A 50,472-nucleotide genomic window follows, 5' to 3' on the forward strand; every position below is an offset into this window, starting at 1 on the left:
AAAGATGAAGCACAAACAAGAGCATCGAGCTTTGTAAAGGACATCATGGAGCAGGCCAAATTAACGGCCACCAAAGAAGCCAAGAAAATTGTTGTTGAAACTATCCAGCGAACAGCAACAGAACACGCCATAGAGAACTGCGTTTCTGTATTTAACATCGAAAGCGACGATATCAAAGGAAAGATCATCGGTAGAGAAGGAAGAAACATACGCGCTCTTGAAGCTGCAACAGGTGTTGAAATTATTGTTGATGACACCCCGGAAGCAATTATCATTTCAGGCTTCGATCCGGTAAGAAGAGAAATAGCAAGATTATCACTGCACCGCCTGGTGCAAGACGGTAGAATTCACCCCGCCCGCATCGAAGAGATTGTAGCGAAAACAACGAAAAATATTGAAGATGAGATCATCGAAATAGGCGAGCGTACTGTAATCGACCTTGGTATACATGGCCTGCATCCTGAACTTGTTAAAATGGTTGGCCGTATGCGTTTCCGTTCTTCGTATGGCCAAAACCTGTTGCAACACTCCCGTGAGGTTGCTAACCTTTGTGCGATTATGGCATCAGAACTTGGTCTTAATGCCAAGCAAGCTAAACGCGCAGGTCTTCTTCACGATATTGGGAAGGTATGGACCGAAGAGCTTGAAAAGCCCCACGCTATTGTGGGTATGGAGCTGGCTCAGAAATACAAGGAGCATCCAATTATCTGTAATGCCATTGGTGCTCACCACGACGAGATCGAAATGACGAATATCATCTCTCCTATTGTCCAGGCCTGTGATGCTATTAGCGGTGCACGTCCTGGTGCAAGACGCGAGGTGATGGAACAATACATCAAGCGTTTAAGAGAACTCGAAGATGTAGGATTAAGCTTTGAAGGTGTAGAGAAATGCTATGCTATACAGGCCGGCCGCGAGCTGCGTGTAATCGTAGATGCCGAAAAAGCAACTGACGACCGCGCTAACCAGCTAAGCTTTGATATATCGCAGAAAATAGAACGCGACATGCAGTATCCTGGCCAGATCAAGGTTACTGTAATCCGCGAGATGCGAAGTGTGGCTTACGCGAAGTAATCAATCAAAAACAGTATTTAAAAAAAGCCCCGCGAGGGGCTTTTTTATTGTCCTTATTTACAAGCGGTATCTTGATAGATATGTGTTTTAGTAATTTCGTTGTTTCGATAAGATTCAAGACAACATATCAAAGTGCTTAAACATAGAATAGCGGTAAAGGTTGCTTTTTTCCTTAATGGATTTATTTACGCTAACTGGGTCTCTCGCCTGCCACGCATACAAGAGCAGTTTAATGCAGACAATGGAACAATAGGCGTTGTATTGCTCTCCCTTTCATTAGGTGCCGTGTTTGCAATGCCTTTTACAGGATGGCTTATCGTAAAAAATGGAAGCAGAAGGCTTACACTATTCTCTGTTCTCGCGTATTGCCTCTTCGTACCGCTCATTCCATTTATGCCGAACCTCATAGCACTTATTGTTCTATATATTATTATGGGAATGATCACCGGTATGCTTGATGTAGCCATGAACGCACAGGCTGTAATGGTAGAGCAGCAATACAATAAGCCAATCATGACCTCCTTTCATGCATTCTTTAGTATAGGCATGGCGTTGGGCGCGTGGTGTGGCGCCTTGTTTTCAGATCTGCACTTTGGCCTTGTTAATCACTTTTTCATTATCGCTGGCATATCCATCCTATCTGCCCTCTGGGTAAGCTTTAACCTGATTGTAGACAAGCCCGAAAGAAGCAAAAACAAAGACGAAGGTCCGTTGCTACGTTTTCCAAATAAGGCCTTAATTGGCGTTGGTATCATTGCTTTCTGTTGCATGATGGGTGAAGGTGCCATGGCCGACTGGACTGTTAATTTTATGGAAAACATCGCCAGTGCTTCAACAGCAGTAGCGCCTATTGCGCTCTCCGGATTTGCTACTGCTATGACCCTCGGCCGTTTATTTGGTGATGCATTACGAGCTCGATATGGTGACAGCAGACTCATCGTGTTTGGCGGACTACTCTCTATTGCAGGATTACTCCTGGCCCTGGCTTTACCCCTTCCTTATGCAGCAATTGGAGGGTTCTTTCTTGTCGGGCTGGGTCTTTCAACTATTGTTCCTATAACCTATTCTATTGCCGGTAATGAAAAGGATTTACCAAAAGGCGTAGGTTTAGCAATGGTTACCACTGTCGGTTATTCCGGATTCTTGTTTGGGCCGCCTATAATTGGTTTTATTGCCGATAACTCCAATTTGAGGTTTGGACTAAGTTTGGTACTCCTTTTATTTGTTGTAATGACTGTACTCGGGATGCTGCAGAAGCCCAAAAGACCCGTAATTTGAACTTTTGTAACTTATAAATGATTGTTAGGTTTGTAGTTGATTTCGTATGGGAGCAGTTAAAATTCAGGATCTTAAGCAAATCGAAAAGGTTTCCAAGGCTTTAGGAGACAAACATCGATTGAACATCCTCTTACACCTCACAAAAAAGGGCGGTTGTGCCGCCTGTTCTGAGATAATTGATATTATTGACCTGGCACAGCCCTCTATATCTCACCACGTTAAAATTCTCACCGAAGCCGGTTTAATTGAAGCTGAAAAGGAAGGAAGAAATCTGAAGTACACTTTGAATAACAATATTCTGGATGATTATATAAACTTCCTTGAAAGATTAAAGAACGACTGAATGGCTTGCTCTTAGCTGCTGTTCTGCCATTAATTCCCTTGTTGGCATCAAAATAATTGGATCTTTTAAATGGAAATTAAACACAAGAATTTTTCATCTCAAGGTGTCTTTTATATTGAAACAGATGGCGAAGTACTGGGAGAAATGGTATATAAGAATGACGATAATAATAACATTGTTATCCAACATACAGAAGTTTCAGAAAAGCTTAGAGGCAAAGGCGCCGGGAAACAGCTGGTAAATGCCTCTGTTGAGTACGCCAGAAAAAACAATCTTAAAATAATTCCCAGGTGTAGCTTTGCAAGAGACGTTTTTGAGCGGGTAAAAGAATATCAGGATGTACTGGCGCCGCAGTAACTACCGATTTCTTTTCGCCAACTAATAATTGAAGGTTTAATCTTATTTGTAAAGGGTTAAAACTTTCTTCACCTACTTATCCTTTTGCCTTACGTTCAAAGAACGTCTGCCAGAAGTCACCGTCTTTTTTTCCTCCACCTTTGTTTTTATACTCAGTCTTTAACTTAGTCGACTTGTTCCAATAAGCCAAAAAGAAAGCATAAGCGCTGATACCTGAAAACATATAAATAAGGGAATTATCAAGCGAAGAGAAAAGTGCCAGCATAAGAAGAGAAACTATGCCAACCAAAACATAGAACGAGGGAGTTTGAAATCGCTTTGCTGACCTATCGCTTGCACGCATATTCAATAATAAGATAACTCTCTGTTAATTCATAAATGAAGTAATCTCAGCTTCATCGATTCTGATATCATCTTCACCAACTTCATCAAATGGATGTTCCAGATGATCTTGTATGTTATCAAGACTAACAAGTATAAAGCTATATAACACTGGCATTACATATTCGAGATGCGCGGAGAAATCATGAAACGTATTTGCAAAGTATGGTCCATAGATAATAGGAAAAATGTAGATAAACACTTTGCTATAAGCACGTAGAGTCACAGGCGTACGGTAGGTATGGATGATCTTCAAATTATCGAAAGCAATAATCATCTTACTAACATACTGGCTCAATCGCGATACTTCGCCACTTTGAACACCGTAGTTTCTCATTTGCATCGTAAGTGTTGATAACTGCGAGAAATATGAATAAATCTTCTTTTCATTCTCCTGCCACTCCGCGCGGTGGTTAGACTTGAACATTTCACGCATCAGTATGGTCATACCATTTACAAGAAACTTAACGCGTTCTTTAAGGTCATTCTCCTTAATAGTTGGCCAGTCACGACTGGCGTAATAAATAGCTATGGCATGTCCTTTAAAATCAGAGAACCGCTGCAGCGCAGACTCTCTCCTATTGTATGCCGAACCGATAGAAAATACCACGGGAAATACTATGGCTACACCTACCAGCATATCCGGAAAATCTGCCGTAAGGCCGAGATGAAAACAGATATAGGTAGAAATTACAGCAAGCGCTGTTATAATTAAAGTCTTGTAATTGATGATCAGGAAGAAGCTTTTAAGAATTCTTTTCATGGGATTTAAAGACATGCCAATTTCTGAAAAAGATTTATCTTGAACGGAAGTATAGCGAAGAATTGTAAGAGACAATTTATCAAAATACTAAATTTGATACTTTAAGATGAAGTTTTCGATAGTAGTACCGGTTTATAACAGACCTCAGGAAGTAGCTGAGTTACTTAAAAGCCTTGTCAATCAAACGTTTAAGGATTTTGAAGTTATTATTCTTGAAGACGGTAATGATACTTGTGAAGCAATTCTGAATCAGTACAAAACACTGCTTAATATCGAATACTACTATATAGCCAATTCTGGTCCTGGTTATAGGCGCAATTTTGGAATGGAAAAGGCAAAGGGGGAATACATAGTATTATTCGACTCTGATTGTTTAATCCCACCTGATTACTTTGACATTGCTAACAAGTTTCTTACAACGTGGCCTACCGATGCATTTGGCGGCCCCGATAACGCGCATCCTTCATTTACCATTATTCAAAAGGCTATCAATTACGCCATGACATCTTTTGTTACCACAGGTGGCATACGCGGAAAGAAAGTAAACCTTGATAACTACCAACCCAGAAGCTTTAACATGGGCCTTTCGAAGGAGGTATTTAAAACAGTTGGAGGTTTCAGTGACATTCACCCCGGAGAAGACCCAGACTTGAGCTATCGGATACTAAAGGCAGGCTTTAAAGTACGGTTAATTGAAGACGCTTTTGTCTATCACAAACGAAGAATTGACTTTAAGAAATTCTCTAAACAACTTTATAGTTTCGGTGTTGTGAGAACTATTTTAATGAAGTGGTACCCTGAAAAATTTAAGATAGTTTATCTCTTCCCTTCGCTATTTCTGATTGGGGCCGTGCTATGCATTCTAGGAGCAATTTTCATTAATCCACTTTGTGTTACACCAATATTATTACTTGCATTGATTGTCTTTCTTGAATCGCTTGTTAAATCGGGTAACGTACTGATTGCTTTCTGGTCCATTGCTGCATCCATCATCCAACTCACGACATATGGATTCGGATTTTTAAAGGGAGCATGGCACCTGTTTTTACTTCGAAAGAATGAACGAGAAACTTTCCCCCAATTCTTTCTGAAGTAAAGTATAAGATAAAAATGTGCTCCTTAAGAATTAGAAAGACCTGAAACCTGGGTAACTTCCTGAATATTTTCTCCGTATCCTACTTTATCAATAATCAGATAATCACGTTTGGAAAGAGATTGCATGGCAAACATCTCAGCCAGGAAACCCGTAAGAAAGAGTTGAAAACCAACAACTACGGCAACAAGTGCGAGGTAGAAAAGAGGCTGTTCTGTAATATCTCTTTTCATAGGAGTTCGGGAGATAAAGAGAGAATCTATTTTATCCCAGAATAATTTGAGCGTGAATAAAAAGCCGATGAGAAAAGAAAGCGTTCCGAAAGTCCCAAAAAAGTGCATTGGCTTTTGACGAAACTTGCTTACAAAGGTTATTGACATCAGGTCTAGAAACCCATTGATGAAGCGTTCAAGCCCAAACTTTGTGCGCCCGTACTTTCTCTCTCGGTGTACTACTACCTTTTCTGTTATTTTATTAAATCCTGCCCACTTTGCGATCAGTGGAATGTATCGGTGCATTTCACCATATACGGTTATATTTTTAACAACAATAGCATCGTAAGCTTTTAAACCACAATTGAAATCATGGAGCTCAATACCAGAAATCTTCCGGGTAATATAGTTAAAGAACTTAGAGGGAATTGTTTTAGAGATAGGATCGTACCTTTTCTTCTTCCAGCCCGAGACAAGATGATATTTCTGTTTCTTGATTAAATCATACAATTCAGGAATTTCATCAGGGCTATCCTGAAGGTCGGCATCCATTGTTACTACAACCTGGCCTTTCGAGGCCCTGAATCCAGTCTGCAAGGCAGCTGATTTACCAAAGTTTCTATTAAAGCGGATACCTTTAAAGCGGTTATCAGCGGCGCTTATCTCACAGATCTTCTCCCAGGTACTGTCGCTGCTGCCATCGTCTATCATAATTACTTCATAAGAAAAGCCGTGTGTTTGCATTACACGGCTTATCCATTGACATAATTCTGGCAGTGATTCTTCTTCGTCTTGCGCTGGAATTACTATTGATAAATCTAAAAATTCTTTAGTCATTAAAATGTTTCTGGAGCTTTCTTCTGCGTAAAGATAGTTACTATTAGCCCAATAATAATAGTACCTAAAATTCCAAAGAGCAACCCAAAGATAAACATTGCCTCTGGCGTAGTAAACATGGAAGCATATTGCATTGCTTGATCTATCTGTTCATCAGACATGCCTCTTTCCTGCATGCTTTCAATCTGCTTTTGCTTAATAGTCTCTGTGAAAGAGCTATCTATAAACTTCATGTAGATATATGAAAAAACACTTGAAATTGCAGCACTGATAATGCCAATCCAAAGTGAAATCCCTACGCCCTGGCCGTAGCTCATGAAGCCATCACCATTCTCCTTAAAGAATTTATGGGCCATGAAAATAATTACAGCTGTAATAAGGTAGCCAAGCCAGTTCCAGTAACCTGTACCAATTAAACCAGCAAGCGAAAGGAATAGAAAAAATACAATAGAAACTAAGCCTCCTATCACGCCGTATCTGGTACCAGCAGAGCGTGTAGTTATTGTAGGAGTAGGAGTTGTTGTTTGTGATTCCATTTATTTAAGGTTTAGGTTGACGCCGTAAAAGAACTGACATAATAATACTAATAAACAGTCCAATGATAAAGCTTTGCCAAAAATAGAGCGAAGCCAGATCTTTCCCATTTGTCGACGGAAGCGCTTCTAAATTACGCTCATACACCTCTTTTCCTATTCTTTCTATAATATCTGCAGGCAACCCTTTTAGTTGTTCCATTGATAGATTTATATAAGATTGAACAAAATCAGGAACTAGTTGCGAAAACAAAAAGACTGCTGTTGAAGAAATTATCGCAAACACAGCTATAAAAATAAAAGATGCGATCGCTCCCTGCCAGAAATAAAGGATACCCCTAAAATAGCTTTCCCTAAGCTCTTTAAGCGTGAAAAATATAAAGATGCCAAAGAGAAGAATTCGCTGGTCGAAATACACCGGAAAGAGAAATGGATGACGATTTAAGTAGTATAGACCAACAACCAGCAATGATCCCAAAGTCCCCGCAATTGCACCATTAATAAGGGGCACTCTTATAAGTGGTTTCATCTTAATTAATTATGATCTATCCAATGTCTATTATTATTGAATACTGCCACCGCCTTGCCTGTTACCTCTTTGCGATACCATGGTGAATTTTTAGAGCGCGAGCAGTTTGTTTTTTCCTCCAGGACCCATTTACGTTCAGGATCGAAAAGTGTCAGGCAAGCTCTTTCATCTTCCTGAATTTTAGGAACTTCTAATTGAAGAACTTTGCGCGGCCCTGCTGTAACCTTGTCGATAAGAATTTCCCAATCAACAAATTTAGAAAGTCCTGTAAGGTTGGCACCGAAGGTCTGCAGATTGATCATTCCAAAATCAGCCTGGTCGAATTCAACATTCTTGCTTTCATCGTCACCAGGTAGATGCCCGGAACAAATGACATCTATTGTTCCATCTTTTAATGCTCTTACCAAAGCTTCATTGTCTGCCTTCTCTCTTAGAGGCGGATTCACCTTAAGATTAGTATCAAAATCATTAAGCATCGAATCATCAAGTAAAGGCTGGTAGGAAGTTATATCACAAGTTACTTTCAGTTTTTTCTTAGCCGACTTAATAAGTTCAATGGTTTTTGCTGTTGAAATTCTGCTCAAATGAAGTCGGCCTCCTGCATATCCTAACAGCTCCAGGTGTTTAGTAACAGAAATCTCTTCTGCAATGCGAGGCATTCCTTTTAGCCCTAGTCTCGTGCTGTTAATCCCCTCATGCATCTGACCAAACATGTTCAACCAAACATCTTCCGGATGATCAATGAGTACTCCATCAAACTTCTGTAGGTATTGTAGCGATTTAAGAAGGATATCTGTATGCCATAGAGGCTTTAATCCATCTGTAAAACCAACAGCTCCTGCTTCGTGCAGATCAATCATTTCTGTCAGTTCTTCACCTTTGTTGTTCCTGGTCACAGAAGCAAGTGCATGGATTTGCAATAACCTGTTGTCATTATTTCTGGTTATATAGGTTACTTCATTTTTCGTTTGAACGGAAGGTACTGTATTTGGTAAAACTGCGATCTCGGTAAACCCACCTGCAAGAGCGGCCTTGGAAACCGAGTCGAGGTCTTCTTTATGTTCCAGCCCAGGGTCGCCGACATAGGTTCCCAGGTCGAACCAGCCTATCGACAGTTTCATGCCATCAGCTTTTATCACCCTGTCTGCAGCATAGTTCTTATCCCCTATTTCAGCAATGCGGCCATTATTAATTAATACGTTTTTATGTTTCCGGTGAAATGAAGAGTTAGGATCAATAATTTCGGGAGACTGAATTAATATCTTCATTTAAGATTTATTTTAAAAATCGAATCAGTAGAACCTCAGCGAGCAAAAAAACAAGTGATACAATTATTGCATACTTCCACAAAGCCTTGCCTAAATAGCGAGCTTTAATTTGTTCTGTAAACGCTTCAGTTGATTCGGCCTCGAAGATACTAATATTGCTGCCGTTTCCCATCTGATTCTTCATTTCATTTGCATTGTATTGATCTAGAAGTGATTCCGCTTTATCAAGATTAAAAGCGATGAGGTTTAATGTATCCTTAGAAGCCACAACATTATAGAACCCTTGATTAATGGAGAATTTAGGAATCTCAAGAATCACATCGTTATTAACTTTCCTTTGTGATGGTAGTACTTCGGCTTCTCCTACAAGTTTTATAGGTTCATCATTCAAAGCGCTATCAAAACGGATGCGAATCGAGTTTTCTGCAAGCGTTGAATAAAGCTTGGATTCGGTTTTCTTACCACTCGCCGCTATCCTATACATAACAGGAACAAATAGTGCATGGTTATAAAAATCGGTATACGCGTGTTCCAACGGGCTCGCCAACAGGTAAAGTTTACCGTTTCTATCGAGCCGTGTTAAGAAAGGACGATCATCTTTAAACCTTAGTATTGCAGATCTGTCGCCTCCCCATTCCATGAACTTTACAGCACGTGGCATTGCTAGAGATAATGTCCGTTCCTCAAACACATTTTCAAAGAAAGGATTTTCAAAATCGGGCCGATTTAACTCTGCTAATTCTTTATTTGCTGGACTAAAGGCAAGACTACCGATCCTCGTAAATTGCTGGTAAGAAGAAATTTCTGGTGCATCTCCTGGTATGAGCAAAATAGCACCGCCCTGGCTTAGATAGTTCTGCAAGGAAAGATTTAAAGATTGGTCAATTCTATTCAGTCCATTTACCACCACAAGCTCAGCCTGATTAAGCAAACTGTAGTTAAAATTACCAACTGAATAACTTTTAAAATTGAAGATCTGCGTGTTACCAAAAACCTTCTCGACAGGAGTAGAAGTTTTTACATCCTTTACTTCCAACACGTTTACCTTATCAACAAAATTCAGGGCAAGAAAAAACTCATTATCAAAGCTTACGGGAAAATCATTAAAAGAAACTACACCTTTATTTAGACCTCCAAGACCTGTGGTTAAATCAAAAGTTGTTTCAGCAGACCCTTTTGCAGGAATATCAACAAGCGCGGTACCTGCCTGAATGCCGTTAATGGAGAATTTCAGATTTAATTGTTCGGCCGGCGCTGAACCATCGTTACGCATTTTTACATTAAGTACGTTTTTCTCACCCCGGGCAGCAAAAGGATTTTGCAGGTAAGCAGTGTCAACAAATACATTTTCTGTTTTTTGATATAGGATTGGCACTAAATGCCAACGCATGGTTGAATCCCATGAAGATGGTATGGTACCAGCAGTTGATTTCTGAAGATCCGAGATCCAAAAAACATCAGTTGAGCTTCGGCTATCTTGCCTCAAGCGATCACGTATTTCCTGTACAGAACGACTTACCGGCGACAGGCGTATCTGGGCAAGAATGTCTAAAGCTTCTGGTTTGGCTTTGTAAGAGTTTGAAAAAGGAGCAAAATCATTTGTAACAATTTTATACCTGGTATCAGCAGGAAATAGTCCTACAATATTTTGAGCAAACCGAAGGGCTGCTTCAAGTCCTCTTGTTTTATCTGCGATTTGCGCAGACATACTTTGAGAGTTATCAATATAAAAAACAATGGATCGTTCAGCACCTAACTGCTCTTTTGCAGGAATAACAGGTTGAGCAAAGGCAAGCACGAGAAAGAGCAGGAACAGCAACCTCGAAAACAAGATCAGGTAGTGCTTTAATCTTCTTTTAGCAGAAGTAACTTCTTTTACCTGCTTCAAAAAACGGTTATTGGAAAAGTATACCCTGGTTGTTCTTCTAAAATTAAAAAGATGAATAATTACAGGTATTGAAAGCGCAGCAAGAGCCCAGAGAAAAGAAGGATATAAAAAAGTCATGTGTCCAAAGATAATCCTGTTTCCGGATTGTAAACAAAGCGATTTACATTAATTGTTGGCCTTTTACCTAGCCGGTCTTAGGTATTATTTCCTACAAGAAAAATACACTTAAAACTTATAACCAAAAATAAACATCTAAAAAGTAATTCCACAGGCAACATCAGCCTTACTAATGGCATTTTAGACCAAAAGCTTAACATTGAACGAACAGGAAATTATTGCGAGCTGTAAAAGGGCTGATCATAAAAGTCAGGAGATGCTCTACATGCGCTTTTCAGACGTAATGTTCAGAACTGCTTTGAGGTATGTAAGAAATAATGATGATGCCGAGGACATCATCATAATAGCATTTAGTAAAGTATTTAAGTCTATTAAAAGTTTTAATTATTCCGGAAAAGGATGCCTCGAGGCGTGGATCAGAAAAATTGTAGTCAATGAATCCTTAATGTTTCTGCGTAAGAGATACAATTTTAGTTTAACAGAAAGTCTTGACATTTCTATTCCAGAACCTGATCTAACAGAATTAGGCCGTCTTGAAGCAGAAGACATTCTTGAAATGATAAATCAATTGCCCACTGGCTACCGCACAGTTTTCAACCTGTATGTTATTGAAGGTTATGATCACCAGGAGATCAGCATGATGCTCAATATTTCAGAAGGCACTTCACGATCTCAATTATTTAAAGCTAAAGCCATTTTAAAAAAGGTATTGATAAAGGAGGGATACAATTATGGAACATAAAAGTACAGATGAGACAATAAGAAAAAAAATACAGTTACTCGAACGTCAGCCCGTTAAATGGAAAAAGGAAGAAGTATGGGAAAGGATTGAGCACAACCACAAACCACGCTCGGCGTGGTATTATCATGTAGCTGCATCACTAGCCTTACTCCTAAGCGCGCTTTTTACTTATAACAATTATAAGCATTACAGACACGGGATGCACTTAAAGATATCCTCTTTACAGCAAAGGCTCGGTGCATTTGACACTAACAAAAACCAAACAGGCATTAATCACATAGACTCTTCCTGCTACCTGAGTGATCAGGGAATAAGTTTAAATCATAACAAACAAAAATTAAAAAGGCAAAGCAAAAAAGCGTCTCATAAGATTATGTTTGATGCGCCTGGCGTAATTGCATCATCGGATGATGATACAGGTGCGCGTTCAGACACGCTAACTACTGTTCTTCAAGAAGTAGCCATTGTTCAGCCCCCTCGGCAAAGAGAAGTTAAAATGGTAATAGGCGTAATCCTGCCAGAGGATAGTGCGAATAGGAACGACACCAGGCGGGCAACCAAGACATCACCAAGGTTTAAACTTAAACTATTAAAAGAACATCACGAAGGGGTAACCCCTCTGCGGTTACAAGACTCAGAATTTATTATAGCAAGAATTAAATAACAAAAGACAACTTCATTATCATGAAATATTTTATTCTCACAACTACAATATTATTATCGTATTTTGGATCATCTGCACAAGTGTTACAGTACCATCCCCTCCATGAGCAACATGGTATTCAAGCCTTACATCAGCCACGCGTAGTTAATAACTTTCCTGATTCAGTAAGAATAGAGCTGTCAGACCTGGGCACACTCATTGTGTTGGAGTCAAAGCGATTTGATAATACATTAAGAGTAGTGGCCACCTTAAACAAAGTGTTAACCAACCTGCATGATAAAATCGCTGAGAGCGCCGATATAGCACAGGGTGTGCCGCTTAAAGTAACAGTTAGCAATGATTACAATTCATTTAAGAAAATCAACATCGAAAAGAACACTCATCCTACAACTCAACTTTTAACCAAAGAAGATCAAACCATTCAATTGCTTCCTCCTGGTGTTGAGATTTTCATTATTGATCCATTATATAAAATTTATGTCTATACTGAAACCTTACGCAATCTTCAGAAGATTCAAGATGATAATTTCTCGTCAATACATAAGCGCCTCACAGAAATACAATCAAGCATTACAGGTAGAAAATCAGTAAAGGCGAGGTTTGTTATAAAAGATAAAACCATCCAATTTGATGACATTAAATACTACCATCCTAATGATTTTGTTTTCCTTGCCGCCAGTGCGGGAGTAGGCGTACTAAGAAGCAAGATTTACCCTGAACTTATTGGCACGCTGGGCTTAGGCTTTTCTGATCGATTTAACAGGTCTAACCACCATATAGAGTTATCTTACAGCAGTCAGTATTGGGGTCAACGAAATGCAGAAGGAGAATATACTAATACGATAAGTTCATTTTTGTCGATAGCCTACAGCAAAAACTATAGCCGTGATAATACAACGCCCTCGTGGTTTGGTTTAGGTGCAGGGTTACTGGTAGATGAGTCGGGCGATTTTGATTTCTACAAAGGCAGGACGATGAAACTTTTTCTTATAACTGATCTTGGAAACAGTAAACTAAGTCTTGTTCCAGAATTCTACCTTACAGAGGACTTCAAGAAACTTCAGTTCGGGGTGAAACTCCATTACCGATTTTGAAATAGAAAGGGCTGACTCAAAGGTGTAACAAGTACCAAGCGAAGAGGAGGTGATCTCCTTAATGTTTTAGTACTAGCCAGCGATTGCGTTAGTATGTCCAAGGACAATAGACTTTTGAAACAGCCCTTCTATAAATACAACGATGTAATTTTACTTGCCTCCCAACATTACCAAATCGTTGACATTAATTTCAGTGATGTATTTTTTTTCTCCGTTACTTTCATAAACCCGATGCACCAGTTTACCTTCAATAGCAATCTCCTGCCCCCTTTTTAAGTACTTTTCCGCTACACCGGCGAGTTTTCCCCATATTACTATGTTGTGCCATTGAGTATCCTCTATCTTCTCTCCGTTTTGGTTTTTATAGGTATCTGTAGTTGCAATTGAGAATGAAGCTTTTTTCGAGTTATTAAAACTCCTTACTTCAGGATCTTTTCCCAATCTTCCAATAAGTTGTACGCTGTTTCTTAAGCTTTTCATAATTATAAAGTTTAATGTTAGTAATTGTTTTTCAGAGCATATCGTCTGATGATGCAAAAGTGCAGTAGTAAAAAAGGGGTAGTCGTATAAAAAACGGGTACTTTCGTTTATATTCGTGTATACCCGAGTATACACGGATAATAAAATGACCCTACAGGAAAGCCAAATTTGTATTGAATGTCAAACTGCATTCAAAGGAAGAGTCGACAGGAAATTCTGCTCTGATCAATGTCGCACAACGTACAATAACCGTCAGAAAAGTATCGAAAATGCGTACATCAGAGACGTTAACAGTATCTTAAAAAAGAACAGGAGAATATTGCTTGAATTAAATCCGGAGGGCAAGAGCCGGGTTTCAAAAGACAAGCTGGCCGGTAAGGGATTTGACTTTAATTACTTTACAAGTACATACAAAACGAAAGACGGCTCCCTATATTTCTACTGTTACGAACAAGGCTATCTGCCCATAGAGAAGGATTACTATCTTTTGGTTGTAAAAAAAGATTTTAACAATTAACGCTGTGACTACCATTAACCTCATATCCGGACCGAGGAACATATCCACCGCTTTAATGTATTCTTTTGCCCAACGGCCCGATACAAACGTTTTAGACGAGCCGTTTTATTCAGTTTATTTATTTAAAACCAACGTCAGCCACCCTGGAAAAGAAGATGTATTAAATAGCTTGCCGCAGACAGAAACAGAGGTAAGGTCACTCATCCATGCATCCAAAACAAAATCAGTTCTGTTTATTAAAAACATGGCTCATCATATAGAGGTCCTTGAGAATCCTTTCATTGAAGAGTGTATCAACGTTTTTCTTATACGCAACCCATATCAAATCATTGCCAGTTATGCAGAAGTAATTAATGCTCCTGTTATGAGAGATATTGGAATAGAGTACCAATACAACTTATATCAATTACTGAGAAGAAGTGGTAAAAAAACTGTTGTCCTTGACTCCGGAACGTTATTGAAGAACCCGCAAAAGGTTTTAGAAAAGCTGTGTTCATCCTGTGCCATTGACTTTGATCAACGTATGCTACACTGGCAACCGGGGCCTAAAAGTTATGATGGTGTATGGGCTACACATTGGTATTCTAATGTACACCAATCTAGTGGTTTTGAGAAACAAAAGACCAGTGAGAGAAAATTACCACCGCATTTAGAGCCTTTATATGAAAAATCAAAACGGTTTTACGAAAAACTGTTACCAATTTCGTTAAAAGCTTGACCAGTAAACAAAATAGTCTTTATTTTACCAAGCCCATTCACCCGCCCTAACGAAAAAGTAGTACGATTGTTAATATTTAGCTCATAAGAGCCTTAGAATATGTTGCAAAAATTTAATCCTAAGAATGCTTCTATTGTAGTGCATGTTGGAGGAAAATTATTGCCACGTGATGAAGCGAAAATCTCCGTTTTTGACAGTGCCGTGCAAGGCGGAGATGCAGTATGGGAAGGCCTTAGAGTATATAAAGAAGGTATATTTTGTCTTGATCGCCATTTAGAAAGATTAGAAGCATCGGCCCATGCGTTGGCGTTTGAAAATATTCCTGACAGGAATTCGATAAAGAGAGCGATTTTCGAAACGCTGGAAGCTAACGAAATGCGTGATGAAACACATATCAGACTGACACTTACCAGGGGAGAGAAGATTACCTCAGGAATGGATCCTCGTTTAAATACAAAGGGGTGTTGTCTGATAGTGCTTGCAGAATGGAAGCCTTTGGTCTATAATAATGAAGTTGGAATTCGCGTTATCACTTCATCGCAGCGAAGGAATGGACCGCAATTTCTCGATTCAAAGATTCACCATAACAACCTTTTAAATAACATCATCGCGAAGATACAAGCTAATATAGCAGGGGTTGACGCAGCCCTCATGCTTGATCACAACGGTTTTGTATCGGAGTTAAATGACACAAATATCTTTATGACCAGTAAAGGTAAAGTGTACACACCTCATGCTGATGCATGCTTACCCGGGATTACAAGAGAAATTGTTATTAAAATCTGTAATGATTTAAGCATTCCAGTTGAAGAAAAAAACCTCTCGCTTACGGAGTTTTACTGTGCAGATGAAGTCTTTGCTTGTGGTACAATGGGAGAGTTAACACCCGTGAGAGAAATTGATGGAAGAAAAGTTATCAATCAGTCTGCCCTTAATCTGTACGAAAAGATTATCAGGCATTTTCACAACTTCATTCCTCATTACGCTGAACAATTATCTTTTTAAATTATGGCAACAACAAAAACAAAAACCACAGTTAAAACGCTGGCAGGCGAGCGCTGGAAAGAGCTCGAACTGAAGAAGGGTGTAACAACAAAGCGTTACGCTATCTCTAACAAAGGGCGTATTGTAAGTTTCAAAACCAAGATTGAAGAGGGTTATCTTCTTCGCCCAAGACTAACACAAGGATACCCTAGTGTAACCATTGGTCGCGAATCTAACCGGCAGAACTACTACCTCCACCGATTAGTGGCAGAGTATTTCACTAAGAAACCGAGTCCGAAACACAAGTTCGTTATCCACCTCGACCACAAGAAGGAAAACAACAGTGCAGACAATCTTAAATGGGTAACACAGGAGGTACAAATTCAACACGCACTTAAAGATCCTAATGTGTTGAGCCGCCAGAATCCAAACGAAGGCCCTAAACTTAACATTGCTAAAGTAAAGCAGATTAAAAGAGCGCTTAAGGCTAAAAATCAGCCAACACTCAAGGCATTAGCAAAACAGTTTAAAGTTTCTGATATGCAGATTCATCGCATCAAGACCGGTGAAAATTGGTCTCATGTAACTGTATAATATTGATTAGCTTAAAATGAAATAGCTATGAGATATTGCTTATGCGTGATCCTGATTTGTCTAACAGTTGGTTTAATCTATAAAACTGTAAACTTTTCACCCACTGCAGAGCTTTAAATGCGGGCAAGTTATTGATAACAAGCCCGCATATATTATCTAAATTCCTCTAATTAATTCTGACGACTCTTACCTTTCATTTACCTTAATTTCTTTATGATAACCATTCGCTAAACGGTTAAAAGGTAAATTAACGATTAGCTCTTCATCTTCAATTTCCGCGTTGATTTTATTTATATCTATAAAATAAGGGACACTTCTGTTATAGATAAATCGAGGAAGCTGAACTAGTTTATTGTCTGATACAATGTTTATAAAATAGAAGATTGAAAGGTTGTTGTTGTGAACCTCTATATGGATATCTTCCAGCTTAATTCCTGGCACTTTAACACGGATTTCACGATAGCCCTCATAATGACTTAAATTCATTTGAGGTTCGCTTACACCGCCGTTAAGAGTATTTAATACATCTATAGAAGTTACTAGATCCAAATAATTATTATTCTTTTTCATGGCTACGTTCTCCTTCTGCACTTTTCACTCAAGACATGTACCATTAACTGCAAGAAGCCAAAAAGACATTAAATACAGCCATTTTGACTAATTTTCCCCATAGAATGCTGCCAGATTTTACTAACATCAATTACTTACAACATGGTAATGCCCTTCAACAGGCTGCATTTTACGTACTTAAACAGTCAAAAATCTTATACCATCTCGAACCTTTTAAGCCAGTTCTGTGCGGTACACTGCCCATCAATATTTTTATCGAGGGAAGTAGCGACCTCGATATCATCTGCGAGGTACAGGACTTCGACAATCTAAATGAGGTTTTAGAGGCCAATTTCAAGACTTTTCCAGGCTTTAGTATTACTATTAAGCCGGTCCATTCAACTCCTTCTTTAATTTGTGGGTTTCATGTAGACAATTTCCTCATAGAGGTTTTTGCTCAACCTATTCCCGTTAACCAACAAGCTGCGTACAAGCACATGCTTATTGAACATTATCTACTTAACACGCATGGTGAGCAGTTTAGAGAGAAAATAGTTGAACTTAAAAAACAAGGATATAAAACAGAACCGGCTTTTGCCAAGCTGCTAAATTTAAAAGGAGAACCTTACTCGGCTTTACTTGAGCTTGCTAATGAATACCTAAAACAGCAACTCGCAGGTTAGTAGCAGGAGCGTTAAGTGTAACACGTTGACTTCTAGGGGTTATCTAGTCTTTAAACCTTAGTTTAAAGAAGAGTAATGTAGAGGCTAACATAAGCGTCACTAGGTTAGCAGCAATAACAGGGATATCTTTAACTATTATTCCATAAATCAACCATAAAAATACGCCGAGGCAAAAAAGCGAAAACATTCCAAGAGAAAGATCTTTTGCAGACCTGCTCTTCCAAGTCTTTAACACCTGCGGTAAAAATGCAGCCGTTGTTAATGAACCTGCGGCTAAACCTAATATCTGTACGGTATTCATAATTACTTTTTAAGTAATAGATACGCAAATATAAAGGGGCCTGTTGTACGTCACATTCAAGATGTAATGACTTTGTTTGTTTTGTATTATATATCGTTTTCTGAAAAAACTTAAATACGTCGTGCTACCGTTCCTTGTCAATTAAGCGATATAACAAACTTCAGATATCAGCCCTTTTAAGTTTCGCATAGCTGAAGTAGTTAAAGAGGAAAGTCCATCCCAAAGCAATAGCAATTGACCCAAAGGTTAAATAATCACGAATCTCCTGAAAGGCATAGCGCTGGTAAGGCATTGGTACCAGATTCGAAATGCTCTCCATTGGAAAAAACGGTATTATCTGCGGTACGTAGTTATCGACGTTTTCTCTAACAATTGCCTCTAACATATGCGAAAGTAGAAGCAGGATAATCGTTAATCCTGATCGCTGAACGAAAACACCTAACATTAAGGCATAGGAAAGGAATGCAAAAATTTCCAGGAAGTAAGCGACAAGGAATTCCATATCCGAAAAGACGTATCGCCAGTTTAACTCGGGCGAATAAATTAAACCTGTAACAAACGCGATAACAGAAACCATCAGCACACTGAGAAGACTTAGCCCTACGTTGGTTAGGATCTTACTTAATAGAAACTCCCAACGACTTAAACCATCAATAACATTTTGACGAAGGGTTCTATACGTATATTCATTTGTGATAGAGATCACAGTCATAATGGCTAAAACTATTTTCAGTAGACCGCTGAAATAAATAAGGTTTAACCATACGTCTGGAAAATGATATAAGGGAATTCTGTTAATGTTGAGTTCCGATCCGAAGTTTTTAAAAGTTCTGGCGAGCCATTTAAGAAACTCCATCCCACTAGCTGTTGAAAATGCCAGGGTAATAAAATAAAGTCCGCATACGATCCAAAAGGTGCGGTAGCTTGTTAGTTTCTTAAGATCTATTTTAAGCAAATGTATTAACGATGTCATAAAAATAGCAGTAACTTATTCTTTAGGCTTCTGATAATATTTCCAAAAACTGCTTCTCAAGGCTTTTCTTCTTTGTTACTAGATGTGAGGCAATTATTCCTTTTTCAAATAAGTACTTATTTAAGTCTTTACTTTTAAAACCCTCCCGCATCGTTATTTGAAAACTTCCATTCTCACGATTAACGGATGTGGTACCCATAAATGCAAGTAAATACTCATTCAGGTTTTGAACATCTGCTATCACTTCTACAATTTCCTCCCCTTTTCCAACATCATCAACGGGTCCTGTATGAACAAGATTTCCTTTTTTTAGAACAGCAAAATGTGTACACACTTTTTGTACCTCATCTAAAAGATGACTCGCAAGAATTATGGTTTTTCCGTCATCTGCAATCCGTTTTATCAACTCCCTGATTTCAGCTATTCCCATTGGATCCAACCCATTGGTGGGTTCGTCCAGGATAAGTACGGTAGGATTATTAAGCAAAGCAGAGGCTATAGCCAAACGTTGCTTCATTCCAAGAGAATAAGTTTTATACTTATCGTCCTTCCGTTCACTAAGTTCAACTAATTCCAGTACCCGCGCGATATTTGAAGGATCACACTGTTTGACCATCGCATTTAACTCAAGATTTTTTAACCCCGAAAGGTATGGGTAAAATATAGGGTGTTCTAAAACTGCACCTATCTTCTTTCTGACATCATTGGTAGGCCGCTCATTAAACCAGGAAAAATCACCGGATGTTGGATTCACCACACCCATTAACATTCCTAATGTAGTAGTCTTACCGCTCCCATTAGGACCAAGCATCCCAAACACCTGTCCTCTTTTAATTTGGAGATTCAGGTTGTTTACCGCTTTCAAGCGTCCAAAATTCTTTGTAAGGTTTGTGATGGAGAGAACTGTTTCCACGATTTAATATTTTAAAGCACTCTACTTTTGTTAGTCGCCTGCTAAGAAGAACCATTACAGCTATCAAAGCTTTTATTTGTCCTTTCCTTTAGCTTCATTACCACTACCAGTAAAAGCTTTTATCTTTTTCCCTATGTCAGAACTATCATCAATGGTATTATACAGCTTTGTTATTTTGTCTAACGCAATTGTGCCTACAATGTCCAATACGTATAAAGAAGCCGAATCATTTACCAATACCAGCATTCCTTTATCTTTTCCTTCTTTAAAAAAAACGTCGAAGTTTTTGCCTTGATGTCTGCTCGTCATCACCTCTTCAAAGGCCTCCGCTTTGTAATCGGAAACCAGCTTTTTATAATTAAAGGAAGGAGCATTTTTATTAATAAGTAGTAATTTCATTTTCTCTATATCTTTAATCAATGCATCAAAATCAGGGTCATCATTTTGATTTAGCATTCTTAAGGTATTATGATACATATATAAAGACAATGCATCTTTATGGTTCTTATGCAATTTCTCTGTTGTAAGACTTTGAGCATAAGCGAAAGAAGAGTAACAAAAACAAATTGTGATTATAACTGATCGAAAAAGCATAATTAATGGTTAGAGCTTAGATATGAACTTTTTAACATTACGTTGGGATCTATGTACCCATGTAGTTCTATGGCAACTACCTCCGATTCTTCTTCTACCAAGAGAAAGTAACTGCTGTTCTTTCTGTTCGACTCACTCTTCATGTATAAGGTAACGTCATCACCATGATCCCGTACTGACAGCACTTCTTCGAACGAGTCCTTCTTCAATACTTTCTTAAAGCCATGAACCGTTACTTGCTCTGCTTCAAATGCTGATTTCGGAATATTTATAATTCTGATATGCTTCACTTGTTTAACAGCTTTTCTAAAGTCATGTTCGCCTGCACATCTTAAAACTATTCTACTTAGAAATCCAGACAATGACAATGCATGTACGTTCTCAGATCCTTTGAATTTATTTTCAAGAAGATGAAAGCTTTCGCTTTGAGCAAAAACACCTGACGTCACGAGAAATATAACGGTTAACGTTGTAAGGACTGATTTCATGTTCTTTCTTTAAGCTGCCTTTACCTTAGAAGAGAAGGAAGCGCTTTGTACGAGAGCAACGCTTCCTCTATTTTTAATTTTTCTTTTTCTGATCGCCAATGTTGTTAAGATTCTCAAGACCCTTAACGTCCATTTTTTTGCCTATACGTGAAACCTGTTTTAAATCAATTTCACCAAATAAACTCATAACCATGAAGTCATCCATGCCGCCCATCACCATCACCAGCTCAGAGATCTTACCGCTACTTTCCTTGATATAAAACTTCATGTCCTTATCCTTATCCCTAACTGACATCAACTCCTCAAATTCCTTTATTGGAATTAAGTTAAACGCCTCCTTATACAACGATTTTGCATCTGATGTATTCTCTTTCATCAGAATACGAAGACCTTTCAATTTGGAAATAGCTTGGAGCACTTCCTGATCCTCCTTCGATTCTGCTTCCATGTTTGTAAAGAGGTTGAACATCTTGCCCGAGATATTTACCTGTGTGAAAGACTCATCGTTTTGATACTTATTAAAAAATTTGGAGATCGCATCCTGAGCACTTGCACTACCAGCTGCTATCACAAATACAACTAACGCAATTATCTTTTTCATATCTGTTTGTTAGATTATTTCCTGACTATAAATTATTATTTTCCTTTTCGCCTTTCTGAATTTCTTCTTTGGCCTCGTTAAAAAGGTTTATTTTTCGCGCCTTTTCTTCAGCTGTACCAAAGCCTCGTGAGATCATTTTCAGTGCCTTTTTTGTTTCTTCAAAAGCAAGTTTAGGATCATCATAGGTGTCTACTATTTCCTGAGGGGTAGATTTACGTACTTCATTTCTTACAAAGTATGCTGCTACAACCAAAACCGCCAAGCCTGCTGCAATACGCATAGCATTATAGACTAACGTACTAATTCTACCTTTTGGAACATGCCTTACCTTTTCCAATACTTCGTCATCAAAAGACACATCATTTAGTGTCTTTTTTTTATGTGTGTTAAAGTATTGGAATAAGTTTGCTGCACCCTTAAATTCCTGTGGAATATCAGAACCTTTGAAGTACTCACGCAACTGTTGCTCTTCCTCAAGGGAAGTTTCGCAGTTCCAATACTTGTTTAATAGTTCTTCAATTTTTTTAGAGTCCATAAGCATTAATCTTCATCAATTTTTCGCGCACTGCATTTCTGGCCCTGAACAGGTTCACTTTTACCTGATTCATGTCTAATTCTAAAATCTCGCAGATTTCGTTATAGCTATAACCTTCTACGTCCCTAAGGTGAATTACCTGCTTTTGCTTTTCAGGGAGGGCGTTAATGAATTCTGTAATCCTGTTCATACTTTCATCCATTTCTGTTGACTCATGAGGCGTAAAGCTCTCCTGCCTGATATCAAAAGTTTCTTCAATGTTCTGTGTCGGTTTACGTGTTAGCGTACGGAGCCTGTCCAAAGAGAGATTTCTGGTTATGCGCATACACCAAGCTTCCCAATTCTGGATCTGGTCCATCTGCTCACGTCCTTTCCAGACACGTATGAAGACCTCCTGAACTACATCTTTTGCTTCTTCTTCATTACCCAAAAACTTCAGCGCAAAGCGAAAAAGCTTGTTTTTTACGGGTAAGACCTGACTTTCAAAAGCTTCGAGATTCATTCGTTTAAATTCATAATCAAGACGACCGGGAAATGGATATGTTACAACGACTTTAAAATTTTCCTTATTATTTATTTTACTATCTCATTATCAGCTTGTTTACTCAGAAATAGCCAGCAGTTAAACTTCCATAGCAAAGCGAACATCGTTGTTGGTAGTCTTATTTAAATTTAAAAGGTTGCAAAGTAATCTTTGTGCTGGTTGGAGCATCCTTTCCGCGTTAGAAGGATGACAATTAATGGTACGAGATTGAGAAACTATAAATGAGATTATTAGTTGATGAAATTGGTAAAGTTCATTTTAGAAGTTGCGCATAGATTAACGAAGTATTTGCTGTACCCTTCCGATTTGTCCATCCTCTAAGCGTACTTTTATACCGCGGTGATGCACAGGCGCACTGGTCAAGATATCTTTCACTACCCCCTCCGTTAGCTTTCCTGTCCTCTGGTCCTTTTTAAGTACAATCAAAACATTTGATCCTTTTTGAATGTTAGCGCGTGTTTTGCCATCCATATCGAAGTGTAAATATTGCGGGTAAAGTTAACAAAAAATGCAAGTCATAGACTTGCATTTAAGACATAGAATCTGTTTTGAAATAAGTTAATTAAGGCTGGCCACTTCCTCCTGCCGCGCCATATATTTGGCCGGTAGCGTAGCTGGCATCTGCAGCTGCAAGTTGCACATAAATGGAGGCTAACTCCACAGGTTGTCCAGGTCTGCTCATAGGAGTATCTGAACCAAATTGCATCAGTTTCTCTTGGGTAGAGCCACCGCTCACCTGCAATGGCGTCCAAATCGGACCAGGTGCTACTCCGTTAACTCGAATACCTTTTGGCCCTAGTTGTTTAGCCAGAGACTTTACGTAATTCATGGTTGCAGCCTTTGTTTGTGCATAATCATAAAGATCAGGTGAAGGGTCATAGGCTTGAACCGATGTTGTTCCTATAATTACAGAGCCGGGCTTGAGATGAGGTAAGGCAGCTTTTATAATCCAAAAAGGTGCGTAAATATTAGTCTTTATCGTTGCATCAAAGTCTTCAGTGGTAATGTCTAGTATAGACTGCTTTGCTTGTTGCCTTGCTGCGTTGCTCACTACTATATCAAGTCCTCCAAGTCCTCCAACTGCTTCATCAACCAATCTTTTACAAAATGCCTCATCGCGTAAGTCACCTGGAATTGCAATTGCCTTTCGACCTTCGCCTCTTATAAGGTCGACCACTTCTTTCGCATCTGGTTCTTCAGTAGGATAGTAATTAATAGCTACATCGGCACCTTCCCTGGCATACGCTATAGCTGCAGCCCTACCCATTCCTGAGTCTCCGCCTGTTATCAATGCTTTCCGGCCAGTTAAACGACCAGAACCCTTATAACTCTTTTCACCGTGGTCAGGACGTGGTTCCATCTTACTTGCTAATCCCGGCCAAGGTTGTGACTGACTTTTAAAAGGTGGTTTTGGATACTTGTTCAATGGGTCTTCAAGTGGCTGTGCGCTTGCTCCTTCAACATCTGACCGCGACGCTGCAAAAACACCTGGAACGGTTAGGGTAGCAAAGCCTGCTCCCAATCCTCCTATTACTTGCCTGCGCGCACTTCTGTACTTCTCGCTCATCTCCATAGTCCTAATTTTTCTTGTGCATCTAAATAACGTATCCTATACTATTCCTGCTTGGGAATGGCATATCAACTTTATTACACAGAAACAAATCATGCCTTGTTTAGCTTATGCCAATCCATTTATAAAAAGATTAAACAATATTGGCAGTAAAAGAATTAGAAGCTGCTTATTAATACGAGTTTGACTGGTTTATATGATATACATGGAGGCTGCAGGTGCTATACTTATTTCTCCTCCACCGTGACTAATTCTGCAGCATTAAAAATACCAACGGGAGAAATTACTTTTTCAGCTAAAGGAATATTATCTCCATAGCGCTCCTTTAGTTTTTTTCTAACAAGGTCGTGGGTAAGATCAAAAGATCTTAACTCTTGCAACTGACCTAGTTCTATGCGCAGGGCTTCCTTGTATATCTTCCAAACTAATTCAGAACAATAGATATTATTATCCGACCATTCAAAGTATACATCATAGTTTTTTCCTATGAACTTCTCACCAACGTCTTTCAGTCTTTTAAGACTTTCGGATGTAAGCAATTGCTCACGGTTCTTCAACCGCTTCACAACGTAATGGTTTCTCTCTCCTCTTTTAATCCATTCATCCAGCGCCGTTAACTTTACAGGTTGTACTGCTTCATAAACAAAGTAATCTTCTTCCTGCTTATAAATAATTCCCATGTGACTATACTTAGAATTAGTAGCAAGCTGAATTGCCTTGCTTTGGTCTGACTTTGAAGTCTGAAAAATTATATCACCGTTAAGGAGCCCGGTGGATTTCTCTTCTTTACTTCTCCTGATGTCGAGAACCAATATTCCTACACCGCCTATTATTCCAAATAGTATTGTAATGATTATCTTTTTCATTGAACCTATTGCTATAGACTAATATCTGTTGAGTCGTGCTTCTTCCAAATCGAGATTATTTTCCATGTTTCTTATAACAGCATCGTCAAATCTCTTTTCTAACCTTATCCTGTACAATTCCTGTCTGCGTACTGCTACCAGCTCAAGCATTATCTTCTTGTACAACCTTCGAACCGTATACAGCGCTTCTTTCTTGTCGCTTTCGTGTTGGGCACTTGCAGTAGCATTGAGGCTCATTTCGACCTGCTCTTTAATACGGCTGATTACATCATACTGATCCATCTCCAGCGAATAATTCGCGTCAAGATATTCAATTTGTCTTTTCCCGATCTCCATCCTGATCAATTCTACTTGATCTTCTTCAGGAATGTGTTCGTCAATTTCCTTTACCTTAAGCCCTTTAATAAACAAAGGAAGTGTTAGTCCTTGAAAAACCAACGTCACCAATATTACAACGAATGTAATGAAGAGTATTAGATTTCGTTGAGGAAACGCTGATCCATCATTTAAAGTAAGCGGTATAGCTAATGCAGACGCCAACGATACAACACCACGCATACCGGCCCATCCGATCACGAAAGGAAGTTTATAGCCGAACGACTTTTCCTTTTCTCGTATTCTTTTACTCACAAGCCCCGGTACAAGAATAGCAACATATACCAGCACAATTCGGATAATGATTACCATGATGCTGATGAGCAACGCATAGCGAATAGCATCATTAAAAGCATAGTCTCCAAGGCTTGCTATAATAGCAGGTAGCTCAAGCCCTATGAGTATAAATACAAAACCATTTAATAAAAAGCCCACGGTTGCCCATACTTCTTTTGTTTGAATGCGTGTGTTGTAATTTAAAAAATCACTTGCCCTGAAGGATAAAAATAGTCCTCCACTTACCACAGCCAATACACCTGACCAGTTCAATTCTTCTGCCCCAAGGTACATAAGGTAAGGAGCTATTAATGTAATAGGTGTCGTGATGCTCGAATCTTTAACCCAATACTTTAAAATAAAATACAATACATGCGCTATTGCAAGGCCCACTACTACACCCATTACTGCCAGCACAGAAAAATTCATAAATGCTTCCTTAAATACAAAGCTTCCGGTAAGTATCGCAGCCAGTGCAAACCGAAACACAGTTAGTGACGCTGCATCGTTTACAAGGCTTTCTCCTTCTAAAATAGTGATACCCCGCTTCGGAACATTCATTCCTTTTATCACCGATGTTGCCGCTATTGCATCTGGTGGTGATATTATTCCTCCCAACAGAAAACCTAACGCCAATGTAAATCCTGGAATAATAAGCATTGAGAAATATGCGACTGCGGCAGAGGTTGCTAATACAAGGCCAAAGCCCAGCACCAGAATTGGTCTCTTCCACTTCCAGAGATCCTGCCATGACGAGTACCACGCAGCTTCAAACAACAGGGGTGGCAGAAAAATAAGAAATACCATATCAGGATTTATGTTGATAGTGGGCATCCCCGGGATAAAACTTATTAACAACCCACCAATTACTAAAAAGATAGGATAAGACACTTTCAGACGCTGGCTGAGAAGATAAAGCAGCGCCATCGCGAAAAACAGGGTAAGAATTAAAAATAGCTGTTGATGTATCACGGCGTTTTATGATTTACAATAATGAGCAACGCGCAATATAAGCCTTTCTATGCTTTGATATCTACAAATTTTAAGGAGGTACCAAGACAAGCGGACAAAATAGAGAATAATTGTACGAGACGATTACAAGATCGAGGAGGAGGATTATACTAGGTAAAACTTCGAATAAGGATTGAACATGAAGAGCTCAACTGGCGTTATTTAATATATTTAGACTGTTTTGAGGTATTTATTACAACATCACAACTTCGAATTCCGCCCGTATTTTAATTCAAATCAGAGAACTGACCGAAATGCCAGAGAATACCCGAGGGGTCATGCAGGAAGCACTCTTTACCCCAATCATATTCACGTATCGGCGTAAGTCTTACTCCTTCAAATCTTTCAGGTAGATTCATTTCCAAAAGCTCATTCCAGTAACGGGTTACATCATCAACTTCCAGAAAGATCATTGTATTATCTACCCAATCTTTCACATAATAAGCTTGTAAATAAAATGCTAGTTTCCCAATTCTAAATGCCGACATGTTATTACTCAACACTGTCTCCTCAAATCCCAGGTAGCTATAAAAGCTTCTTGACACCTCAAAATCTTTTGCACCGATAAAAGGACGAATGGAAGTAGCTGTATGTTTCATAATTTTCGCTTTAATGGCGCGCTAAACTTAACACCAGAAAATGTGTTTATACCTTGACTTAAATCAAGAATATACACCTTTAGCAAAATTTTCCCTTACTCTGCTTAAAGTCTCCGGGGCCATTTTAAGATAGGATGCAATATATTTAAGCGGGAACTTCTGAATTAAATTATTCCGATTATCGAGAATGTACTGATACTTCTGTGCTGGCGTCATCCGATCATCAAAGAAACTAATTCTTGAACCTGCGGCTGTAAATATCTTCGCCAGCTGCAGAAAGGCTGGCGACTGCGCTATTAAACAATGTATTGACTCTATTGATAATTCTAATAACCTGCTATCTGTATAGGCTTTTATAAAAGTATCTGAAGGCTTTTGAAATGTAAAACTGATTTGGTTTAAAACCCATTCCTGATCAGCGTGAAGATCAATAACATTTTCTTTAATTTCATCCTTAGACTTATACTGATATAAAGAACCTGTTATGTTGAAGAAAATAGATCTACAAACTTCTCCTCGTTTAACAAGAAGTTCATCTTTTGAAATTGTTCTGTGCCTTACTTCCTTCTCGAAAAGCGTTTCGTCACTACTACTATAAATTCCGTTGTTTTTTAAAATAGCAGAAATCATAAAATGAAAATAACTGTATTTCACCTTCTTATCAAATATCCTTGGTGTAATAGTAAGTTACTTAACTTAGAAGTATTCGTTTACAACCCTGCTGACTCCTTCTGAACAACCCCCTTAATTTCTTTATCAGCGGCGATACATCAAAGAAATGTTTTTTTGCAGACGACATCTGCGGAGAGTAAAAATAATCTAACAATAGAATCGATAATCAAGATGAGCGATGGAAATTTATAAAGTTCTATCTTTACAAGCGTTTTATTTTAGCCAACCATGACAGTTTTAAATGGAGCGTGCCGGGAGACGTTGGCGATTACACTGAGACAAACAAAGCCTATGCAGCTATTCTTACGTGATCTTTTCGAGTACAACAACCACTCCAACAATACTATTATTAAAATTCTGACCGAGAATGAAACGATTGTTTCTGATCACTGTATTAAGCTAATAAGTCATATACTGAATGTACATGGTATATGGAATCATAAAATCGCACCAAGAGAATTACAGTATGAAAGGTGGGAAAAACATCATATCCATCAATTACATGAGATCAATAAAAAGAACTATGAAGACTCCGTTTCTATTCTTGATTCCTTCGACCCGGACAAAGTAATTGATTACAGACTCAGTACGGGACAACCTTTTAGAAACAGCATTCGGGATATTCTATTTCATGTAATCAACCACTCTACCTATCATCGTGCGCAAATTGCTACTGAATTCAGGCAAATGGGTCTTGAACCACTTTTAACTGATTACATAGCGTATAAAATGAAATAAGTAATTTAAAGGTTACTATCTCCTAGACTGGGACAAACTTATTTTGGATTACCTAACTAGCGCAAGTCTTAGGAAAGTCCGATGGTATGAGGGTGACTTGTACTAACTTACTTCAAATTATCGGGCTTCAATCATTGTAGGTCCAAGTCGCGCGCAATGCCTGGCGCATGCTTAAGACTTGAACCAGAAATGGGTCCTATTTCCCTCCCGCTCAGAGTCACTCTTCAGAGGACTCTGAGCTTTCTGAAACACTGCTCTTAATTTTACCTAAATCTTTGTAATGAACAACAAATTCATTCTTTTCATCCAACTCATAAAATGCTGCACTTGAATGTGAATATGAGGCAAAGTCTTCGACCAACGACCATTTTCCTTTTACAGGATTATGGTGAATATAATCCAACTTCTGCTCTACCATTTGTTCGTTATAACATAGCCGTGCATCAAATGACAACCTGAAAATCTGATGAAGTTTTCCTTTTACGATTTCCTTTTGTTCAACACCTTCTGACAGTTCTTTTAATATCTCATGCTTACCCTGCTTCTTTAAACCGTTCACAATAGCATAAGCGATGAACCGCTTGCCTTCACCCACAAGTTTGTTAAGGGAGGTTCCGTTATGTGATAGAAACAATAATGCATGAAGGTGATTGGGCATGATCACATAAGCTGCAACGTGACAACCATCCTTTTTAAGATGTTCAAACCACTTATAAACAGAATGATAACCATTACTTTCCTTAAACAGCGGCAACCATTTATAACAAGTGATTGTACAGAAGTAGACCTGATGAGCTTCGTTATGTTGCTGGTGTAGAGACAAGAGGGGTTTATTTATTAATCCAATGTACAAAAGTTAGCGTAGCAAATGAAATTGTGCTTCTAAAACCTCAGTGTCCTCTTCGAGTGACACTGAGGGGGATGTTAATGTTCACTTCTGAATACTTTTCATAATCTTTGTTGTCTTCGTTTATGTAGTCAACATGATCAATAAAGTTTGAAGCATAATGGTCTGTTGAAGCTATGAATAATGATGCTATGTCAAGAAAGTCCTCAACTTGGTCTGATTTGGGTTTTATATACTGATGCTCCATGAGATTCCTTGTCTTATTTATTTTATTTAAAACTCTTGGGGCAATAATTTCAAATTTTTGAATCAACTCAAGTTTTTTCGGGAAGCCCCAAAATTTGTCTTGAGATTCTTTATAGTAGCCAAATAACTTAAGTAACCTATCGGCTTGGCAGTCAAGAGCACGTTTTGCATTTGATAATGCATTGATATATTTATGGTCAAACGAACTTTGTAAGTCGGATTCTGCAAAACCAATAAATTCACTTGGCATAGTTTCAAAACTTGTGTCAATGACATCCATGCCCCAGCCACATCTTCTTGTGTCTTTATCTTCTAGATATTTTATTAGTTCTAATGTGTCCATGTCGTTGTATTACGCATAACGTTTTGATATAAGGCGTTTGCCTTTCCTTAATTTAAAAAATAAACAAACAAAGGCAAATGAATTATATCTTGTGTTGTATGCAGTGCCCGTTCACCAAACTACTTCGTCAGTGCGTTCCTTCTCTTTATAGTCCTCAAAGTCCTTAACTTTCTTAAACTGAAGTGTCGCAATGTCCAAAGTCCAAATGGCTGACTTGTCTGTCCATGGATCAATTAAAATCTCTACTGTCTTATTGTCCTTCGTCCTAAGTGCATAAATCCACCTTAGGTCCTCTTTCTCAATCTTCGTTGTTTTGCCTCTTGTCCAAACTGTCAAGTGTTCTCCTGCAATGATAGCCCAGTCATTGTTCTTGCTTATTAGTCCGCAAGATGGATCACCGTAGAAGTCATCATGAACGACCTCTTCGCCATTTCGTTTTTCAATTAAATAAGCGTCTTCAAAAATGTGCCCGATAAAGTACTTGTCGGTCTCATCGAGAATCCGCATGTCCGGATAATTCTTTTTCATTTTGTCCTAGGGCATTGCATACAACGTCTCGATATAAGCCATATGGCTTATATCTCCTTATTCCCTTCCAATTTAATACCTTCCATTTCCTTCTCAAAAAAACCACATTGAATGAATTGTTTCTGCATCTCTCCTGGTATTAGTATGGCTTACTTCTTACTATAATCAAAAACCGCTTAGTACTTGTCCAATCACTATCGCAAAGTTGTTGTATAACGCTAATCCTAAATTAATAAAAAATTGAAGCAGTTCATGTTTACAATGGGTAAACACTGATATACGCAAACAAGACATACCTCATCGCTACCAACTCCAGAAGTTTGCTTCCCCTTTACCTATAAAGCTTTCCAAAACCCGGGATTTACCCCATCCATCCCCTACCTCAAACCCTACTCATCCCCTTGTTTGTCCCCTGTTTTACCACAGGATAACCCGTAGATAACCCGTAGATAACCCGTACATAACCCGTAGATAACCCGTACCTTAAAGAGACGGGTTATCTACGGGTTACTTACCTGTAATCTTTGAATTATATACCTTTTTACCAACCCTTATACTAAGCTGAATCGCAGCTGAAACTCTACTGATCATGGCTATTCTATCCGCTGAAATTACCTTTACAGGTTCCTTCGGTCAGATTTTAGCATATAAAATGGGTGGCGGTGACAAGATTATCATCCGCAAAAAAGGTGGTGCCTCCAAAGAAAAAATCAAGCATGACGCTGCCTTTGCAAATACAAGGCGTGTAAATGCGGAGTTTGGTGGCCGTGCTATGGCCAGCAAATGGATTATGCAGATGTTATGGTGTATAAAGCCTCTGGCTGACTACAACATCGCTGGATTGTTTGCTCTTTTTTTGTTAGAGGTTCTGGGTTGTTTAAAGTTACAGGTTTAAGGTTCCAACAACCTGAAACTTTAAACATGCAACCTGTAACAATCAGGCATTAGGACTGGTGATTGTTAATTGAACATTGTCAACTGTCAATTACGCACTGCCTACTGCCAATTGCCTACTGCCTACTTATTCCCTACTTTCTTCTGAAAGTGATTCTGTAATTCATCGAGCGACTTGTGATATCCTGCTCTGTCTATAAACGCTGCGGGGTTGTATTTATCGCCAGGCTTGTGTTTCTTATGTAGTGCAAACTGACTGGCGTGTGAGGCAAGCCATAGATCGAATGAAAGACCTTTCATGGCCTGCAATGTATAGCGGTAGTCCTTTTCTATGTCCGGGTATGTTGCTATTGCCGAGAAGCTCTCGTCAGTAACAATGGTAGGCATGTTTGCGATCAGTACCCTATAGGTCTTCTTCTCGTCCTTTACCGTAAACAAAAAACTGCATGAGCCTTTAGTATGTCCGGGGTGGTGAAGCATAACCAGGTGCATATCGCCCAAGGTAATGGTATCACCATCATGTAATAATTGGTCGGGCTTCACCGGCTCAAACGTTTTGCCGTTGCCGCCCAGTGCATAGTCAGAACTTCCTCCATCTTCCAATACCCGCGCATCGGCTTCATCAACCAACATCTTTGCGCCTGTTGATCGTTTAATGGCTGCCATGGCAGCAACATGATCGTAATGGGCCTGTGTTGTCAATAGTATCTTTGTATCGCTCAGCTTAAAACCCAGCGTTTCTATGCTTGACGTAATCTGTTGCGCAGAAGAAGCTAGTCCGGTGTTGATAAGGATATTCCCTTGTGGGGTAACAATAAGGTAACAAGCGAGGTCGTACGTGCCTACATAGTAGAGGTTTCCTGCAATGCGAAAAGGCTTATAAGGCTTCGACCAATCAGCAGGAATATCTTTAGGTTCATTTACCTGTTGGGCAACAACAAGAAGGCTGACAAATAAAAGGCAAAATGTTATTACGATCTTCTGAGACATATAACTTTTTATGATTTGATAAACAATTACAAAAATATATGCATTATCTGATATTAGAAGGCGCTCCTGCGGTTTAATATTAGTTTGTTATCAACACGATCTTTGTATAATAAAATCTTCTGCATCGAAATCCATTCTATTGATTATTCCTTCATACGGCGTTTGCAGTTCTTAAACGTATCCAATATAGATTTTGCAACCAATTCAGGGTCCTGATGATGAATGCCATGGCTATAACCTGGCAAAAGAACAACCCGACTATATTGATTCATCTTGATCATATCAGAATAGTGCATTATTCTTAACCTGTCTAACTCTTTCCACCATGGCGATATGTTTATACCTAATTTTAGTTGTTCATTCATCTTCGCTTCGTAGGGTTCTATGGGTTTGTTGTAGGAGATTAACACCGTAATAGGAACATTCTTAAGCGGATGAAGGTGGGTGTATTCTTTAAAGAAAAGTGGTGTGCTTGCAGCAAGTTCTCTTTTTACTTCTCGCCGCAGGCCGAAGGGTAAGGTTGCGTCAATACCCATATGCTTCAAATTAATTCTCCATAGATCATGATAACCAGTAACACTAGAAGTACTTCTTTTAACATGCTCATCTTCTTCTGCTGTAAGCATAAAATCGGTAGGATCAATGAATACCAGTCCACAGGTATTCTCAGGATAAAACGAAGTAAACAACCGTATAAAAGGACCACCAATAGAATGCCCAACTAAAAGATAAGGTGGCTTTATGTTTAACGTTGCGAGCAAAGTATGCAGGCGTTTTACTACATCAGCATCGTTAACTATTGTAGTATCTGTTTCTGATTCGCCAAGTCCATTTCGGTCATATACTATTCCTGAAACTTCCTTTGAAAGATACGGAAACAATAATTCAAAGTTACCCCCTCCCATTCCCATACCACTTTCAAAAACAATTATTGGATCACCCTCTTTTCTACTCTCTAATCCAAAAGTCTTGTAGGCCATTTTAACGTGATTAATGTCTATAAACTTTCGTTCTGTATTTTGAGCGATAAGATTGTTCTTTACGCATACACCGATGATCAGAAAGAAAACTAAGAATACGCGGTTTAGCATAAGTATTAACTTTGTTTGTAATTAGAGCCTGGAATACAGTTAGACACTAAAAAGTATGAAATAGTTATACCTTTTTATCCATCTTTAAAGAATATGAGAATGATATTGGCGCGAGCAGGACGAAGCAACCTCCTTTACCGGAAGTGAGAGTTAGGATAACAGCACATTACTTCACGCCATCAAACATTTCTACTGCATTTCCGCCCCTGGTGCCTCACGCAAAGACGCCACTAAAAAGGATAGAAGCCAGAATCCAGTTAAACAGCTCAGCATCAAAGAAACTTCTCTCCTACTTCCTTCCAGTTGTTGAGGCGCTGAAATCTGTTGATGTGGCTGTTATGCGGTGCAGAGAAAAGAAACTTCTCTCCATTAAACTTTTCAAGATTACGGGGCAGATCGTCAATCATGTAATCGCCATGCACTACTGTTTTACTTCCGCAAAAGACAATCTGCCGCCAGTGCAGGAAAGGAAAGTGTTCATTGAGCCACTCCAGCTTCTCGGGTAGTGACTGCGGAAACTCCATGGCCGCGCTTACAATAAATACTTCGTACTTCTTATTCAGCGCTTCCAGCACTTCCTGGCTTCCTTCATTCACCTGCATGGTTCTGAAGAAATTATGCTGATAGGGAAACTGTTTTAATATATGATGATTTTCAGGGAACCCTTCTCCCTCTTCCTTGCCATCAAGTACGGCGCGATCGACACGTACACCAAACTCCCGTTCGTAATAATATATAAACTGACCTGTTGCATCGGCCATCACATCATCCATATCAACAATTAAACGCTTCATTCGACTTGAGTTTTTTTAGTATCTTTCCAGCATTGCAAATATGTTATAATTAATAAATCGCGCAAGCGTTAAGAACGGCGAGATGATTAAAATGAAAGAGCGCGACGACATTGTTGTTTATAAGGTTTATGACACCGCAATAGATGCGAACATCGCAAAAACCAAACTTGACGCTTACGGTATTCCTTGTTTTCTAACAGAAGAGAATCTGTCTAACCTTTACCCCGCACAGCCGTTTCTTGGTTTTAAGGTAAGGCTTCATTTGTTTTCAGGCGATAAAGAAAAGGCTAGAGAGATTTTGGATGAAGTAAGTCTTTCAGTTTCTTATCATAATTCACTACAATGCCCGAGTTGCGGTTCTACCCGGATAACTCGTACCTTCCCTAAAGGTGAGCGGGAGAGTTTTAAAGTTTTGTTCTTCGGCGTATTATTTCCGCATCGCAAAGTAAATCTTTGCAGGGAATGCGATAATGAATTCTAATTTATTTGTAATACATGCACCGCTAACTATCTTTGCTTATCCTGAAAAATTTATGGCAAAAACAATTATAGGCATCATGGGGCCAGGAGAAAGCGCAACTCCTGAGGACAATGAAATAGCATTTGACCTGGGGAAAGCCGTGGCCCAAGAAGGCTGGGTGGTACTTACCGGAGGCCGAAGCTTTGGTGTAATGGATGCTGCCATGAGAGGTGCACATGACGCCAAAGGACTTACGATAGGTGTGTTACCTAACGACAACAGCGTTAATTCGTCTGATCATGCTGACATTAAAATAATGACTGGCATGGGCAGCGCGAGGAATATCATTAATATACTTTCCTCTAACATTATTGTTGTTATTGGTATGGCTGCCGGTACTGCCTCTGAGGTGTCATTGGCCTTAAAGTCGAACAAAAAAGTTATCCTGCTCAACCAGGATGAAATAACCATCCGTTTCTTTAAAAACATCGGTACCTACAAAGTTCAGGTAGCAAGCTCCGTTGCAGAAACAATGGAAATGATAAAGTCTTACGTTAAAGTAAATAAGGTTCCTGTCAAGTAAACAGAGCCTGTAGTAAAGAAGTACCTACTACTTCTTTACTACAGTGAACTCAACGCGTCGGTTATTAGCACGTCCGGTTTCCCCATCATTAGAATCTATAGGCTTTGTCTCGCCATAACCATGTGCCGTAAGCCTGTAACTGTCAATTCCCTGACTGATGATATAATCTACCACCGATTGTGATCTTCCCTGAGATAGGTTAAGGTTATAATCATCTGAGCCCTTGTTATCAGTATGGCCTGCTATTTCAACTTCTACAGTTTTATTTTGCTTTAAAAAGTCAACAACCTTATTAAGTTCAACAAAAGACTCCTTCTTTAAGGTAGTCTTGTCGAAATCAAAATAAATATTCTTAAGACGCACAGTAACACCGATTTCAATTTCCTGAAGGTAAAGGTCTTTGGTTACCGGAGTTATTTCTTCATCTGCTAATTGTACGCTATCCGTTACGTTTAAATATCCTGCTGATGATGCCGTGATAATATACCATCCCAGTTTGGGTACAACCTGTTCATATTTACCGTCGTCTGTGTTTGTTTTCAGGCTTGTCTTCCTGTCAGCTCGGGCTACAATATCAAGTTTTGCAGGTATAAGCTTCTCTGTCTTTTCATCATACACATTACCTGCAATCATAAGTTTTTTAGCTACAGGAGTTAGTGGTACTTCTATACTTACGGTAGTATCATTATACAATGTGGGAATGGTGAATTTCATTTCCTTAGGAAGATATCCTTCGGCAGAAGCACTAACTGTATATTGTGTTACTTCAGGAAATCTGGTGCTAAATAAACCGTCTGTTCCCGTACGCACATTTACAGGTTGTTTATCTTTCATTTTAACCTCTACATTCGCAAGTACAGGGTCGTGGTTCTTCTGGTTATATACCAGGCCTTCAAGCTTAATATTGATCGTTTTAGGCACCAGCATGTACAGATCGAGCTGTGCTCCTTCAAGTGCTTTATTGGCGCGACTGGTTATTACGTTTCCTGCGTTGTCAACTGTAAAGTAGAAGTCTTCGCCACTGGTGTTAATGGGTTTGCCGATGTTAACCGGCGGCGACCAATTGTTCCAGGTATCGTCAAGTCTTGTTGTTTTATAAATGTCTGTTTGACCTTGTCTGCCGGCAGCTGGTCGTGCGCTGGCAAAGTATAATGTTTTTTGATCAGGTCCAATAAAAGGACCTACATCATCCTGTGGTGACGTGATCTTTAACAGTTGAGGGCGACTCCATGATCCGTCAGGCTGTGCATGACTCACATACAAATCGCTTGAGACGCTGCCTTCCTTTTCGCTGAAGTAAATAACCATGTGTTTCATGTCTTCTGACATAGTAGCGCCATAGAAACGACCTTTGTTCATAGACTTGAAATCTTTTACTTCCAACTCCTTTAATGATCCCCCGGTAACAACAGAAAAACCTTTCTCTCCTTTGCTGCGCCCTCCTTTAATGAAGAACATGCCATCAGGGAGTACTGTAAATAACTGATTGTAGGGGTGAATGTTAAAAGGGTTCCGGAGGTGTTCTGCCGGGCTCCATACACCGCTCTCATCTTTCTTAGACATCCAGATATCCTGGCTGTCTTCTTTGCCATATGTATTATCAGGATGATTGTGAACGAAGAAATACAACAAGTTACCATCCGGAGAGATTACAGGAGCTGCTTCATGACGGAACGTATTTACATTCTTATCCATCTTCACAAGCTCGTAGCGAGAAGAAACCTGTTGAGCAAAAAGTGAGAAGCTCAGAAATAAAAAGAGTAAAAGTACAGACAGTCTCATGCCTTGTGGGGTTTAGCAAAATGCAAATTTACAATATTCCCGCTAACCCTATAAACATAAAAACCGGCTGCAAGGCCGGTTTATCGATGTAATTACATTTCCTGCTCTAGTAAGTGTTATATCCACCACCTAATCCATATACAGTGCCTATGATGATGATTAGTGCTATCAGGTTGAAAATGAACAACCTTCTGTGTTTTGCCTGGTCAACAGCAAGCTTCTTTGCTCCTGTTCTTGCCAATGTAATAAAAACGACAGCTATTAACATCGTTAGACCATGTTCAACCGCAAAATAGCGCAATGCGGCGTTCTTCATAGTCTCTGAATTGAACTGAACCCTTCCTCCGCTTGTGTAACTTACAATGTAAAGTATAATACCCAGCAGAAGTTGAATGTGTGTACAGATAAAAAGAAACAGCCCTGTTTTATCATGTGTTTTTGTATATGGCTTTTTGTTAACCAAGCCGATCAATGACATTACAATAACAATGATCAGCATGATCAGAATAAAATACCTTAAGTAAGAATGTGTGACTAATAATCCGCTATACATGACTTTTTATTTTGTGCTGAAATTAGTACAGGTATTTGAAACTTCCGAATGATCTTCAATTTGTTTGATTGAACAGCGCTTGTTGCCGGATGTAGTCCTGCGTACGTCTTGTACTGCAGGCAGCGTCGATGGACATCCGGTTTCTGCTACCAGAATGCATTTGCAGATTTAATGCAAAGCACTATCTTTCTGCCCTTCAGTGCTTTTTAATTTAGTGATTTACTTACCTCAAATTTTATTAAGCATTGTACCACCCTACACCTGATTATTTTTGAATATCAGCAACCGTTGAATTCTGATACATAAATTATTTATAAAGATGTTTAATCCTGTATGCATATGAACAAATTAATACTCTTCGTCATTATCCTGCTAAACACACTTGGCTATGCCGAAGCGCAGAAGCTTACCTTAAAATGGAAAACAGACTCACTGTTACGCACACCAGAATCAGTTTACTATGATGGCAAGGCCAATATTCTCTATGTCTCAAATATCGATGGGAAGTCAGGCGAAAAAGACGGGAATGGGTTCATCACAAAACTAAGGCTGGATGGAAAAATAGAAACACTGCAATGGGTAACTGGTTTGGATGCACCAAAAGGTATGGGCCTGGTGAAGGGGAAATTATATGTGGCAGATCTTTCAAAAGTCGCCGTGATTGATATTGCAACAGGAAGGATAGATAACTCCATTGAAATTGAAGGCGCACAATTCTTAAACGACATCACCGTAGATAAAAAAGGAAACGTATACGTATCAGATAGTGCTACTGGTAAAATACACCTGATAAAAGGTGATGATAAAGCTGAATTGTATTTTGAAAGCAAAGCATTTACAAGAATTAATGGTTTACTTGCAATAGATGATATGCTTTACGTTGCTGATGCAGGAAATGGAGCGAACTATAAACTAAGCAAGAACAAAGAGTTAAACAAATTTACGGAAACATCGCAAGGTGCTGATGGCATTTTACTTGTAGGCAAGGATGAATACATTGTTTCAAGCTGGCCAGGTGAAGTGTATTACGTAAACGCCGAAGGCAAAGCGCAAAAGCTTTTAGATACAAAAGAGCAAAAATTAAACAGTGCTGACCTTGGATACCATCCTGCAACCAAAACAGTGTTTGTTCCCACCTTTAATGGAAATACTGTGATGGCATATGAATGGAGTAAATAAACTTGCATTAATAACTAAATAAATATATGACGACTCGGTTCGGACTAATACTTCTTATCTCATCCTTGTTGTTTGCCTCCTGCAGTGAAAATGGAGGTAAACATGATGACACTTCAAATCCTGATGGTACGCCAGAAGAGAATACAACACCTGGCAAGGTAGTCTCATCAGACAAAGAAAAATATTCAATAGATACCATTACAAACAAACTTCAACATCCTTGGGGCATTGCATTCCTGCCTGATGGCCGGGTGCTTGTTACCGAGCGTGAGGGAAAAATACTTATTGTTAAAGACGATCAGCTCCAGACTGAACAGATTGAAAATGTTCCGGCAGTATTTGCAACTGGCCAGGGAGGGCTTCTGGATATTCAGCTCCATCCCGATTATAAAAACAATGGATGGATTTATTTAAGTTATGCAAAGCCAGGTAAGGAGGGTGGTGCTACAACCATAGCTCGTGCTAAACTTGATGGCAACAAGCTTACTGGCCTTCATGAATTATTTACTGCCCAGCCTTATGCGAATTCAGGTGTGCACTTTGGGTCACGCATCGCTTTTGATGAGAAGGGTTACATTTTCTTCTCTTCCGGAGAACGTGGCACCATGGAGAATGCACAGAATTTAGGAAACCATCTTGGTAAAATCATCAGGTTACATGACGATGGAAGAGTGCCAACTGACAACCCGTTTGTTAACACACCAGGAGCAAAGCCAGAGATCTGGAGCTATGGACATCGCAATCCTCAAGGTCTCGTTTACGACAAAGTAACAGAAACACTGTGGGATCATGAACATGGACCTAAGGGAGGTGATGAGCTAAACAAAGTTGAGAAAGGAAAGAACTACGGATGGCCTAAGATAACATACGGCATCAACTATGATGGCAAACCTATTACTGATAAAACCTCGATGGAGGGCATGGAACAACCTGTAACGTATTGGGTTCCTTCTATTGCGCCTTGCGGCATGGCCCTTGTTACCCAGGATAAATTTCCAGGATGGAAGAACAACATCCTAGTCGGTGCGTTGTCTTTTCAGCATGTAGCACGTGTTGAAATTGAAAATGGTAATTACGTGAAACAAGAAAAACTATTGGATAAAGTTGGCCGTGTACGTGCAGTAGCAGAAAGCCCTGAAGGCTTTATTTATGTAGCTACCGAAGGACCTGGTATGCTGTTAAAATTATCGCCTGCTAAATAATGATAATAAATAAACCTGTAGCAGACTGCTACAGGCTTATTTAATCTTACTATTTTTCTTTCCCAGGATTAATTCCTAATCGACAAGCACAAGAGCATCTGCTGCCGCCGTAATTGTATCAAGCTCTTCTTTTGACAGTGTAAAACTCAGGCTAGCCACATTCTCCTTAACCTGTTTCTCATTTCGCGCACCTACAAGTACACATCCCATGGCTGGCCTATTTGCAGTCCAATTGATTACCAGTTGAGAAAGTGTTGCATTATGTTTCTCTGCAATTGGCTTTAGCTTGCCAAGCATTGCATTGATACGATCGAGATTTTCAGGCTTATAAAATTTTGTGGTAGGACGGTTATCGCCTTCGTTGAATTTATAATCGCGTGTAATCTTCCCGGTGAGCAAGCCACGTTGAAGCGGACTGTAAGGAAGAATAACCATATCTCTTTTCTGAGCCTGCGGTATAATGTCTTTTTCTATACCTCTGTTAACCATGCTGTAAGGCACTTGATTGGAGACCAGCTTTACTGCTTTTAAAGCCTCTTCCACCTGCTCTACAGAATAGTTACAAACACCAGCTGCCCTTACCTTACCTTCTTTAATAAGCTTATCTACCTCGCCCATAGTCTCAGCAATAGGTGTTGTTGCATCGGGCCAGTGGATTTGATACAGATCAATGTAGTCTGTCTTAAGTCTGCGTAGACTATCTTCACATTCTTTACGCACCTTTTCTTTCGCTGCCCACTTATACATTTTAAAAGGCTTACCATTTGTATCTACCGAGTCGAAGAAGTATTCACCTTTCTCGTTCTCCCAGTTCATACCGTATTTGGTAAGAATCTGATACCTGTCACGTGCAACACCTTGCATTGCCTTTGCAACCAGCTCTTCACTTCTGCCAAAACCATATACAGGAGCTGTGTCAATTGTGGTCATCCCATGCTCATAAGAAGCACGTATTGCATTTATTGATTCATTTTCTTCAGCGCCGCCCCACATCCAGCCGCCCACTGCCCACGCGCCAAATGCAAGAGGTGTTACTTTTACTGATGAATTTCCAAGTTGTCTTAGTTCCATAAAAAATTATAAGATGAAAGATCAATGGTCTTAATAAAACTCATACCTGATAGTATTTTCTACCGGCACAATTCTACATGACAAAACCGAAAGTTCAATACATTTTAAAATTCTTTTAGCTAGAGCACCACGTTAAGCAATGCACCTCTACAAGGTTTTACTAGGTCTCATTTGGCTATGGTATTTTGATGCTAACCCTGCCGTATCAGTAAGTGTTTTAATAAAAGTTACAAGCTGAGATTGTTCTTCCTCTGAAAGGTTCAGTGGTTCTGCAGGCAGTGTTTGATTTTCAAGTTCAATACCTAATCCTGCTCCTCCTCCTTTGTTGTAAAACTCTATTATTTCTTCCAACGACTGATAAACACCATTGTGCATATATGGTGCTGTAAGCGCAGCATTTCGCACCGTGGAGTTTTAAAAGCATACCTGAGTGGTTCCATTTTATGAATGGTGTACCTTCCTTCATCGGGATCAACTTTTGCACCTTTTGCTTTTGAAGCGGGGACACCGAGTACTTCTGATTCTGTTTTTGAAAATGAGGGAGGAATTGTGCCATTAAAAAGAGGTATGAAATGACATGTTGCACACTTTGCTTTTCCCATAAACAGGTTAAACCCTGCTATCTCATCTGTACTAAGTATTGAGGAATCCGTTTTCATGTGCCTGTCAAATTTTGAATCAAGAGACTTAAGCGATCTGACATACGCTGCAATAGCATTCTGAATATGCATAGCCTTTATGTTGCCTCTGCTGCCAGGAAAAGCCTTATCAAACAGATCCTGGTAGGTTGAGTCATTTCTCAGGTACTCAATCAGATCATCAACCGAGCCATGCATCTCATCTTTATGACGAATAACATCTATTGACTGACCTTCAAGGTTCTCGCTCCGCATATCATAAAATTGACTATTCTGAAAAGCAGCATTCAAAAGTGTAGGTGTATTTCTTAAAATAAGTCCGTCGTCTGAAAGATTCTTATTCTTTGCTAGCCCATCGGTAAATGCTAGTGAGGGTTTATGACACGAAGCACATGAACGTGACTTCCGTTTGGATAGTGATGGGTCGAAGAACAAACTCTCCCCTAAAGCAACTTTTTCTGGTGTAGCGTAAAAAGCACCGTTTTCGGCATAAGCATCTGCATCATAATTATCAGCATCAAAAATGTTTTCAGCATCACCGCGAAAGGGCTGACGGTATGTAAGGGTTCTATTCCAATACTTCTCTGAAAAGTAAGCATATCCCTAAAAATGGGATTAGCGTACTTTTTTATAAAATACATCCTATCAAAAGCGTCAAAGTCTTTTTGTTGGATGAGATAGGTACTAGCGGAAGCAATTTTGTTCTTTAAGTCATTGACCAACACTTCATCTTTACTTGCTGCATAAAAAACATTCAGATATCGATTCAAAGTACTGAAAGAGGTGCCTGCTTCTACTATTCCATTCTTACTTAAAGGTGTATCAAAGCCGCTAAGTCCCAGAGCAATCACCCGGAAGACATTCATTCGCAATGCGTGAAGAAGGTGGTTAGCAGTAATTTGTTTTACACCAAAGAAATCATTGTACTTCTTAATAAAAATTGACAGATTCTTAATCTCAAGCAATAAATGCTCCTTGTCGCTCTCGGCGTATTCCGGATAAAGTATCTCTTCAATTACCTGGAAGCCATGCGGCTCAGTTATTTCGTGTTCTTCAACTTCAATCTCAGGTAAAGGAGGGCCATTAACAAAACGACTTGTTTCAGGCATATAAAATTCAACAAGAAACTCGATGCGTTTATAGGCATCTCTTGAAGTTAAGAAAGTACTCCTCAAAGTAGCAACATCATCGTTTCCAGCAACCTGAACATAGAAAACTGAATCAACGAGGTAATTAAGTGTATCGAGGTCGTGATTAAAAAGTGCTAAGGCAGCGTTAGTATTGTCTACTTTTTCTTCTTGCTTACATCTGGTAAAAAGTGTAGCCGTTGTAATCAGTAATACTATTGATATTAAACCGGTTTTTATAAGATTCATATTACTCCTTATAAATGAAAATAACCCTCCGCAAGTGCAGAGGGCTATTCTATTTAAACTTCAGATTTTTTATTTTGGCAAACCCCTGATAATAATTGTTTGCCCACCCTCCCAGTAAGAAGAGCTTACATCATCAGCAACAGTTACTCCGCTGCCATCTGCATTTTCAAAACGTTCTTCTCTCCATGTATGGGGATGAATATTAAGCAAAAAAGTATTGGGGATGTTGATGATGTTTGATATATCAAGCATGGCACCAAACTCCCAGCTACCTTTTGTAGCAACATTCACTGTATTGTATTTGGCATTAAAGTCAGTATTTCCACGTTGATGATCAGCAGATAACATTGGTCTTAATGCCTTTGTATTAATATTGAATTGCCATACGTACGAATCGTGTGTTGCCTCAGGGTAGAAAGAATCGCCGTCTTCCTGTATGTAAACATAATTGTCTGTAACACATACATTATCTGGATTGACAATTCCCCTACCAGCCTGAGAATCACCTTCTGCAGCAACTTCCAGTTTTCCGAGAAGTGGATTTCCTTCATTTAACACAATCTTATAAACTCTTCCGAACTTGGTCTTACCAACGTCAGGGCCATTGGCAACACCTGTAGCTGTAAAGTATACTTCTCGAGCATGAGCCGCACTTCCTTTTCTATAGTCAACGTCTTCTACCCTTGCAAACTGTATTGCATTTACTTCAACAGTTTTTGCAGCTATTTCTGCACCAGAAAGATTTTTAGCATTGGGAATTTCTACGAACTCTACATCGTAGGTGCTTCCTACCTGAATATTAGTTTCTATTGGATCATTGTTTGTTCTTTTGAGAACATACAGTTTGCCATTATCTAAGTCGCCCGTTGTGTTAGACACATATGCGATAAGCTGTCCGTTACTATCGTCTTCACCAATAATAATAACAGTCTTACCTGGATATGCATCCTTTGGAAGAGGCACGGCATTCTCCATACTCGCATGGCCTAGCGCCGGTTTTGTTCTACTTGAGTTGGATGGATCTGCGGGTGCTAATGGGTCAATTGCATGCACAAGTGACTCAACGCCACTTTCACCTGCTGTAAGGAAAACAGGTCCAAAGCCATGTTCCTCAGGGGTAGCTAATGTTGCAGAACACAACCGTGTTTTGCCTCCATTAAAATTTACAAGGTATTCTCCTTTATAAGGTTTAAAGGTTTTATCGAGATAAACTTTTGAAACAGAACGATTAAATTCATGATTTGTAATAAGGAAGAAACCTTCCCCGGTAGGGTTTCTCATGAGGCCTGCGCCATCGGGTTGTCCGCCATAAACAAAAGTTGGAGACTCAGGAAAGTAATCATCACTTCCAATCAAAGAGTATAGTTCAAGGCTTTCAAAGCCCGCAAGTGGTTTTACAAAGGTTGATGTTGTCGAATGACTGGTAAGAACAACCTGTGAAGCATCTTCACCCGCCAGACCCTGGTCACCCTTATCTCCTTTGTCTCCTTTTTCGCCTTGCGGTCCAATGTCTCCCTGAGGACCTTCACATGAGGTTATGACAATTATTACTGTCAATAATAAACATAAGAGTTTTGTAATTGATTTCTTCATATAGGGTTGATAGTTACACGCACCAAAAATAGATGCGGTCTATTCACTAATTATCAACGCTATGTTAATCGTATGTTACTGTTTATAAAGAACGGTTAAGGAAAAGTTGCTCTATTATCTTGTAAAACTACTGTCCCATCATTACAAAAGCTCCCCAGTAATAGGGCTCTTTGTATTTGTTCATAAGCTGAAGTTGAGCTTGCTTAAACGCTTTTTGTTTATTACCACTTTTAATCCAGTTGGTATAAAAGTTAGTCATCAATTGTTGCGTGGCTGCATCATCTACTTTCCATAAGCTCATGATCATTGCCTCTGCACCAGCCACCAGAAACGCACGCTGAAGGCCATATACGCCTTCGCCGTTCTTTATATCACCCAACCCTGTTTCACACGCACTTAATACAATGAGATCAGTATTCTGCAAATCCAGGTTCATTGCCTCGTAAGCGGTAAGTATACCGTTATCGTTGCTTTCAAGGTTAGTTGTAGCAGCACCGCTAACAGTCTTGCTGGCGTTGGCTAGTATTAACCCAGAACGTAGCAATGGATTGTTTGCTGCATTCTCCGCGTTTATTCCAAATGCACTTCCTGTACTACTTTGTACATCCTGAAGGAAGTATCCATGCGTAGCAATATGCATGAGTAAAGGACTCTTTACAGACTTCAGGTTCTTTTCAGACGCCTGTTGTTGCATAAATTGCTTAAGCTGATACCCACCTGTCTTTAAAATCTTTGATATCGTTTCTATCTCCGCTTTGGTGCCCGGAAGCGCTGCAATATCATGTCCGCCGTAATCCGGATATCCTAACAGCATAGCATCTTTCTTTTGTGCACCAGGTTTTCTGGCTTTAAGGGTAATAAGATCTCTTGAATTACCAACTACCGTTATATCATACTTATTGATTACATAGTCAGCTCCTGGCTTTTTAAGGGTATTTAAATTTATTTGATTATAAACACCATCCGGAGAAACATAAAGTTTCTTTTTTGCTTCTACCTCCTTATCGAAACGCGCCCAATAATGCTCATAAGAATAGTCATCCGAAATTCGCTGCTGTACTGCGTTACGGTAGAACTTTGCATAACGTGTATCAAGTTGCCCTCCGTTTTCAAGTACAACAACTTTGGGTAGCTGTACTCCCTTTGATAAAACCAGTACGATGTATTTTGATTCATTTGTGAAATCCTGTCCATAACCACTTACTCTTATTATCTCCAGCGCAGCCTCTGTATCTCCAAGCACATCTCTTACCTGTTTAAAATTTACTTTCTGTGTTGAGTAACCCGATGAGAAATCAGTAGAACGAGATGAGAGGGAGCGCTCCAACTTATTTGCTTCAGCTTCTAGGGCAGTAAGATTTATTTTTTGTTCACCGAGTTCTTCTTTCGACAACGCGTAATATCTTGATAGCGTCTCTTTCTTATCTAACCATTGCAAATAATCGTTAATCAAGACATTATTACCACTACTTAAAATAGCTTGTTTAATCTTGTTGGTTGAATTGAGTAATAATCCTTTTGTGGTTGCCTGATACTCATAGATATCAATTGCAATAGAAGGTTTTGCAGAAATAGCTTCAATGGCAAAATTGTAAAAGCGTTGAAAACGAGGTGATGTAATATCCCAGTACTTTGTTTTCTCTGCTTCACTCATCGGCGGGAAATAGTTATTTATAAAGTCAATAGTTTTATCCATTACCGGCTTATAGTTCTCATAAGCTTTTTCCCACTGCCCCATCTTCCAATAAAGAATTGCCAGTTCTTCTTTTGTACGAATGTAATCAGGGTGCTCCGTGCCCAATATCTTCTCCCTGATTGCAAGCGCCTTTGTTATCAAAGGTTCAGCTTCAGCATGCTTCCCTGTTATTCTGTAAAATACGCCTAAATCACCAGTAGCCCTGGCGTATGTCGGGCTTTCCTCGGTATGCTTTTTCTTTAATATATCCTGCGCTTTCTTCAATAGCGCTTCGACCTCATTGTACTTCTTTGTCTGTATATAAAGAATAGCAAGTTGGTTTAGCAACACCGCATACTCAGGATTCTTAGACGCCATATTTCTTTCATATGACTTTTTCATTTCAAGAAACGTTGACTCTGCCTCCGCGTTTCGTCCGCTTAGCTGGTACATCAAGGCAAGGTTAGACTGAAATCTCCTCTCATCGAACGATGTTCTTACTTTAATACCTTTCTTGAATGTTTCATCAGCTACGCTTACAGATTTTTTCATTAATGCAATAGCTTCGTCGTAGCGTCCTACATTTTGAAGCAACATTGCCTTATTATTGAGTACAATAGCGTATTGCAGACTGTTTTCTGTAAACACCTTTTTAACTAGCTCAAGTGTCTCATCAAAACCCTTCTCAGCTTCGTTGTAATGGCCGACCATTTGCTCATATTTCGCATGACTGTTGAGGTTGGCAGCGTACGCGGCAGACCTCTCGCCCAATTGCATGCTTGCCCTCAGTGCTGTATTTATCAGGTCCTCCGATTCTATCGTTTTTCCCTGTGCCATATAAACAAGCGCAAGGGAGGAGATACACCTGACGTAACTTATATCCGTACTAAGATTATGTGCTTCAAGATACGCCTTCGCTTCTTTAAATGATCCTTCAGCAAGTTTATACAGTTTCAGTTGATACAAGTTTACGGCATAATCTACCGTGTCCCGGCCCACCTCTTCCGGCGTGCGTTGGCTCTTATTTTTAATTTGATACAGGCCGCGCGTTAACATCTCACCTTTTTGCTTTACATCAATTAGTCCTGCGTTTTCATTAACGGAAATGGCGAATTGAAAATCAACAGAATCAAGCTTTGCTTTTTTCTTGGAGCCAATATTACCAAGCCCCTTCATGATGGAATTGGTTATTGCCTCGTCTTGTGCAGATACTAAAGTTGATGAAAAAATGAGAATAGAGACAAAAAGACAGGGAAATCCGGCTCTCATATCGGTTCTGACTAGTGGGTATTGTACAAAGATAAACTAATTCAACAGTCTACGCCCGGTAATAAACGTAAACAATAAAAAAGTGTTTAGAAATTATCTACTTCCCTATAGGCCTTAATCAGTGCCAGCTCCCCTTCTTTTCCTGGATTAGCATTACCGTGTTCCATGCCCCAAATACCTTTGAACCCCTTACTGGTCACATGTTTAAAGATATTCTTATAATTAATCTCGCCTGTAGTAGGCTCTTTCCTTCCAGGATTATCACCTATTTGAAAGTAGGCAATTTCGTCCCAGCACTTATCGATGTTGTTAATAATATTACCCTCATTTCGCTGCATGTGGTACACATCAAATAAAATTTTACATGAAGGACTATTAATAGCTTTACATATTTGAAAAGTTTGATCGGAGTTTCGAAGGAAAAGATCAGGCGTATCACTTAACGGCTCGAGTACCATAATGAGGTTATGAGGTTCAAATACTTCAGCTCCCCTACGAAGTGCTTCGATCACGTTAGCCGTTTGAATACCAATCGGCAACGTTCTTTCATAAAAGCCCGGGACAACGGTGACCCACCTCGCATTTACACGTTTTGCTGCCTCAACACACTGCTTACAAGTGCGAATAAAGTTATCTATAAATTCTTGTTTGCCCGTTGTGAGCGAAATCTTCCAATTATCGCCACTATCAACAACAAAGACACCCATAGTCATACCAAGTTTCACCAGTTCCTTACCGATCTTTTCCTGTTCATCAACTGGTCTTTTTAATAAACCATTATCTTCTATAGCCCGAAAGCCCTGGTCATGCATAAAACGGATCTGATCTATAAGGTTCTTTCCCGCATGGTTCACGAACATTCCATCATGAGGTGCATAATTAAGCTTAAATGTTTTTTCTGAAGAAGAATTCATCTCATGGTCCGTTAATGAGAAAGCCCTACTTACAGGTATAACAGAAGCAGCTGTTATCGTTCTTCTAAGAAAACTTCTTCTTTGCATATGTTCTTGTTTAATGGACTCAAATTAGAAATTTTACAATTCTACATCAACTTCTCCAATTGCGAATACCTAACACAGGTGCCAGACTTGAAATAATTTTTTGCACCTTTGCACCATATAAAAAATAGATGAGATTACATCGCAGTACAAGTGAAGGCGTAATTCAGGCTCTGGATGCAATATTTGGAGCGAAGAAGTACGCAGACAAGGTGATAGAAAAAGTATTGAAACAAAATCCCAAATGGGGCGCTCGCGACAGGCGTTTTATTGCTGAAACTACCTATGACATCGTTCGCTGGTATCGTCTTTTAAGGAGGGTAACCGAAGCAAAAGGTGATGAATATTGGAAGCTTCTTGCGGCATGGTGTGTCCTTCACGAAATTGATCTTCCGATGTGGGATGAGTTTAAAGGCATCAAACGTGACTCAATTAAATCCCTTTATAAAGAAGCCGAAAAAACAAGAAAAATAATAGAATCCGTTCCTGATTGGTTGGATGAATTATGTGAGCGAGAAATTGGTCGTCAGTGGAATCATGAACTACATGCCTTAAATGAAGAGGCTGCGGTTGTACTTCGCACCAATACGTTAAAAATCTCCAAACGTGATCTGCAAAAACTGCTCGCAGAGGAAAACGTAGAAACACATGTGCATGACCAATTCCAGGATGCTTTACTTCTCGAAGAACGACAAAATGTATTTGGCACCTCTGCCTTCAAAGACGGTCTCTTTGAAGTTCAAGATGCTGCGTCACAGTTCATAGCTCCGTTTTTACAGGTAGAACCTGGTATGCGTGTTATAGATGCTTGCGCAGGAGCGGGAGGCAAAACGCTTCATCTTGCAGCGTTAATGAAAAACAAGGGAAGAATAATTGCAATGGATGTCGAGCAATATAAGCTCGATGAATTACAAAGAAGGGCACGCAGGGCAGGTGTTAGTAATATGGAAACAAGATTAATTGAATCCTCAAAAACAGTTAAACGTCTTGAAGATAATGCTGACCGTCTCCTACTCGATGTACCATGTTCAGGGCTCGGGGTACTTAAAAGAAATCCAGACGCAAAATGGAAGTTATCAATAGAATTTATTGATAAGGTTAAAGATCTACAGCAGCATATCCTTAACGACTACTGCTTAATGGTCAAACCTGGTGGACTTCTTGTCTATTCAACCTGTAGCATATTACCATCCGAAAATGACCAACAGATCAAGAAATTTCTTGAAAACCGGAGAGATGAGTTTGAGTTGCAGGAAGAAAAGCATGCATTACCCTCTGAGGGATTTGATGGATTCTACATGGCTCGATTAAAGAGATTGAAATAATTACTACGTTACTAAACAAAAAAGCTGATCGAAAGATCAGCTTTTTCTTTTAAACATCTATTGAGTCGTATACAACAACTTTCTCCCAGAGATGAGAGCAGTCTGCAACAAATTTTTTATGAATAGGATGCTCCTGGTAAACATTCTGACCTGCAACATCGTCAAAGAACATAAGCTCGGATACATGATAACTGTTATCAACAACATCACGCTTCTCGGTACTTGCTGGCACGCCGATATGTAATTTTTTTATCGTTTCAATCTTTCTTAAGGTCTTAAGG

General features: G+C 39.3%; 59 protein-coding genes (1 of these 59 cut by a window edge). 20 read left to right on the forward strand and 39 right to left on the reverse strand.

What is annotated here, in order from left to right:
* The 4 genes from rny to KK060_RS07775 form a co-directional block, all read left to right on the forward strand.
* Positions 1 to 1,074, forward strand: the 3' portion of a protein-coding gene (gene rny / locus KK060_RS07760) for a ribonuclease Y (RefSeq protein ID WP_254153139.1). 495 nt of this gene lie to the left of the window's left edge; 1,074 of the gene's 1,569 nt are visible here — the last part of the coding sequence; its start codon lies off the left edge, out of view; it ends in the stop codon at positions 1,072 to 1,074.
* Between the two features lie 132 nt (positions 1,075 to 1,206).
* A complete protein-coding gene (locus KK060_RS07765) occupies positions 1,207 to 2,352 on the forward strand; it encodes an MFS transporter (RefSeq protein ID WP_254153140.1) in 1,146 nt (381 codons plus the stop codon).
* A 46-nt stretch (positions 2,353 to 2,398) separates the two neighbouring features.
* Entirely contained in the window at positions 2,399 to 2,695 is a 297-nt protein-coding gene (locus KK060_RS07770; RefSeq protein ID WP_254153141.1) for an ArsR/SmtB family transcription factor, read from the forward strand.
* A 69-nt stretch (positions 2,696 to 2,764) separates the two neighbouring features.
* Positions 2,765 to 3,052, forward strand: a complete 288-nt coding sequence (locus tag KK060_RS07775) for a GNAT family N-acetyltransferase (RefSeq protein WP_254153142.1) — start codon at positions 2,765 to 2,767, stop codon at positions 3,050 to 3,052.
* 76 nt (positions 3,053 to 3,128) lie between these two features.
* Here the strand turns inward: KK060_RS07775 and KK060_RS07780 are convergent, their stop codons facing one another.
* Complete coding sequence (locus tag KK060_RS07780; RefSeq protein WP_254153143.1) at positions 3,129 to 3,395, reverse strand: hypothetical protein; 267 nt, start codon at positions 3,393 to 3,395, stop codon at positions 3,129 to 3,131.
* 24 nt (positions 3,396 to 3,419) lie between these two features.
* Complete coding sequence (locus KK060_RS07785) at positions 3,420 to 4,196, reverse strand: hypothetical protein (RefSeq protein ID WP_254153144.1); 777 nt, start codon at positions 4,194 to 4,196, stop codon at positions 3,420 to 3,422.
* A 106-nt stretch (positions 4,197 to 4,302) separates the two neighbouring features.
* On the opposite strand from KK060_RS07785, the gene KK060_RS07790 reads away from it, so the two are divergent.
* Complete coding sequence (locus KK060_RS07790) at positions 4,303 to 5,292, forward strand: glycosyltransferase family 2 protein (protein ID WP_254153145.1); 990 nt, start codon at positions 4,303 to 4,305, stop codon at positions 5,290 to 5,292.
* A gap of 23 nt (positions 5,293 to 5,315) precedes the next feature.
* On the opposite strand, the gene KK060_RS07795 is transcribed toward KK060_RS07790, so the two are convergent.
* From KK060_RS07795 to KK060_RS07815, 5 genes are read right to left on the reverse strand one after another with little or no spacing between them, the layout of a single operon-like run.
* Positions 5,316 to 6,338 (reverse strand): glycosyltransferase family 2 protein, encoded by a 1,023-nt coding sequence (locus KK060_RS07795; RefSeq protein ID WP_254153146.1) that lies wholly within the window; start codon positions 6,336 to 6,338, stop codon positions 5,316 to 5,318.
* A complete protein-coding gene (locus KK060_RS07800; protein ID WP_254153147.1) occupies positions 6,338 to 6,874 on the reverse strand; it encodes a DUF4199 domain-containing protein in 537 nt (178 codons plus the stop codon). The genes KK060_RS07795 and KK060_RS07800 overlap by 1 nt, the downstream gene beginning before the upstream one ends.
* 4 nt (positions 6,875 to 6,878) lie before the next feature.
* On the reverse strand, positions 6,879 to 7,400 hold the full coding sequence (locus tag KK060_RS07805) for a DUF4199 domain-containing protein (RefSeq protein ID WP_254153148.1): 522 nt from the start codon (positions 7,398 to 7,400) through the stop codon (positions 6,879 to 6,881).
* 5 nt (positions 7,401 to 7,405) lie between these two features.
* Positions 7,406 to 8,668, reverse strand: a complete 1,263-nt coding sequence (locus KK060_RS07810) for a dihydroorotase (protein ID WP_254153149.1) — start codon at positions 8,666 to 8,668, stop codon at positions 7,406 to 7,408.
* A 7-nt stretch (positions 8,669 to 8,675) separates the two neighbouring features.
* A complete protein-coding gene (locus KK060_RS07815; RefSeq protein WP_254153150.1) occupies positions 8,676 to 10,673 on the reverse strand; it encodes a BatA domain-containing protein in 1,998 nt (665 codons plus the stop codon).
* Between the two features lie 199 nt (positions 10,674 to 10,872).
* Here KK060_RS07815 and KK060_RS07820 point away from each other — a divergent pair, with 199 nt between their 5' ends.
* Genes KK060_RS07820 through KK060_RS07830 form a run of 3 tightly spaced genes read left to right on the forward strand, consistent with a single transcriptional unit; the run spans position 10,873 to position 13,173 of the window.
* Positions 10,873 to 11,415, forward strand: a complete 543-nt coding sequence (locus KK060_RS07820; protein WP_254153151.1) for an RNA polymerase sigma factor — start codon at positions 10,873 to 10,875, stop codon at positions 11,413 to 11,415.
* Positions 11,405 to 12,079 carry a hypothetical protein gene (locus KK060_RS07825; RefSeq protein WP_254153152.1) on the forward strand — a complete coding sequence of 225 codons (675 nt, stop codon included), beginning with the start codon at positions 11,405 to 11,407 and terminating at the stop codon, positions 12,077 to 12,079. Before KK060_RS07820 ends, KK060_RS07825 begins: the two co-directional genes overlap by 11 nt.
* 20 nt (positions 12,080 to 12,099) lie before the next feature.
* A complete protein-coding gene (locus tag KK060_RS07830; RefSeq protein ID WP_254153153.1) occupies positions 12,100 to 13,173 on the forward strand; it encodes a hypothetical protein in 1,074 nt (357 codons plus the stop codon).
* Positions 13,174 to 13,323: 150 nt separating this feature from the next.
* Here the strand turns inward: KK060_RS07830 and KK060_RS07835 are convergent, their stop codons facing one another.
* Positions 13,324 to 13,653, reverse strand: a complete 330-nt coding sequence (locus KK060_RS07835; RefSeq protein WP_254153154.1) for a single-stranded DNA-binding protein — start codon at positions 13,651 to 13,653, stop codon at positions 13,324 to 13,326.
* A gap of 145 nt (positions 13,654 to 13,798) precedes the next feature.
* On the opposite strand from KK060_RS07835, the gene KK060_RS07840 reads away from it, so the two are divergent.
* The 4 genes from KK060_RS07840 (at position 13,799) to KK060_RS07855 (ending at position 16,466) form a co-directional block, all read left to right on the forward strand.
* On the forward strand, positions 13,799 to 14,170 hold the full coding sequence (locus KK060_RS07840; RefSeq protein WP_254153155.1) for a hypothetical protein: 372 nt from the start codon (positions 13,799 to 13,801) through the stop codon (positions 14,168 to 14,170).
* A 4-nt stretch (positions 14,171 to 14,174) separates the two neighbouring features.
* Entirely contained in the window at positions 14,175 to 14,888 is a 714-nt protein-coding gene (locus KK060_RS07845; RefSeq protein ID WP_254153156.1) for a sulfotransferase-like domain-containing protein, read from the forward strand.
* 99 nt (positions 14,889 to 14,987) lie between these two features.
* Entirely contained in the window at positions 14,988 to 15,893 is a 906-nt protein-coding gene (locus KK060_RS07850; RefSeq protein WP_254153157.1) for an aminotransferase class IV, read from the forward strand.
* Between the two features lie 3 nt (positions 15,894 to 15,896).
* Positions 15,897 to 16,466 (forward strand): NUMOD4 domain-containing protein, encoded by a 570-nt coding sequence (locus KK060_RS07855; RefSeq protein WP_254153158.1) that lies wholly within the window; start codon positions 15,897 to 15,899, stop codon positions 16,464 to 16,466.
* A gap of 186 nt (positions 16,467 to 16,652) precedes the next feature.
* Here KK060_RS07855 and KK060_RS07860 read toward each other — a convergent pair whose 3' ends face one another.
* The gene (locus KK060_RS07860; RefSeq protein WP_254153159.1) at positions 16,653 to 17,057 is read right to left on the reverse strand and encodes an Hsp20/alpha crystallin family protein; all 405 of its coding nucleotides are present in this window, start codon (positions 17,055 to 17,057) and stop codon (positions 16,653 to 16,655) included.
* A 62-nt stretch (positions 17,058 to 17,119) separates the two neighbouring features.
* Between KK060_RS07860 and KK060_RS07865 the strand changes: the two genes are divergently transcribed.
* Positions 17,120 to 17,698: a DUF4269 domain-containing protein gene (locus KK060_RS07865; RefSeq protein ID WP_254153160.1), complete on the forward strand. Its 579-nt coding sequence runs from the start codon at positions 17,120 to 17,122 to the stop codon at positions 17,696 to 17,698.
* Positions 17,699 to 17,741: 43 nt separating this feature from the next.
* On the opposite strand, the gene KK060_RS07870 is transcribed toward KK060_RS07865, so the two are convergent.
* From KK060_RS07870 to KK060_RS07935, 14 genes are all read right to left on the reverse strand, one after another.
* Entirely contained in the window at positions 17,742 to 17,999 is a 258-nt protein-coding gene (locus KK060_RS07870; protein WP_254153161.1) for a SemiSWEET transporter, read from the reverse strand.
* Between the two features lie 160 nt (positions 18,000 to 18,159).
* A complete protein-coding gene (locus KK060_RS07875; protein ID WP_254153162.1) occupies positions 18,160 to 18,972 on the reverse strand; it encodes an ABC transporter permease in 813 nt (270 codons plus the stop codon).
* Between the two features lie 22 nt (positions 18,973 to 18,994).
* The gene (locus KK060_RS07880; protein WP_254153163.1) at positions 18,995 to 19,885 is read right to left on the reverse strand and encodes an ABC transporter ATP-binding protein; all 891 of its coding nucleotides are present in this window, start codon (positions 19,883 to 19,885) and stop codon (positions 18,995 to 18,997) included.
* A gap of 72 nt (positions 19,886 to 19,957) precedes the next feature.
* Positions 19,958 to 20,479, reverse strand: coding sequence for a DUF4252 domain-containing protein (locus tag KK060_RS07885; protein WP_254153164.1), 522 nt, complete (start codon positions 20,477 to 20,479; stop codon positions 19,958 to 19,960).
* 2 nt (positions 20,480 to 20,481) lie between these two features.
* Positions 20,482 to 20,967, reverse strand: coding sequence for a DUF4252 domain-containing protein (locus tag KK060_RS07890; protein WP_254153165.1), 486 nt, complete (start codon positions 20,965 to 20,967; stop codon positions 20,482 to 20,484).
* 73 nt (positions 20,968 to 21,040) lie between these two features.
* Entirely contained in the window at positions 21,041 to 21,568 is a 528-nt protein-coding gene (locus tag KK060_RS07895) for a DUF4252 domain-containing protein (RefSeq protein ID WP_254153166.1), read from the reverse strand.
* Between the two features lie 25 nt (positions 21,569 to 21,593).
* The gene (locus KK060_RS07900) at positions 21,594 to 22,103 is read right to left on the reverse strand and encodes a PG0215 family putative anti-sigma factor (RefSeq protein WP_254153167.1); all 510 of its coding nucleotides are present in this window, start codon (positions 22,101 to 22,103) and stop codon (positions 21,594 to 21,596) included.
* Positions 22,093 to 22,605 (reverse strand): GFO_1088 family ECF-type sigma factor, encoded by a 513-nt coding sequence (locus tag KK060_RS07905; RefSeq protein WP_254153168.1) that lies wholly within the window; start codon positions 22,603 to 22,605, stop codon positions 22,093 to 22,095. The genes KK060_RS07900 and KK060_RS07905 overlap by 11 nt, the downstream gene beginning before the upstream one ends.
* A 318-nt stretch (positions 22,606 to 22,923) precedes the next feature.
* Positions 22,924 to 23,118, reverse strand: coding sequence for a YwbE family protein (locus KK060_RS07910; protein ID WP_254153169.1), 195 nt, complete (start codon positions 23,116 to 23,118; stop codon positions 22,924 to 22,926).
* A gap of 91 nt (positions 23,119 to 23,209) precedes the next feature.
* Positions 23,210 to 24,214: an SDR family oxidoreductase gene (locus KK060_RS07915; RefSeq protein WP_254153170.1), complete on the reverse strand. Its 1,005-nt coding sequence runs from the start codon at positions 24,212 to 24,214 to the stop codon at positions 23,210 to 23,212.
* Between the two features lie 230 nt (positions 24,215 to 24,444).
* Positions 24,445 to 25,083, reverse strand: a complete 639-nt coding sequence (locus tag KK060_RS07920; RefSeq protein WP_254153171.1) for a YiiX family permuted papain-like enzyme — start codon at positions 25,081 to 25,083, stop codon at positions 24,445 to 24,447.
* An 18-nt stretch (positions 25,084 to 25,101) separates the two neighbouring features.
* Positions 25,102 to 26,706, reverse strand: coding sequence for a Na+/H+ antiporter (locus KK060_RS07925; protein WP_254153172.1), 1,605 nt, complete (start codon positions 26,704 to 26,706; stop codon positions 25,102 to 25,104).
* A gap of 266 nt (positions 26,707 to 26,972) precedes the next feature.
* On the reverse strand, positions 26,973 to 27,344 hold the full coding sequence (locus KK060_RS07930) for a VOC family protein (RefSeq protein WP_254153173.1): 372 nt from the start codon (positions 27,342 to 27,344) through the stop codon (positions 26,973 to 26,975).
* A 63-nt stretch (positions 27,345 to 27,407) separates the two neighbouring features.
* The gene (locus KK060_RS07935; protein WP_254153174.1) at positions 27,408 to 27,974 is read right to left on the reverse strand and encodes a Crp/Fnr family transcriptional regulator; all 567 of its coding nucleotides are present in this window, start codon (positions 27,972 to 27,974) and stop codon (positions 27,408 to 27,410) included.
* A gap of 270 nt (positions 27,975 to 28,244) precedes the next feature.
* Here KK060_RS07935 and KK060_RS07940 point away from each other — a divergent pair, with 270 nt between their 5' ends.
* On the forward strand, positions 28,245 to 28,754 hold the full coding sequence (locus KK060_RS07940; RefSeq protein WP_254153175.1) for a DinB family protein: 510 nt from the start codon (positions 28,245 to 28,247) through the stop codon (positions 28,752 to 28,754).
* A 217-nt stretch (positions 28,755 to 28,971) separates the two neighbouring features.
* On the opposite strand, the gene KK060_RS07945 is transcribed toward KK060_RS07940, so the two are convergent.
* The 3 genes from KK060_RS07945 to KK060_RS07955 form a co-directional block, all read right to left on the reverse strand.
* Positions 28,972 to 29,577: a transposase gene (locus KK060_RS07945; protein WP_254153176.1), complete on the reverse strand. Its 606-nt coding sequence runs from the start codon at positions 29,575 to 29,577 to the stop codon at positions 28,972 to 28,974.
* Positions 29,578 to 29,644: 67 nt separating this feature from the next.
* A complete protein-coding gene (locus tag KK060_RS07950; RefSeq protein ID WP_254153177.1) occupies positions 29,645 to 30,190 on the reverse strand; it encodes a hypothetical protein in 546 nt (181 codons plus the stop codon).
* Between the two features lie 111 nt (positions 30,191 to 30,301).
* Positions 30,302 to 30,718 (reverse strand): hypothetical protein, encoded by a 417-nt coding sequence (locus KK060_RS07955; RefSeq protein ID WP_254153178.1) that lies wholly within the window; start codon positions 30,716 to 30,718, stop codon positions 30,302 to 30,304.
* Between the two features lie 589 nt (positions 30,719 to 31,307).
* Between KK060_RS07955 and KK060_RS07960 the strand changes: the two genes are divergently transcribed.
* On the forward strand, positions 31,308 to 31,613 hold the full coding sequence (locus KK060_RS07960) for a hypothetical protein (protein ID WP_254153179.1): 306 nt from the start codon (positions 31,308 to 31,310) through the stop codon (positions 31,611 to 31,613).
* A gap of 122 nt (positions 31,614 to 31,735) precedes the next feature.
* Here KK060_RS07960 and bla read toward each other — a convergent pair whose 3' ends face one another.
* The 3 genes from bla to KK060_RS07975 all read right to left on the reverse strand — a co-directional run bounded on the left by bla (position 31,736) and on the right by KK060_RS07975 (position 34,487).
* Positions 31,736 to 32,602: a subclass B3 metallo-beta-lactamase gene (gene bla, locus KK060_RS07965; RefSeq protein ID WP_254153180.1), complete on the reverse strand. Its 867-nt coding sequence runs from the start codon at positions 32,600 to 32,602 to the stop codon at positions 31,736 to 31,738.
* 143 nt (positions 32,603 to 32,745) lie between these two features.
* Positions 32,746 to 33,693 (reverse strand): alpha/beta fold hydrolase, encoded by a 948-nt coding sequence (locus KK060_RS07970; RefSeq protein ID WP_254153181.1) that lies wholly within the window; start codon positions 33,691 to 33,693, stop codon positions 32,746 to 32,748.
* 272 nt (positions 33,694 to 33,965) lie between these two features.
* Complete coding sequence (locus tag KK060_RS07975; RefSeq protein ID WP_254153182.1) at positions 33,966 to 34,487, reverse strand: 5' nucleotidase, NT5C type; 522 nt, start codon at positions 34,485 to 34,487, stop codon at positions 33,966 to 33,968.
* An 82-nt stretch (positions 34,488 to 34,569) separates the two neighbouring features.
* Between KK060_RS07975 and KK060_RS07980 the strand changes: the two genes are divergently transcribed.
* Both KK060_RS07980 and KK060_RS07985 read left to right on the forward strand, forming a co-directional pair.
* A complete protein-coding gene (locus KK060_RS07980; RefSeq protein ID WP_254153183.1) occupies positions 34,570 to 34,968 on the forward strand; it encodes a putative signal transducing protein in 399 nt (132 codons plus the stop codon).
* A 52-nt stretch (positions 34,969 to 35,020) separates the two neighbouring features.
* Positions 35,021 to 35,530 (forward strand): TIGR00725 family protein, encoded by a 510-nt coding sequence (locus KK060_RS07985; RefSeq protein ID WP_254153184.1) that lies wholly within the window; start codon positions 35,021 to 35,023, stop codon positions 35,528 to 35,530.
* A gap of 27 nt (positions 35,531 to 35,557) precedes the next feature.
* On the opposite strand, the gene KK060_RS07990 is transcribed toward KK060_RS07985, so the two are convergent.
* Both KK060_RS07990 and KK060_RS07995 read right to left on the reverse strand, forming a co-directional pair.
* Entirely contained in the window at positions 35,558 to 37,312 is a 1,755-nt protein-coding gene (locus KK060_RS07990) for an OmpA family protein (protein ID WP_254153185.1), read from the reverse strand.
* A gap of 106 nt (positions 37,313 to 37,418) precedes the next feature.
* Positions 37,419 to 37,865: a cytochrome B gene (locus tag KK060_RS07995; protein WP_254153186.1), complete on the reverse strand. Its 447-nt coding sequence runs from the start codon at positions 37,863 to 37,865 to the stop codon at positions 37,419 to 37,421.
* Positions 37,866 to 38,204: 339 nt separating this feature from the next.
* On the opposite strand from KK060_RS07995, the gene KK060_RS08000 reads away from it, so the two are divergent.
* Positions 38,205 to 39,044 (forward strand): SMP-30/gluconolactonase/LRE family protein, encoded by an 840-nt coding sequence (locus tag KK060_RS08000; protein WP_254153187.1) that lies wholly within the window; start codon positions 38,205 to 38,207, stop codon positions 39,042 to 39,044.
* A 26-nt stretch (positions 39,045 to 39,070) separates the two neighbouring features.
* Positions 39,071 to 40,246 carry a PQQ-dependent sugar dehydrogenase gene (locus tag KK060_RS08005; RefSeq protein WP_254153188.1) on the forward strand — a complete coding sequence of 392 codons (1,176 nt, stop codon included), beginning with the start codon at positions 39,071 to 39,073 and terminating at the stop codon, positions 40,244 to 40,246.
* A gap of 75 nt (positions 40,247 to 40,321) precedes the next feature.
* Here the strand turns inward: KK060_RS08005 and KK060_RS08010 are convergent, their stop codons facing one another.
* The 7 genes from KK060_RS08010 to KK060_RS08040 form a co-directional block, all read right to left on the reverse strand.
* Positions 40,322 to 41,317 (reverse strand): aldo/keto reductase, encoded by a 996-nt coding sequence (locus tag KK060_RS08010; RefSeq protein WP_254153189.1) that lies wholly within the window; start codon positions 41,315 to 41,317, stop codon positions 40,322 to 40,324.
* A gap of 147 nt (positions 41,318 to 41,464) precedes the next feature.
* The gene (locus tag KK060_RS08015) at positions 41,465 to 41,692 is read right to left on the reverse strand and encodes a hypothetical protein (protein ID WP_254153190.1); all 228 of its coding nucleotides are present in this window, start codon (positions 41,690 to 41,692) and stop codon (positions 41,465 to 41,467) included.
* On the reverse strand, positions 41,656 to 42,390 hold the full coding sequence (locus KK060_RS08020; protein ID WP_254153191.1) for a cytochrome-c peroxidase: 735 nt from the start codon (positions 42,388 to 42,390) through the stop codon (positions 41,656 to 41,658). The genes KK060_RS08015 and KK060_RS08020 overlap by 37 nt, the downstream gene beginning before the upstream one ends.
* Positions 42,391 to 42,398: 8 nt before the next feature.
* Entirely contained in the window at positions 42,399 to 43,331 is a 933-nt protein-coding gene (locus tag KK060_RS08025; protein WP_254153192.1) for a hypothetical protein, read from the reverse strand.
* 69 nt (positions 43,332 to 43,400) lie between these two features.
* Complete coding sequence (locus KK060_RS08030) at positions 43,401 to 44,924, reverse strand: PhoX family protein (RefSeq protein WP_254153193.1); 1,524 nt, start codon at positions 44,922 to 44,924, stop codon at positions 43,401 to 43,403.
* A 127-nt stretch (positions 44,925 to 45,051) separates the two neighbouring features.
* Positions 45,052 to 47,868, reverse strand: coding sequence for a CHAT domain-containing protein (locus KK060_RS08035; RefSeq protein ID WP_254153194.1), 2,817 nt, complete (start codon positions 47,866 to 47,868; stop codon positions 45,052 to 45,054).
* 86 nt (positions 47,869 to 47,954) lie between these two features.
* Positions 47,955 to 48,869: a hydroxypyruvate isomerase family protein gene (locus tag KK060_RS08040; RefSeq protein WP_254153195.1), complete on the reverse strand. Its 915-nt coding sequence runs from the start codon at positions 48,867 to 48,869 to the stop codon at positions 47,955 to 47,957.
* A 128-nt stretch (positions 48,870 to 48,997) separates the two neighbouring features.
* On the opposite strand from KK060_RS08040, the gene KK060_RS08045 reads away from it, so the two are divergent.
* On the forward strand, positions 48,998 to 50,191 hold the full coding sequence (locus KK060_RS08045; protein WP_254153196.1) for an RsmB/NOP family class I SAM-dependent RNA methyltransferase: 1,194 nt from the start codon (positions 48,998 to 49,000) through the stop codon (positions 50,189 to 50,191).
* A gap of 49 nt (positions 50,192 to 50,240) precedes the next feature.
* On the opposite strand, the gene KK060_RS08050 is transcribed toward KK060_RS08045, so the two are convergent.
* On the reverse strand, positions 50,241 to 50,472 hold a 232-nt coding region (locus tag KK060_RS08050), incomplete at its 5' end, for a Dabb family protein (protein WP_254153197.1).

The organism is Chryseosolibacter indicum, from assembly GCF_018598585.1.
GTDB lineage: Bacteria > Bacteroidota > Bacteroidia > Cytophagales > Cyclobacteriaceae > Chryseosolibacter > Chryseosolibacter indicus.

Coding starts and splice junctions, on each gene's coding strand:
- KK060_RS07770 (WP_254153141.1), top strand. CDS start 2,399: ATGGGAGCAGTTAAAATTCAGGATCTTAAGCAAATCGAAAAGGTTTCC.
- KK060_RS07775 (WP_254153142.1), top strand. CDS start 2,765: ATGGAAATTAAACACAAGAATTTTTCATCTCAAGGTGTCTTTTATATT.
- KK060_RS07780 (WP_254153143.1), bottom strand. CDS start 3,395: ATGCGTGCAAGCGATAGGTCAGCAAAGCGATTTCAAACTCCCTCGTTC.
- KK060_RS07785 (WP_254153144.1), bottom strand. CDS start 4,196: ATGAAAAGAATTCTTAAAAGCTTCTTCCTGATCATCAATTACAAGACT.
- KK060_RS07790 (WP_254153145.1), top strand. CDS start 4,303: ATGAAGTTTTCGATAGTAGTACCGGTTTATAACAGACCTCAGGAAGTA.
- KK060_RS07795 (WP_254153146.1), bottom strand. CDS start 6,338: ATGACTAAAGAATTTTTAGATTTATCAATAGTAATTCCAGCGCAAGAC.
- KK060_RS07800 (WP_254153147.1), bottom strand. CDS start 6,874: ATGGAATCACAAACAACAACTCCTACTCCTACAATAACTACACGCTCT.
- KK060_RS07805 (WP_254153148.1), bottom strand. CDS start 7,400: ATGAAACCACTTATAAGAGTGCCCCTTATTAATGGTGCAATTGCGGGG.
- KK060_RS07810 (WP_254153149.1), bottom strand. CDS start 8,668: ATGAAGATATTAATTCAGTCTCCCGAAATTATTGATCCTAACTCTTCA.
- KK060_RS07815 (WP_254153150.1), bottom strand. CDS start 10,673: ATGACTTTTTTATATCCTTCTTTTCTCTGGGCTCTTGCTGCGCTTTCA.
- KK060_RS07825 (WP_254153152.1), top strand. CDS start 11,405: ATGGAACATAAAAGTACAGATGAGACAATAAGAAAAAAAATACAGTTA.
- KK060_RS07830 (WP_254153153.1), top strand. CDS start 12,100: ATGAAATATTTTATTCTCACAACTACAATATTATTATCGTATTTTGGA.
- KK060_RS07835 (WP_254153154.1), bottom strand. CDS start 13,653: ATGAAAAGCTTAAGAAACAGCGTACAACTTATTGGAAGATTGGGAAAA.
- KK060_RS07840 (WP_254153155.1), top strand. CDS start 13,799: ATGACCCTACAGGAAAGCCAAATTTGTATTGAATGTCAAACTGCATTC.
- KK060_RS07850 (WP_254153157.1), top strand. CDS start 14,988: ATGTTGCAAAAATTTAATCCTAAGAATGCTTCTATTGTAGTGCATGTT.
- KK060_RS07855 (WP_254153158.1), top strand. CDS start 15,897: ATGGCAACAACAAAAACAAAAACCACAGTTAAAACGCTGGCAGGCGAG.
- KK060_RS07870 (WP_254153161.1), bottom strand. CDS start 17,999: ATGAATACCGTACAGATATTAGGTTTAGCCGCAGGTTCATTAACAACG.
- KK060_RS07875 (WP_254153162.1), bottom strand. CDS start 18,972: ATGACATCGTTAATACATTTGCTTAAAATAGATCTTAAGAAACTAACA.
- KK060_RS07885 (WP_254153164.1), bottom strand. CDS start 20,479: ATGCTTTTTCGATCAGTTATAATCACAATTTGTTTTTGTTACTCTTCT.
- KK060_RS07890 (WP_254153165.1), bottom strand. CDS start 20,967: ATGAAATCAGTCCTTACAACGTTAACCGTTATATTTCTCGTGACGTCA.
- KK060_RS07895 (WP_254153166.1), bottom strand. CDS start 21,568: ATGAAAAAGATAATTGCGTTAGTTGTATTTGTGATAGCAGCTGGTAGT.
- KK060_RS07900 (WP_254153167.1), bottom strand. CDS start 22,103: ATGGACTCTAAAAAAATTGAAGAACTATTAAACAAGTATTGGAACTGC.
- KK060_RS07905 (WP_254153168.1), bottom strand. CDS start 22,605: ATGAATCTCGAAGCTTTTGAAAGTCAGGTCTTACCCGTAAAAAACAAG.
- KK060_RS07910 (WP_254153169.1), bottom strand. CDS start 23,118: ATGGATGGCAAAACACGCGCTAACATTCAAAAAGGATCAAATGTTTTG.
- KK060_RS07915 (WP_254153170.1), bottom strand. CDS start 24,214: ATGAGCGAGAAGTACAGAAGTGCGCGCAGGCAAGTAATAGGAGGATTG.
- KK060_RS07920 (WP_254153171.1), bottom strand. CDS start 25,083: ATGAAAAAGATAATCATTACAATACTATTTGGAATAATAGGCGGTGTA.
- KK060_RS07930 (WP_254153173.1), bottom strand. CDS start 27,344: ATGAAACATACAGCTACTTCCATTCGTCCTTTTATCGGTGCAAAAGAT.
- KK060_RS07935 (WP_254153174.1), bottom strand. CDS start 27,974: ATGATTTCTGCTATTTTAAAAAACAACGGAATTTATAGTAGTAGTGAC.
- KK060_RS07940 (WP_254153175.1), top strand. CDS start 28,245: ATGACAGTTTTAAATGGAGCGTGCCGGGAGACGTTGGCGATTACACTG.
- KK060_RS07950 (WP_254153177.1), bottom strand. CDS start 30,190: ATGGACACATTAGAACTAATAAAATATCTAGAAGATAAAGACACAAGA.
- KK060_RS07955 (WP_254153178.1), bottom strand. CDS start 30,718: ATGAAAAAGAATTATCCGGACATGCGGATTCTCGATGAGACCGACAAG.
- KK060_RS07960 (WP_254153179.1), top strand. CDS start 31,308: ATGGCTATTCTATCCGCTGAAATTACCTTTACAGGTTCCTTCGGTCAG.
- bla (WP_254153180.1), bottom strand. CDS start 32,602: ATGTCTCAGAAGATCGTAATAACATTTTGCCTTTTATTTGTCAGCCTT.
- KK060_RS07970 (WP_254153181.1), bottom strand. CDS start 33,693: ATGCTAAACCGCGTATTCTTAGTTTTCTTTCTGATCATCGGTGTATGC.
- KK060_RS07975 (WP_254153182.1), bottom strand. CDS start 34,487: ATGAAGCGTTTAATTGTTGATATGGATGATGTGATGGCCGATGCAACA.
- KK060_RS07980 (WP_254153183.1), top strand. CDS start 34,570: ATGATTAAAATGAAAGAGCGCGACGACATTGTTGTTTATAAGGTTTAT.
- KK060_RS07985 (WP_254153184.1), top strand. CDS start 35,021: ATGGCAAAAACAATTATAGGCATCATGGGGCCAGGAGAAAGCGCAACT.
- KK060_RS07990 (WP_254153185.1), bottom strand. CDS start 37,312: ATGAGACTGTCTGTACTTTTACTCTTTTTATTTCTGAGCTTCTCACTT.
- KK060_RS07995 (WP_254153186.1), bottom strand. CDS start 37,865: ATGTATAGCGGATTATTAGTCACACATTCTTACTTAAGGTATTTTATT.
- KK060_RS08000 (WP_254153187.1), top strand. CDS start 38,205: ATGAACAAATTAATACTCTTCGTCATTATCCTGCTAAACACACTTGGC.
- KK060_RS08005 (WP_254153188.1), top strand. CDS start 39,071: ATGACGACTCGGTTCGGACTAATACTTCTTATCTCATCCTTGTTGTTT.
- KK060_RS08010 (WP_254153189.1), bottom strand. CDS start 41,317: ATGGAACTAAGACAACTTGGAAATTCATCAGTAAAAGTAACACCTCTT.
- KK060_RS08015 (WP_254153190.1), bottom strand. CDS start 41,692: ATGCACAATGGTGTTTATCAGTCGTTGGAAGAAATAATAGAGTTTTAC.
- KK060_RS08025 (WP_254153192.1), bottom strand. CDS start 43,331: ATGAATCTTATAAAAACCGGTTTAATATCAATAGTATTACTGATTACA.
- KK060_RS08030 (WP_254153193.1), bottom strand. CDS start 44,924: ATGAAGAAATCAATTACAAAACTCTTATGTTTATTATTGACAGTAATA.
- KK060_RS08035 (WP_254153194.1), bottom strand. CDS start 47,868: ATGAGAGCCGGATTTCCCTGTCTTTTTGTCTCTATTCTCATTTTTTCA.
- KK060_RS08040 (WP_254153195.1), bottom strand. CDS start 48,869: ATGCAAAGAAGAAGTTTTCTTAGAAGAACGATAACAGCTGCTTCTGTT.
- KK060_RS08045 (WP_254153196.1), top strand. CDS start 48,998: ATGAGATTACATCGCAGTACAAGTGAAGGCGTAATTCAGGCTCTGGAT.